Origin of the sequence: Streptomyces caeruleatus (assembly GCF_001514235.1) — a bacterium.
GTDB classification, from domain to species: Bacteria; Actinomycetota; Actinomycetes; order Streptomycetales; family Streptomycetaceae; genus Streptomyces; species Streptomyces caeruleatus.
In genome coordinates this window covers 1-56,335 of record NZ_KQ948939.1, presented here as the reverse complement: position 1 = coordinate 56,335, position 56,335 = coordinate 1, and the positions used below count along the sequence as shown (strand labels likewise).

Genomic DNA, 56,335 nt, shown 5'->3' with positions numbered 1-56,335 from the left:
ACCCCTTCTACGCCACGGTCCCGGTCGACCTGCGGACCCGTCGCAGCGCGCAGCAGCTCGGCAACGGCGTCACCGTGCTGCGGATGCCGCTGCCCGTCGATCTGGAGTCCCCCGTGGCGCGGCTCGCGGCCTGCCAGGACCAGGTCGGGGGGTTCGGCCGGCGCTGCGACGCCCACCGCGCGATCCTTCCCGCGCTGCAGGGTGCCGCGCGTGCCGTGCCGTGGCTGGCCGGGGTGATGGCCCGGCGACTGGCCCGGCCCGAACTCACCACCAGCCTGTGCACCGCCTTCAAGTGGCGGGACCACCCCAGTCGTCTGCACGGCCGCCCCCTGGCCCGGGTCGTCCCCCTGCCGCAGCTGTCCCCTCCCGGCACGGCGAACCTCTGCCTCGTCCACACCGCCGACGCCTACACGCTCACGGTCGTCAGCCACGGGCGGGCCGGTGACGCCGAGCTGATCGGCGCGGCGGTCGTCCGGGAGCTCGAAGCGCTCGCGGCGTGCGACGGGCCGGCCGTGCGGGCCGGTCAGGGCTTGCGTACGTCGTGACTCAGGGTGCGGGCCGACTCCGGGCGGCACAGGACGTCCGTACTGTCGACGAACTGGTCCACCGCGCCGACGAGCGGCAGGTCCTTGAGGGCCGGGTCGGTGATGCGGGCGGTCAGGGCCGCGGCGAAGCGGTCGGCGCGCAGGACCTGGAAGGGTCTGGAGTGGTACGGGCGCGTGGCCGGGTCGACGCGGTCGGTCAGGCCGAGCTGGTTGTGCTGGTGCGCGACGATCTCGTACGCGTGGACGAGGTGACGTTCGCGGGTGTGCCAGTCCGTGGCGGCGAGCGCGGTCGTGAGCACGGGGGTGAGGCGGGGCCCGGCGGCCGTGCGGGCGAAGGCGGTGCCGAGCCATTTGCCGTACGGCGGGTAGCGGCGGTCCATCAGCAGGCACAGCCGCATCAGGTCGCGGGCCAGGCGGGCTGCGGTGACGGCCGAGCCCAGTTCGTCGCCGACCTCGCCGGCGCGGCCCACGAAGGCCTCCTCCTGCGCGACGCGCTGCCACTGGCAGGCCAGGACGTACAGCCAGACGTCGTGGGGGTACCAGCGCAGTGCCCGGCGTAACGGGGTCAGGGTGTGCAGACCGTCGTGGAACACGGCACCCGCGGTGACCTCGGCGAGCAGCTGACCGGGTACGGCCAGCCAGTCGGCCGGGGTGATGCCCTGCGCCGGGTCGAAGCCGAGGGTGTCGGTGAACCAGGTGGAGGTGCCGGTCACTTCGACGCGGTGGTGGACGGGGCCGTCGGTGAGCCGCATGACGCGGATGTCGCGGGACTCCCCGGTGGGCGCGAAGTTGGTCGGGTGGCCCAGGAACGTCTTCGGGAGGTGCTCGGCGAGCATGTGTGTGATCCGGGCCGCGTGCCGGGGCACGTCGTGGTGGTGCAGGAAGACCTGGAGCCGCGGGCCCCACTCGTGGTCGGCCGAGCGCGGGGTGTCGTAGCCGAGGACCTCGGATCCGCTGCCGATGCGGGCGGCGGAGTGGGGGACGCCCGGGGCGGCCTTCTCCAGCAGGGGGCGTACGGCGTCGGTGTAGAAGCGGCGGGAGAGTTCGAGGCCGGGGATGAAGTTCACGCTGTTGCCAGTTGGGGACAGTCACGCCTGCGGAAGGCCGCCGCCCAGCTGCGTCAGCGCCTCGTCCGTCAGGCGGTACACCGTCCACTCGTCCTGGGGGCGGGCGCCGAGTGCCTCGTAGAAGGCGATGGAGGGTGCGTTCCAGTTCAGGACGGACCACTCCAGGCGCTGGTAGCCGCGCTCGACGCACAGCCGGGCCAGTTCGGTGAGCAGGGCCTTGCCGTGGCCGGCGCCCCGGGCGGTGGGGCGGACGTAGAGGTCCTCCAGGTAGATGCCGTGGACGCCGCGCCAGGTGGAGAAGTTCAGGAACCAGATCGCACAGCCGACGGTCTCGCCGGTCGTGTCGTCGGCCGCGATGTGCGCGTAGGCGGCCGGGTGGTCGCCGAAGAGGGCCGTGTGGAGCTGCTCCTCGGTCGCCTTCGCCTCCTCCAGCGCCTTCTCGTACTCGGCGAGTTCTCGGACGAGGGTGTGGATGGCGGGGACGTCAGCGGGCGTGGCGGGTCGGATCATGGGCGCAGGCTAGCTTGCGCGGTCGCGAAGCCGCCTCGCGATTTCCAGTTGCTCCTCGTCCAGCGGGCGGCCGTCCTCGATGTCCCAGAGGCAGTTCTGGAGGAGTCGGCCGTAGGTCCAGGCGCGGGCGTGGGCTCGGTCCAGGGACAGTACGTCGGTCATGGCGTCGAAGCGCCAGAGGATGTCGGCGGGGTCGAAGCGGTTGGCGAGGGCGGGCCACAGTTCGAAGGCGGGGTCGCCGGTCAGGGGCTTGGGGTCGATGGCGAGCCAGGGGGCGCGTTCGGAGGCGAGGACGTTCTCGTCGTGGAGGTCCCAGTGCAGGAGGCGGTCGCCGGGGGTGTCGATGACCTCGCGGACCGCGGCGGCGCAGTCGGCGACGATACGGCGGGCCTCCGGGTCCGCGATGAGCTTCAGGGCGTCGGGGGTCTGCTCCAGCATCTCCCGCGCGATGTCGCCGAGGTGGCGCAGCCCGGCGGGGGCGGGGAAGGACGTGAGGTGGGCCAGCAGGTGGGCGATGACCAGGACGGACTCGTGGACGTCCGGGTGGTGGGCGAGCATGCGGGAGGAGTCGAGGCGTTCGAGGAGCATGGTGCCGGTGGCCTCGTCGTGGTCGAGGAGACGGACCGCCCCGTCGCCGTCCCAGGCGCGCAGGGCCACCGGCTCGCCCGCGGTCTCCTCGTCGAGGAGCTGCAGTTTCAGGACGGCGGGGGTGCCGTCGCGGCGGAGGACCGGGAGGACCAGGGCGCTGACCCCGTGCATCGGGCGGCCGTCGGCCTTCAGTTCCCAGCGGTCGAGGAAGGCGGCGGTCAGGGCGGGAAGTCCGGCGATGTACGCGCGGCCCGCTTCCCCGTTGTACTCCTGCTGTGATGCGGCGAGCTCCTGCGGAATGTCGATCACCTTTCGGACCCTACTGGGCTCCCGGAAACCGCTCATGCCAATTAACGTCCTCCCATGAGCAGCTCGGTCAGCGGTGCCGTGAACGGCGCCATCTCCTTCTGGTACGCGGACGACGGCCTCCCCGCGGTCCGCGAACCGCTCGCGGGGGACACCTCCGCGGACGTGGTGATCGTGGGCGGCGGTTACACGGGACTGTGGACCGCGTACTACCTGAAGAAGGCCGTCCCCTTCCTGCGGATCACCGTCCTGGAGCAGAAGTTCTGCGGCTACGGGGCCTCGGGACGCAACGGCGGCTGGCTGTACAACGGCATCGCGGGCCGCGGCCGGTACGCGAGACTGCACGGCCACGAGGCGGCCGTACGGCTCCAGCGGGCCATGAACGACACCGTCGACGAGGTCGTCCGGGTCGCCGGGGCGGAGGGCATCGACGCCGACGTCCACCAGGGCGGGGTGCTCGAAGTCGCCCGTACGCCCGCGCAGTTGGCGCGGCTCAAGGCCTTCCACGCGCACGAGCTGTCGTACGGCGAGAAGGACCGCGAGCTGTACGGGGCCCGGGAGACCGCCGAGCGGATCCGGGTGGCGGACGCGGTCGGCGCGAGCTGGACGCCGCACGGGGCGCGGCTGCACCCGGTGAAGCTGGTCAAGGGGCTCGCGGCGGCCGTCGAGGCGCTGGGCGTGACCATCCACGAGCTGACGCCGGTCACGGAGATCCGGCCCAAGCACGCGGTCACCCCGTACGGCACCGTCCGCGCGCCCTACGTCCTGCGCTGCACCGAGGGATTCACGGCGAGCCTCAAGGGACAGAAGCGGACCTGGCTGCCCATGAACTCCTCGATGATCGCCACCGAGCCGCTCACCGCGGAGCAGTGGGCGTCGGTCGGCTGGGACGGGCGCGAGACGCTGGGCGACATGGCGCACGCCTATATGTACGCGCAGCGCACGGCCGACGGGCGGATCGCGCTGGGCGGGCGCGGGGTGCCGTACCGGTTCGGGTCGAGGACGGACAACGACGGCCGGACCCAGCCGGCGACCGTCGAGGCGCTGCGGGAGATCCTCGTCGGGTTCTTCCCGGCGCTGGCCGGGGTGCGGGTCGAGCACGCCTGGTCGGGTGTGCTGGGCGTGCCGCGCGACTGGTGCGCGACCGTCACGCTGGACCGCTCGACGGGCCTCGGCTGGGCGGGCGGCTACGTCGGCTCGGGCGTGGCCACCGCCAACCTCGCCGCCCGTACGCTCCGGGACCTCGTCCAGCAGGACTCGGGACAGGGTGTGCGCACCGAACTCCTCGACCTGCCGTGGGTCGGGCACAAGGTGCGCAAGTGGGAGCCGGAGCCCTTGCGCTGGCTGGGCGTGCAGGGGCTGTACGCCACCTACCGGGCCGCCGACCGCAGGGAGCAGGGCAGCGGGGCGGCGCAGGCGTCGCGGCTGGCGCGGGTGGCGGACAAGGTGGCCGGGCGGGACTGAGCCGGCCGGCGCCCGGGATCTCGTGTGTGCGTTGTCGTACCCGTGTGCGACGATCCCCTCAACTACTCGTGATCCAGGGGGGATCCGTTGCCCGAGGACGCCTGTCCGTCCGCGAGACGGAGGCGGCCGGCGCTGCTGCCGACCGCCTTCGCCGCTGTTGTCTCACTCTTCGCCTCACTGGTGACCCTGACCGGGGCCGGCCCCGCCGCCGCCGTCGACCCGGAGTGCGCGCCGCTCACGCTCGCGTCCTTCGGCGACCCGGGGGACGCGGTCACCAAGGCCGCCGTCCCGGCCCAGAGCAGTGCCTGCTACACGCTGACGGCCGGGGCGGCCGGCCTGTATCTGGTGTCGCTGGACAACCTGTACACGCGGCTGACCGCCGAGGACGGCACCGAGGTCGACTGCTACGACGAGCAGATCTCCAAGGGCGGCCGCTGCCAGGTGCCCGCCGCCGGCACCTACAGGCTCGACGTCGTCAACGACGGCCTGGCGGCCGCCGAGGCCTCGTTCACCGTGGTCCCGCTCGGCGCCGACACCCCGGGCTGCTTCGAGTCCGTCGGCACCGGCTGGGACCTTCCGGCGGTGAGCCGGACCTCGGTGGGGAAGCTGGGGGTCGACTGCCAGGAGTTCGAGGGCACGGCCGGCGAACGCGTCCGGCTCACCTACGGCACGCGGTACTACGGCGAGAGCCTCGCCTGGATCACCGACTCGACCGGCGCCTGGATCTGCCCGCGCGTCACCGAGGACGACGAGGACACCCGCAGCTGCGTCCTGCCCGGTGACGGCCCCTACCGGGTGCTGTCCCAGGTGACGTACGCGGAGCGGGGATTCCCCGCCGAGTACGCGGTCAAGGTGCGGTCGCTGTCCGACCCGCGGGGCTGCCGTACCGCCTCGGTGCGCCCGTACGGGCCGCTGGAGGGGCTGGACTTCGCCGACAACCCCTGCTTCACCTTCACCGTCGACAAGGCGGGCCGGTACCTCGTGCACTCCGTGGACGACTACTCCGCGAGCGCGGTCCGGGTGTACGACACGGCCGGGAAGATCGCCTGCCGGGAGAGCGACCCGTGCCGGCTGCCGGCCGCGGGCACCTACACCGCGGTCCTCGACGGCGCGTACCCCTTCGCGTACGCGGAGTCCGACCCGGACGACCTGCTCCTGCTGGACCGGGCCTCCGACGCCGGGTGCGTGGCCACGAGCACCGGGGCGTACCAGGGCGAGCTGAGCACGGTCGGCCAGTACGACTGTCTGGCGCTGGACGTCCCGCAGGGCGCCCACCTCGCCGCGCTCACCCCGCTCGCCGCGTCCGGGGTGGACGCCGAGCTCGCGGTCTACGACCGGGACGGCGTCGCGCGGTGCGACGCGTGGCAGCTGGCCGACGCCGACTGCGAGCTGACCGGTGCGGCTCCCTACCGGGCGCTGGTGCACACCGACGGCGTCGGCGACGGCGCGACCGGTCCGTACGCCATCGCCTTCCACCGCACCGACGCCGCGAACGACTGCCCGGTCCTGCCTGCCGGCAGCTTCGCCGCCGACGGCGCGACGGCCACGCTCACCACCGGGGACGGCGTCTTCTCGCGGTGCCTGAGCATCCCGGCCGACGCGCACACGGACGCGGAGGTCCTCCAGCTGGTCAGCACCTCCGGGGGCGTACCGGCGAAGTTCGCCGTCGTGGACGCCGACGGCCGCAAGGTCTGCGAGCGCGCCGCCTCCCTCGACGGCTGGTCGGTGTGCGCGCTGACCCCGGGCAAGGCCCACACGGTGCTGGTCACCGGCCGGGACCTGCCCGCCACGTACACGCTGGCCCGGCGTGACATGACCGCGAGCGCCTCCTCGGCGGGCTGTGTGAAGTCCGCCGCGGTGCCGGTCGGCGGCCCGTCCGTGGCCGGCACCTACGGCGCCCCCGGCACCCTGAACTGCCACCAGCTCACCACCGACGCGGCCACCGACGTCCTGCACGTCGACGTACGGGACGCGCTCGGCACCGCCAACATCGCGGTGTTCGGCGGTGACGGCGGCGGCGAGTGCTCCTACCGCAACCGTTCCTGCGCGGTCACCGGGTCCACCACCCACCAGGTCCTGGTGCAGACCCCGGCCCAGCTCAAGGCCGCCCCCGAGTACCACCTGGACGCCCTGCGCGTCGCGACCGCCGACGGTCCGGCGCCGGAGTGCACCAGGGTGCCGTCGGTGTCGTACGGCTACGGGCCGGTCACCGGCACGCTCGACGAGCAGCACAGCGCGGTGTGCGCGGTGCTGCCGACGGCCGGGTACGACCGGTTCGGCGTCGAGATCACGGACACGGGCGGCGCGACCGCCACGGCGGTGCCCGCGCTGTACAACAAGGCCTGGAACAACGGCTGTACGGCGTCGACCTCCGGTTTCTCGTGCTCGGCGGGCGGTGCGACCACGGCGGCCGCGCCGAGCCTCTTCCTGCTCGGGCTGCCGGAGAAGGCGGCCGGCACCGCCTACCGGGCCACGCTGACCTGTGCGTCGGGGCTGTGCGGCACGGACAAGGTGAGCGTCACCTCGGTCAGCCCCGACACCGGGGTCGCCGGCGGCAAGGTCACGCTCACGGTGACCGGCACCGCGCTGCCCGCGAACGCGACGGTACGGCTGTCCCAGAGCGGCAGGACCCTGACCGCGACGACCCAGTCGGTCTCCGCGGACAACAGGACGCTGACGGCCACCCTCGACCTGACCGGCGTGGCCGCGGGCACCTGGAACGTCAGCGTGCTCACCAACTGCTGCGAGTACCCGCGCGGCAGCTTCACCGTCACCCAGCCCCAGCTGAGGAACACGGCCGTACCCAAGGTGACGGGCACGGCCAAGACGGGCGCCAAGGTGACGGTGGCGCCGGGGAGCTGGTCGGGGGCGCCGACCTCGTACACGTACCAGTGGAAGGCCGACGGCAAGGTGATCGCCGGGGCGACCTCGGCCTCGTACACCGTCGCCGCCTCGGTCGTCGGGAAGAAGCTCACCGCGACCGTCACGGCCGTCAGGTCGGGCTGGGTCAGCGGGTCGGCGACCTCGGCGGCGCTGGTCGTGGCCAAGGGGGACGCGCCGAAGGCGACCAGGCTGCCGGTGATCAGCGGGACGGTGAAGGTCGGCAGGACGCTGAAGACGTCGACGGGGACATGGAGTCCGGCGGCGACGTCGTACGCGTACCAGTGGTACGCGGGCGGCAAGGCGATCAGCGGGGCGACCAAGTCGTCGCTGGTGCTGAAGGCGGCGCAGAAGGGCAAGAAGATCACCGTGAAGGTGACCGCGCGCCGGACCGGGCACAAGGACGGGTCGGCGCTGAGCAAGGCGACGAAGGCGGTCGCCGGCTGAGCGCGTTGTTGTGAAGGGGTGGGGGAGGGGCTCCGCGGTCCGGTGGGGTCCCTCCCCCCGTCTGTGGGGCCCCTCTCAGGCCACCGACTCCGGGACCCGCGTGTCCTGCGGGGCGCCGTGTTCCGGGGGCCTCGCCGTGACCATCAGGGCGGCGACCAGGCCGGCCAGGAGCATGATGGCGGCGGCCCACCAGATGGCGACCGTGTAGCCGTGGACGACGCCCTCCTTGGTGACCAGGGCCCGCTGGGCCGGGTCGGTGAGATGGGCGGTGATGTAGGCGGCGCTGCTGGTGGTGGCGACGGTGTTCAGCAGGGCCGTACCGATCGAACCGCCCACCTGCTGCGAGGTGTTGATGGTCGCGGAGGTCACCCCGGAGTCCTGCGGGGCCACGCCCGCCGTCGCCGTGGCGAACACCGGCATGAAGATCAGGCCCATGCCGAGGCCCATGAGGATCAGGGCGGGCAGGATGTCGCTCGCGTAGGACGAGTGCACGGTCAGCCGGGTCAGGAGCACCATGCCGACCGTCGCCAGCAGGGCGCCCGGGGCCATGAGCAGGCGGGGCGCCACATGGTCCAGCAGCCGGGCGGCGATCTGGGTGGAGCCGATGATGATCGCGGCCGTCAGGGGCAGGAAGGCGAGGCCGGTCATCACCGGCGAGTAGTCGAGGATGACCTGGAGGTAGTAGGTCATGAACAGGAACAGCCCGAACATGCCGATCACGGCCAGCGCCATGGTCAGGAAGCAGCCGGCGCGGCTGCGGTCCTTGATGATGTGCAGCGGCAGCAGGGGCACGGGGGCCCGGGTCTGCCACCAGACGAAGGCCGCGAGGAGTACGACGCCGGCCGCGAAGAGGGTCAGGACCAGCGGGTCGGTCCAGCCGCGCGGCTGGGCCTCGGCGAACCCGTAGACGATCGCGACCAGGCCGCCGCAGCCGAGCAGGACGCCGGGGACGTCGAGGCGGGCGCCCGCGTGGCCGGGGCTGTCGTGGAGCAGGGTCAGGGCGCCGATCACCGCGACGACGGCTATGGGCACGTTGACGTACAGACACCAGCGCCAGTCCAGGTACTCGGTGAGCAGCCCGCCGACGATGAACCCGATCGCGCTGCCGCTGCCGGCCAGGGCGCCGTAGATGCCGAAGGCCTTGCCGCGCTCCTTGGGGTCGGTGAAGGTCGTCGTCAGCAAGGACAGGGCCGACGGGGCCAGTACGGCGGCGAAGACGCCCTGGAGGGCGCGGGCGCCGAAGAGCATGCCGGACGAGGTGGCCGCGCCGCCCAGCGCGGAGGCGGCGGCGAAGCCGACCAGGCCGATGACGAAGGTGCGTTTGCGGCCCACCAGGTCGGCTATGCGGCCGCCGAGCAGCAGCAGTCCGCCGAAGGCCAGCGTGTACGCGGTGATCACCCATTGCCGGTTGCCGTCGGTCATGCCCAGGTCTTCCTGGGCGGACGGGAGGGCGATGTTCACGATGGTCGCGTCGAGGACGACCATGAGCTGCGCGAGCGCGATGATCACCAGGCCCCACCAGCGGCGGGGGTCGGGGTCGGCGACTCGGGCGGGTTCACCCGTTCGGGTGACGCTCACCTGGTCAGAAGACCATGATTCGGGGCGTATCGCATCTGGGGAGGAGTGCTTGGAGTGCGCTCCCCCGTCGCGGGACTGCGGCGGTACGCGGTCCCGCGCGGGCTTGCGGTCGGTCATGGTTCCAATACCACCTTTCCGGTGGTTCCGCGCGTTTCGAGGGCGCGATGGGCGGCCGCCGCCTCGGCCAGCGGGAAGCGTTGCACGGCCGGGGTGAGGCGGCCCTCGGCGGCCTCGGCGAGAGCGCGCAGTTCGAGGGTCTGTACGGGGTTGGGGCCGCCGGCCCGCTGCATCATGGGCGGGCCGAGGACCTGCTGGGAGACGCCCTCGACGAAGTAGGGCGTCCCGTCGTGCAGGCCCGCGCCGGACCAGCCGAAGACCAGGTGTCGGCCGCCGGGGCCGAGCAGGGCGACCGCGTCGCGGGCCACGTCCCCGCCGACGCCGTCGAAGACGACGGTCGCGGGCCGCCCGCCGAGGAACGCGCGGACCTTCTCCGGCCACACGGGGTCCGTGTAGTCGACGGCCAGGTCGGCGCCGTTCTCCTGTACGCGCGCGACCTTCTGCGGGCCGCCCGCGAGGCCGATGACTACGGCGCCGGCGTTCTTGGCGTACTGCACGAGCAGCGTGCCGATGCCGCCCGCGGCCGCCGGGATCACGGCCACAGCGTCCGGGCCGAGCTCGGCGAACTGGAGGATCCCCATCGTCGTACGGCCCGTGCCGATCATGGCGACGGCCTCGGCCGGGTCGAGGTTGGCCGGGATCTCGTGGACGCGGTCGACATCGGCGACGGCGAGTTCGGCGTAGCCGCCCGGGGCGAACCCGAGGTGGGCGACGACGCGCTTGCCGAGCCAGAGCTCCGCGACGCCCTCGCCGAGGGACTCGACGACGCCGGCGACCTCGCGGCCGGGGATCGTGGGCAGGGTCGGCGGCTGCGGCGCCGGGCCCTGGACGCCCTCGCGCAGGGCCGTGTCGAGAAGGTGCACCCCGGCGGCCGCCACGGCGATACGGACCTGGCCGGGGCCGGGCGTGGGGTCGTCGGTCTCCTCGTAGGTGAGGTTCTCTGCCGGGCCGAAGGCGTGCAGGCGGATGGCGTGCATCGGGGTCCCCCATCGTCGTGAACTCGGTGTGTCAGGGCGCCCGCCCCGTCACGGGGCCGACTGATCGATGCTGCAACCTCAAGCTCCCTTGAGGTCAAGGGCGTGCCGCCCCAGAGCGAGGGACACGGCCGTGAGGGCGCTGTTGAAGGAGACCTCGGACAGGACGCCGGGGGCGGCGACCTGGTCGCCCGCCAGATAGACCCCGGCGCCGCGGTCGACGGCCGGGCGGTCCCGCCAGCTGGTGCCGGGCAGGTCGACGGCGCCGGTGCGGCCGTTCGCGGTGGACTCGCGCCGCCAGGTGACACGTTCGCGCCAGCCGGGGAAGCCGAGGTCGAGGAGCTGTTCGGCACGGGCGATGCCGTCGGCCCTGGTCTCGTGCGGGGCGATCGGGAGCTGGCCCTGGATCAGCTGTTCACCGGCCGGCGCGAGGGACCGGTCCTGTGCGGTGAACCGCTCCAGCCAGCCGGTCGCGTCGAGGTCGGAGACGACGAAGGCGTCCCCGTGCCGGGTCCGCACCGCGAGGTCGAGGAGTGCCGTACGGCCGCTCGTCCAGGTCAGCGAGTCGTCCCCCAGGAGACGGCGGGCCGCGTCGAGGGAGGTGGCGACGACGACGGGCCCGTCGGCCGCCCGGCGGTCGAGGTCGTCGAGGCTGTCGACGCGGGAGAGGGTCTCCATCCGGACCCCCAGGTTCCAGGCCCGCGCGGCCATCCGGTCGATCATGCTCGCCCAGCCGCCCCGCGGGTAGTGCGCCTCCGGCGGCAGCTTGGTCGCCCGGCGCAGCCGCTCCTGGACGAACGCGGCGGACAGGGCGCCGGGGTCGTGGTGGAACAGGGCGACGGCCGAGTAGTGCGCGGCGGCGCGGGCGCCCTCCTCGCCCGCGATGCCGGTGGCCCAGGTCAGGAAGTCGACGTCGACGGGCGCCTGCGGCAGGCCCCGCCGCAGCAGCTTGAGCAGGGCGAACGGCGGGGTGCGGCGCAGGACGCCCCGGTACCGCAGCCGCAGCCGGGCGGCCTCCAGGGGCGGGATCGGCGCGAGCGGCCCGATGAGGTCGCGCTGCCTGAGCCAGGCCCAGTGCGGGCCGCCGCTGTACAGGGCGTGCGGTCCGTCGTTCGTCCGGTACGGCCCCTCGGCGGTCCGCGCCCGCCCGCCGAGCGTGTGGTGAGCCTCGTACACGGTGACCTTGGCGCCCGCCTCGGCGGCGGTGATCGCGGCGGTGAGTCCGGCGAAGCCGCCGCCGATGACGGTGATGCGGTGCATGGCTGGGGGTCTCCCTCGTGCTCGGGGTCGCCTTGCTGGCCTTCTCTGTGACTACGACGGTGCGGGGCACCCGGAATGTGACATCGGGGCGGCGGCCGGGCGGGCGACCGGGGCGGGCCCTGGTGTCTCAGTGCCTGTCGGGGCCGTGTCGTCGCAGGTCAGGGGAATTGTCAGTGGCGGGGTGCAGCATGGGGGCATGGCGAGGAGAGCGACGGGTGCGGGCGGTCCGGGCAGGGGCGGCGTGAAGGGGGCGCGGCGGCCCGAGGTGCGGTTGCCGCCGTTGGAGCCGTTCCGGGACGGGGAGTTGGAGCCGGACGGGGACTACGACGGGCTGGAGTTCCGGGAGGAGGACCTCACCGGACAGGACGGGGCGGGCGCCCGCTTCATGGACTGCGCGCTGACGGGCTGCGCGCTGGACGAGACGAGACTTCACCACGCCCGGATCCTCGACTCGGTCCTCATGGGGCTACGGGGTGTCGGCACCGACCTCGCGGAGTCGACCCTGCGGGACGTGGAGGTGGTCGAGGCCCGGCTGGGCGGGGTGCAGCTGCACGGGGCCGTGCTGGAGCGGGTCGTGATCCGGGGCGGCAAGATCGACTACCTGAACCTGCGCAAGGCCAGGCTCAAGGACGTCGTCTTCGAGGGCTGCGTCCTGGTCGAGCCGGACTTCGGAGGCGCCCGGCTGGAGCGGGTGGAGTTCGTGGACTGCGCGCTGAAGGGGGTCGACCTCACCGGGGTGACGCTGGCCGAGGTGGACCTGCGCCAGGCGGCCGAGCTGGACATCGCGCGCGGGGTGGACCGGCTGTCGGGCGCGGTGATCAGCTCGGGCCAACTGCTGGATCTGGCGCCGGTGTTGGCGGCGCAGCTGGGGATCAGGGTGGAGGCCGGGGGCTAGGGCGTGTCGCGCGGATCACGTCGGCGTCGCGGGGGGGGCGAGGGAGGCGGTCCGGGGTGTGCGGGCACTGGCGTGGATCCGGTATGATTGATCTTGAGCTGCTCGCCGGAACTCCCGGTGATCGGTGCTGCGTTGGTGGTCCAAGGAAAGACGCCCCGCTTCCTGCGGGGAAATGCAGGTGCAAGGCCTGCCCGGCGCTCGGATCAGGAGCCCTGTCCCGCGGTTCGCGGGACAGGGCTCCTTCGCTTGCCGCCCCTGCCCACGACGTCCTACGACACCCGGGGGAAGCGGGCCTGGAGCGTCCAGATCGCCGGGTTCTCGCCCAGGTCCTCGTGCAGGTCGACCAGGTCGGCGAGCAGGTCGTGCAGGAAGTCGCGGGCCTCGCGGCGCAGTTCTCTGTGCGAGAAGGTCAGCGGGGCCTCCTCCGCCGACATCCAGTCCGCCTCGATGTCCACCCAGCCGAAACGGCGCTCGAAGAGCATGCGGTCCGTGGACTCGGTGAAGTCCAGCTCCGCGTGCTGGGGGCGGGAGGCGCGGGAGCCGGCCGGGTCCCGGTCGAGCCGCTCGGCGATGTCGCACAGGGCCCAGGCGAAGTCGAGCACCGGCACCCATCCCCAGGCTGTGGACAACTCCCGGTCCGCCTTGGTGTCGGCGAGGTAGACGTCGCCGCAGAACAGGTCGTGCCGCAGAGCGCGGACGTCCGCGCGGCGGTAGTCCGTCTGCGGGGGGTCCGGGAAGCGGTTGGAGAGGGCGTAGCCGATGTCGAGCACGGAGGTGATGGTGTCACGCCCGACCTCATAGGATCACTGGCGTGTCCCGTTTCGCGCCCGTTGCCCTGACTGTCACCTCCGCCCTCCTCGTCCTCACCGCGTGCGAAGGCGGCGTCCAGGGCACCCCCGGTGGTTCCGGCGTACGCGACCCGTACTTCCCCAAGGCCGGCAACGGCGGCTACGACGTGACCCACTACGCCCTCGACCTCGCCTACGACCCCGACGACCGCCGGCTCAGCGGCACCGCCGAGATCACCGCACGCGCCGACAAGGACCTCTCCGCCTTCGACCTCGATCTCAAGGGCATGGACGTCGAGCGGGTCACCGTCGAGGGCGAGCGGGCCCGTTGGAGCCGCAACGGCCAGGAACTCGTCGTCCGCCCGCACGACGACCTCGACCGGGGCGAGACCTTCCGCCTCACCGTCCGCTACTCCGGCACCCCGCAGACCGTCACCGACCCCGACGGCTCCGAGGAGGGCTGGCTGCCCACCGCCGACGGCGCGCTCGCCCTCGGGGAGCCGACCGGTTCCATGGCGTGGTTCCCCGGCAACCACCACCCGTCCGACAAGGCGTCGTACGACATCTCGGTCACCGTCCCGGACGGCCTCCAGGTCGTCTCCAACGGCGAGCTGGCCGACCGGACCGGCGACGGGGACCGTACGACGTTCCACTGGCGCACCGCCGAACCCATGGCGAGTCATGTCGCCGCCCTCGCCATCGGCGACTACGACATCCGCCGCTCCACCGTCACCGCCACCGGCGGCAACGCGCTGCCCGTCTACACCGCGGTGACCCCCGCGCAGGACGAGTCGAGCCGTGCCGTCCTCGGCCGCCTGCCCGAGGTCATCGAGTGGGCCGAGACCAACTTCGGCCCCTACCCCTTCGCCTCCACCGGCGCGATCGTCGCCGACGAGGGCGACGCCGATTACGCCCTGGAGACCCAGAACAGGCCCGTCTTCCCCGGCGCCCCCGGAACCGAACTGCTCGTCCACGAGCTCGCCCACCAGTGGTTCGGCAACTCGGTCACGCCGAAGAGCTGGCGGGACATGTGGCTGAACGAGGGCTTCGCGACGTACGCGGAGTGGCTGTGGGAGGAGGACGACGGCGGCGACAGCGCGCAGGAGACCTTCGACGCGCTGTACGACCACGGCGAGGACGAGTACGAGAACCTCTGGGCCTTCCCGCCCGCCAAGCCCACGAGCGCCGCGCACATCTCCGACGACCCCGTGTACCAGCGCGGCGCGATGGTCATCCACAAGATCCGCCAGACCGTCGGCGACGACACCTTCTACGACATCGTCCAGGGCTGGACGGCCGACCACCGGCACGGCAACGCGGACACCGACGACTTCACCGCGTACGTGGAGGAGAAGGCCCCGGACGAGGACTTCAGCTCCGTCTGGGAGGACTGGCTGTACGGGGACGGCAGACCCGAGCACCCGTGAGGGCGGGGCGGTTCGTCGTTCAGGCCGACCGGTCGAGATCCCGTCGCATCGCCGCGCGCGCGGCCCATATCGCCTCCGCGTGCTTGAGCCGCCTCTCCTGCAACTCGGGTGAGTCCAGCGGGGGATCACCGGCGGCGAACACCTCCTGGAGGTCGCGCAGCGTGGCGTAGACATCCTCCAGCAGGTCGGACATCTCCTGCGGGGCGCAGATCAGCGCGGTCTCCCGCGCCTCGTCACAGCCCGACGCCCGGAACGCCTCCCGCACGGCCGCATCCCGCACCCCGTCGGGCTGGTCGCGGCCGGTGACGGCGGCCGCGTGCATGGCCTCGTAGGCCAGCCGGTACTTCGTCACGACCGTCACATAGATGTCCCGGCGCTCCTGCCGGGTCCGGTCGGCCAGGTCGCGGCGCCAGCGGGCCCGGTCGGCGAGCAGGGTCGAGCCGACACCGACGAGCGCGCCGAGGGCGGTGCCGGCCAGGGGCGTCCAGTCCATGCCGGTTCAGGCCCGGCCGGCGTCGGGGGCGGGGGTGAGCTCTTTGCGCAGGAGCGTGCAGGGGCGGTCGAGTTGGCGGTCGCGTCCGTAGGCGATGGTCTCGTAGCCGAGCACCGTCCAGAAGGCGAGGGCCGCGGGGTTGTTGTCGAGGACGGCCAGGCGGACGGCCGTGCGGTCGGCGGTGCGGAAGCGGTCCTCGACGAGGGCGACCAACCGGCGTCCGTGTCCCTGGCGTTGCGCGTCCGCGTCCACCATCAGCAGGCCGATCCAGGGGTCCGGGTCGGACGGGTCCGGGTGCCGGGTCAGCGTGATCACGACCCCGACCAGCCGTCCGGCGCTGCGCGCGAGCAGCACCTCCGCCCCGGGCACCCGCAACTCCTCGGCCAGCGCGGCCGCCACCTGCTCCGGCCGGATGTCGGCCGGGTCCGGGAAGTCGCCGCTGAGCGCGTGGAACTCGCGGTTGGAGGCGTAGAGGGCGGTGAGTTCGGTCAGGAGAGGGGCCGGGATGTCGTGGTCGGGGGTGCGGGGCAGGGGGTCGAGGATCATGTGGGGCAACCTAATCGAAGCCCTTGGGCGATGGCTCGGGGGCCCCGGAACGCCGGGAGCCCCCGCCACGGCGTACCGCGGCTGGGGGCTCCGGCTCAGGTCGGCGTCCGTCAGACGTTCACGCCGAAGTCCTGCGCGATGCCCACGAGGCCCGAGGCGTAGCCCTGGCCGACGGCGCGGAACTTCCACTCGGCGCCGTTGCGGTAGAGCTCGCCGAAGACCATGGCGGTCTCGGTGGCCGCGTCCTCGGAGAGGTCGTAGCGGGCGATCTCGGCGCCGCCGGCCTGGTTGATGATGCGGATGTAGGCGTTGCGCACCTGGCCGAAGTTCTGCGAGCGGTTCTCCGCGTCGTAGATCGAGACCGGGAAGACGATCTTGTCGACGTCGGCCGGGAGGCCGGCCAGGTTGACGTTGATCGCCTCGTCGTCGCCGGCGCCCTCGCCGGTGCGGTTGTCACCGGTGTGGACGATGGTGCTGTCCGGGGTCTGCTTGTTGTTGAAGAAGACGAAGTGACCGTCCGAGTAGACCTTGCCCGTGGGGTTGACCGCGATCGCCGAGGCGTCGAGGTCGAAGTCCGTGCCGGTGGTGGTGCGGACGTCCCAGCCGAGGCCCACGGTGACGGCGGTCAGGCCCGGAGCCTCCTTGGTGAGCGAGACGTTGCCACCCTTGGACAGGCTTACAGCCATTGTTGGGAGTCCCTTCCCTCGTTGCGGTACGGCTAGAAGCTACAGCTACCCCTATGAACGCGGAGAGGGGTACCCCGAGTTCCATGTGTCTTTACTTTCTTTGCCAAAGAGCACTCTCAGGGGGCTCCGGGGGGATATTCGCGTGACGTGGACCGGACAGAAGGGGGAACATGTACGGCATGTCTGGTCCCTACGTCATCCGCGGCTCCGTCTCCCTCCCGGAGGCCGAGCTCATGTGGCGTTTCTCGCGGTCGAGCGGCCCGGGCGGCCAGCACGTCAACACCAGTGACTCCCAGGTCGAGCTGCGTTTCGACCTCGCGGGCACGGAGGCCCTGCCCGAGGTGTGGAAGCAGCGGGCGCTCCAGCGGCTGGCGTCCCGCCTGGTCGACGGCGTCGTCTCCGTCCGCGCCTCCGAGCACCGCTCCCAGTGGCGCAACCGCGAGACCGCCGCCGTGCGCCTCGCGGCGCTCCTCGCCGAGGCGACGGCCCCGCCGCCGAAGCCGCGCAAGCCGACCCGTATCCCCCGTGGGATCAACGAGCGCCGCCTGAGGGAGAAGAAGCAGCGCTCGGACACCAAGCGGGGGCGCTCCGGCCAGGGCTGGACGTAGGCCGCCGCTGTCCGCGTCCTGCTGTCACATCTTCGTCGGCTCATCCGTCAAGCCACTGACGACGGATCGCGGAGCGCGACGAGAGGGTGGGACAGATGACTGCCGACGACAGTGGCTTCAGGGACGCGGAGGCGGATTTCCTCGCCCAGCGGTTCGAGGAGCACCGGGCTCGTCTGCGTGCCGTGGCCCATCGCATGCTCGGGTCGGGCGGTGAGGCGGAGGACGCGGTGCAGGAGGCCTGGTTCCGGGTGAGCCGGGCCGACACCACCCGGGTCGACAATCTCGGCGGCTGGCTGACGACCGTGGTGGGGCGGGTCTGCCTGGACATGCTCCGCTCGCGCAAGTCCCGCGCGGAGCACCCCCTGGACACCACAGCCACAGCCACAGCCACAACCAGAGCCACGGCCATCGCCGCCACCACTCTCACCCACGCCCCCGCGAACTCCGCCCCCTCCGACCCCGAGCAGGACGCCCTCCTCGCCGACTCCGTGGGCATCGCCCTGCTCGTCGTACTGGACACCCTGACCCCCGCCGAGCGGCTGGCCTTCGTGCTGCACGATCTGTTCGGGGTGCCGTACGAGGAGGTCGGCGCCGTCGTGGACCGCACCCCGGCCGCCGCACGGCAGCTCGCCAGCCGTGCCCGGCGCCGCGTGCGGGGCGCCGACGCGCCGGAGAGCGGCCCGGCGAGGCAGCGCAGGCAGCGGCTGGTCGTCGACGCGTTCCTCGCCGCCGCCCGGGACGGCGACTTCGACGGGCTCCTCGACGTCCTGGACCCGGACGTCATCGCCCGCAGCGAGGCCGGGGTGGCCACGGGCGCGGCGGCGGTGGCCCGGGGCGCGGCGTCCTTCGGACCGCTCGCCGGAGTCGCCCGCCCCGCACTCGTCGACGGGGCCACGGGGGTCCTGGTGCTGGTCGACGGACGGCCGGAACGGGCCCTGAAGTTTGCGTTCGTACGGGATCGGATCACCGTGATCGACATCGTCACGGACCCCGTACGACTGTCCCGGCTCGACGTCAGGCCGGTGTAGGACCGGCCAGTTCCAGCACCCCCACCGTCTCGCCCTCGCTCGTCTCCCCGTCGGGGCGGAAGCCGAGACGGTGGTAGAAGGCCTCGGGGCCGTTCGGGCCGGGGTGCCAGGTGACGTGGAGTTCGTGGCCGCCGCGGCGGCGGATCTCTGTGGCCACGGACTCGACCGCGAAACGGCCGTAGCCACGGCCCTGTTCCCCGGCGGCGATGTTCAGTCGCCACAGCCCCGAGCGGAACAGGGTGCCGTCGCCGTGCCAGTCGATGTCGAAGAAGGCCATCAGGAACCCGACCGGGCGGTCGCCGTCGACGATCAGACGGGGCCAGGCGACGCCGTCGGGATGGACGTATGCCTCGGCGAGGGACTGCATCACGGGGGAGACCGCGAATTCCTGCTCGGGGTGGACGCGTATGCCGGTTGCCGCTTCGAAGTTTCCAGGTGTGATCTTTTCGAGGCGCGGACCGGGAGGCGTGTGAGGCGTCGGATTGGATGTCATCCGGGGAACCTATGACGGGTGATCATCGGCGGCCACGGATTTTCGTCCCCGCGTAACGCCGCGCCCGATCCGTGATCTTCAGCCCAACTGCCGGTACCGTCCCCGGAAATACGTCAACGGCCCCCCGTCCGAGCTCGGGAGTGAGGCCGACAGGACGCGGCCGATCACCAGGGTGTGGTCGCCGGCGGTGACGCGTTGTTCGGTGCGGCACTCCAGGGTGGCCAGGGCGCCGCCGACCAGCGGGGCGCCGGTCTCCAGGCCGCGGACGTAGGGGATGTCGGCGAACAGCAGGCGGTCGCTGACGCGGCCCTTCATGGCGAAGCGGCCCGCGATATGGCGCTGGCTCTCGGTGAGGACCGACACCGCCCACAGCGGCTGCTCGGCGAGCAGGTCGTCCATCCGGGACCCCTCACGCAGGCTGACCAGCACCAATGGCGGGTCCAGGGACACCGACATGAACGCGGTGGCGGTCATGCCGACGTCCTCGCCGGCCGGCGCGTGCGGGTCGTCCGGGTCCAGCGGTGGCTCCAGCGCGGTCACCAGGACCACACCAGCGGCCAACCGCGACATGGCGGCACGGAACTCGTCGTTGCTCACTCCCTCAGCATGCCCAAAGGCACCGCGGGCGGCGGGGAGGACGGTGTTCACGGGCGGCGTGGGCGACGGAAGCGGGGAAGTGTTCGGCACGCCGAAAACGCTAATGTCGGTCCCCTGCACCCGACATCGGGCCTTCGCCCGAGAAGGGTCCTAGGACTACCGACGGACAGCGGCCGAGCACCGTTCAGAACCGTTTCGTGGCATCTCCACACGCACACAGAGTTTGCGTTCAGTAAACGCACAGGAAAAACGCAGAAACACCGCTCAATTGTTCACGTTTACCTGTGACTTGAGTCACAAGGGCCATTAATTGTTGACCCTGTGTACCGAGTGAGCAGCGCGCTGTGATTCAGTGGCGGTGAACCGAGCAAGGAAGATACGCCGAAGAGCACCCTTGATTCGCTGCGAGGTCTCGGGGGGAGGGCGAGCATGGAGACCGAGTCGGAGCCGTATGTCCGCCTTGCGACCCTGCGGCAACTGCACCAGGTCATGGCTGACATGAACACGGCCCGCAGCCTGGCGGACACGCTGCAGACGGTCGCCGACGGCGTCGTCACCGGCCTCGGCTATGAGCTCGCCTGCGTCAACCTCGTACGCCCCGACGGCGATCTCGTCGTCGCCGCCTTCGCCGGCAATCCCGCCGCCGAGGCCCTCATCACCGGCCGCGTCGGCTCGCGCGACTCCTGGGATCGCCGGCTGAGCATGGGCCGGCACTGGGGCGACCTGGTCTTCATCCCGCACACCGAGGGCTGGGTCCTCGACGACGACGACGTCCCGCAGTGGTACACCGACGGCCCCGCCCCCCGCTTCGAGGACGAGTGGCACCCGAGCGACCGGCTCTTCGCGCCGATGTACACGCCCGGCGTGCAGGGCGGCGCGTGCGGCGAGCTGATCGGGGTCCTCTCCGTGGACCGGCCGCGCAACGGCCGGCTGCCGGGCGCCTGGGGGCGCGAGGCGCTCCAGATGTACGCGTTCCAGGCGGCCATCGCGATCAGCAACGCACGTCTACGCGCGAATATGCAGCGGGCACTGGTCCGGCTCGAACGCGAGCAGCAGGCCCTGCGCGCCAGTGAGGAAAGCTTCAGGCAGGCCTTCGAGTACGCCCCGTCCGGCATGGCCATCGCCGAGATGGGCGGCGACCAGCACGGCCGGATCCTGCGCACCAACGACGCCCTCTGTCGCCTCCTCGGCCGCCCCGCCTCCGCCATGCGCCGCTACGCCTTCTCCGACCTCGTCCACCCCGAGGACATCGGCACCCTGCTGCGCACGTCCGCCGAGGGCGGCCGCGCGGAGCTCCGGCTCGGCCGCCGGGACGGTACGTACGTCTGGGTCAGCCTGCGCAACAGCGTGGTCGCCGACGCGGCCGACGGCCCCCGCTTCCTGCTCACCCACGTCGAGGACATCGAGGAGCGCAAGCGCCGCGAGCTCCAGCTCGCCCACCGCGCCTCCCACGACTCGCTCACCGGCCTGCCGAACTCCGCCGAGCTGCGCGCCCGCCTCTCCTCCCGGCTCTGCCAGCGCTCCACCATCCCTCAGGCACTCGACTCCGCCCGCGGCGCAACGCAGCTCGGCGCCCTGGAGCCGGTCGACGCCGCCTACGGCCACCCCGCCTACGACGCCAACGGCCACGGCTTCGACTTCCGGCCCGGCGCGGCGGCGTTCGACGCCTTCGACCACCACGTCCACACCGTGGCCCCGGTCGAGGGCCAGCGGGACGACGGCGCCAAGGGGCTCGCGGTGCTCTTCTGCGACCTCGACGGCTTCAAGTCGATCAACGACCGGTTCGGGCACAACGCGGGTGACGCGGTGCTCATCGAGGTCGCCCGCCGTCTCTCCCGGGGCGTCCGCGACGGCGACACCGTCGCCCGGCTCGGCGGCGACGAGTTCGTGATCCTCGCCGACGGGCTCGGCCGCGCCGACGCCCAGGACCTCGCCGTACGTCTGCGCAACGAGATCATCCAGCCGATCCGCGCCGAAGGACGGGCCGTCCGGGTCGGCGCCAGCTTCGGCATCGGGTGGGCACACTGCGGGATGACAGCGGACGAAGTGTTGAAGTCCGCTGACGAGCGGATGTACGTAGAGAAACGATCTCGTCCCAAACAGCATCGGCGTGTGAGCTAACTCCCAGGCCAAGGTGTCCCTGGACTCAGAACCCGCCTTGGCTATCACTCCCGGCAGGTACGCTCATCCACGTTGAGGAGTACCCAAGGGGTCACTCGCTCCACAGCCGGACGGCTGAAACCCGTCGCACATTGGTGCGGCGGGTTCTGAGTGACCAGCCCGAGCCATCGCCGACGAGGGGGTGACCTTGATGGCTACGTTCCGTGCAGGTGTGCCGACCCACCAGTCCGTGCTTCCTCAGCGGGCTGCTCTGGAACCTATACCTGCAGACACCTCCGGGAGCAGAGACGAAACGGGGTACGGGGCCCTGCTTGTGTAAGGCAGGGGAACCGGTACGGGACATGGGCGAGGGGATACCCGCATGCGATCACCTTTGCTAGCGGGAGTCACAGCGCACTCACTTCGTTGGGTGCGAGAGCACACGCTGTCGGTGACGACAGCATCACCAGCAAGGACCACCTGATGCACGATGACGAGGCACTGGATATACCAGGGCTGCGTGAGCGGCCACCGAAACCTGGCCCAGGCGCCCCCAGGGTGCTGGTTCTTGACCGCAAGGGGCGTCCCTTGATGCCCTGCCATCCAGCCCGTGCCCGTGAACTGTTCAGGAAGGGCCGCGCTGTGGTCGCTCGGCACACGCCCTTCACGATCCGCATCAAGGACCGCGTACTCGAAGACTCGGAAGTGGGCGGCGTTGCCGTTCGGATCGATCCCGGGTCGAAGGTAACGGGCATCGCGGTGACGGACGACATAGCTCGGACGTCCGCCAACGGTGAGGCCGCCGTTCTTCGGCGAGGTTTGTACGCAGTGGAACTAGTGCACCGGGGCGCTGCCATCAAGGCGGGCATGGAGCAGCGCGCTAGCCACCGAAGGCGACGTCGAGTAGCCAACACGCGCTACCGCGCCCCTCGCTTCGACAATCGGCGCCGTCGCCGCGGTTGGCTGCCTCCTTCGCTTCAACACCGGGTCGACACGACTTGGGCGCAGGTCGAACGCCTGTCACGCCTGGCCCCGCTGACCACGGTCCACATCGAGAGGGTCGCATTTGACACTCACGTGATGTCTGCTGGACGAGAGCTGACAGGGGTCGAGTACCAGCAAGGCGCCCTTGCCACGTACGAACTCCGCAACTACCTACTCGAGAAGTGGGGACGGCGTTGTGCTTACTGCGGCAAGAGCGGTGTGCCCTTGCAGGTTGAGCACATTCAGCCCAAGTCCAGCGGCGGCACGAGCCGGATCTCGAACCTCACGCTGTCCTGTGCACCCTGTAACCAGGCCAAGGCATCCCGACCGGTGGAAGACTTCCTGAAGGGGAGGCCTCAGCTTGTCGCGCAGCTCAAGAAGCTTGCCCAAGCTCCCCTGCGGGACGCCGCCGTGATGAATGCCACACGCTGGCAGCTCGCTGAGCGGCTTGAGGATCTTGGCCACCCGGTCTCTTGCTGGTCCGGGGGGAGGACGAAGTACAACCGAGCCCTGTTCGGACTGGTCAAGTCGCACACGCTTGATGCTCTGGCGGTCGGTGAGATCGGACCCGGTTGCCGTATTGTGCGCTATCCGTCGCATGTGCTGGTCGCCGCCGCTACCGGACGTGGCGGTTACGCACGTACCCGAACAGACAGGTACGGCTTCCCACGGCTCGCACTGCCGCGAACCAAGAACCACCACGGGTTTCAAACAGGTGATCTGGTGCGTGCTGTCGTGCCGAACGGTAAGAAGACCGGTGTCCATCAGGGCAGAGTCGCCGTCCGAGCATCGGGACGTTTCAACATCCGTACTCGGCGAGGCCTCGTGCAGGGTATTGGCCATCAGCGCGTGAGACTGCTCCAGCGCGCTGACGGCTACGGCTATTCCGTCCGCATCGAGGAGCAGAGCAGGCAGTCCCCGGCTGGAGCCGCCGGAGTTCACACAGGAGGAGTTCGATGACGTCCGGCAACAACGGCGCGACTACGCCCGAGGACGACGACCCGTTCGGCTACCTCTACGCCGACGGGCAGGCCAACGGCGCCCAGCCGCCGTCCGGTGGCGGTGGCTACGGCTACCCCGGCTCGGTCAACCGGGTGCGCGCGGTCGGCCAGCGTCAGTACGGCCAGCAGCAGCCGACGGCGGCCTACGGCCAGATACCGCAACAGCAGGGCGCCTACAGCCAGCCGAACGCGCACTACGCGGCGCCGGAGACGCATCCCGGCGGGGCGCAGACGGTCCAGCAGCAGCCGGCGTACAGCGGCGGCAGCGGATCCGGCGGCCGGGGCGGGGGTCCCAACACCAAGGGGCTGCTGATCGGCGCGGTCGCCGTGGTCGCGGCGGTCGTGATCGGGATCAGCGTGGCGATGCTGGGCGGCGACGAGGACACCGGCGACAAGGGCAACGCGGCCGACTCGACCCCGACGCAGTCGCAGGAGAGCACCGCGCCCAGCCCGTCGAACAGCAACAGCCAGGCGGCCGAGGACGACCTCCCGACGATCGACGCCAAGGCCCTCGCCCTCGCCGGCGGTGCCACCACCGCCTCCGACGTCAAGGGCGCCCAGGCGGACGGCGGCGTCTATGTCACCGGCTTCAACCAGGTCGGCTCGTCGGTCACCTGGTCCGTGAACGGGATCCCGAAGAGCGGCAAGTACACGGTCTTCGTCGGCTACAGCGTCCCCGGCAAGGATCAGAACGCCACCCTCACGATCAACGGCACGGCCTCCGACTCCCCGGTCGGCCTGAAGAACTGGGCGAATGCCGCCGAGGGCGACTACGAGAAGGGCTGGACGAAGACCTACAACTGGATCCAGCTCAACAAGGGCACCAACACGATCAAGGTGTCCTGCGAACAGGGCAACCAGTGCGACGCGCTCATCGACCAGATGTGGCTGGTCAAGGGCTGGGTCAAGTCGTAGGCGTCACGCGGCGGTGACCTCCCCGGTCACCGCCACCCGCCCCAGCAGCTCCTCGTACGCCCCCCGGTCGACCTCGCCCGCCACCGGTGCCAGCACGCTCGCCGCGCTGAGTGCCGCCGCGCGGGTCAGCCGGTCGGGCCATGGCAGCCGTTCCACCAAGCCCGACAGCAGGCCCGCGACCGCCGCGTCGCCGGCGCCGGTCGGGTTGCCGTGGAGGCGGGCCGGCGGGGTGGCGCGCCAGCGGCCCTCGGGGGTCGCGGCGAGGAGGCCCTCCGTGCCGAGGGAGGCGACCACCGCCAGTGCCCCGCGTCGACGGGCGTCCTGCGTCGCGCGCAACGGCTCGTGGGAGCCGGTGAGTTCGGCGAGTTCGTCGGCGTTCGGCTTGATGACGTCCGGGCGGGCGGCGACGCCCCGGCGCAGCGCCTCGCCGCTGGTGTCCAGCAGGACCGGCACCCCGGCGGCCTTCGCGGCCCGCACCAGACCGGCGTACGCCCCCACCGGCACCCCCGGCGGCAGACTGCCGCACAGGGCCACCGCCGAGGCCGACGCGAGCAGGTCCGCGTAGGCCTCCTGGAAGGCGGACCACTCGGCGGGGGTGACCGTCGGGCCGGGCTCGTTGAGCTGGGTCGTGTCGCCGGAGCGTTCGTCGACCACGGCGATCGTGCGGCGGGTCGCGCCCGCCACCGGGACCAGCGCGTCCACCACACCGGGCGTCGCGGTGAGCCGTTCCTGTACGACACGGCCCGTCGCGCCGCCCGCGAAGCCGGTGGCCGTCACCTCGTGTCCGAGGACCGCCAGCACCCGGGCCACGTTCAGCCCCTTGCCGCCGGGGCGTTCCGTCACGTCGGAGACCCGGTGGGAGGCGTGGGGCCGCAGTGACCGTACGCGGTAGGTGATGTCGAGAGCGGTGTTCAGCGTGACCGTGAGGATCACCTGGGCCGACCTCCCCCGAAGAAGTTCAGAACGCGAGCAGTTCAGACAGCGTTTGCCGGCTGTCCGCCGGACGCTCCGCCTGGAGGCATTGATCATGCCAAAAGGACGGCGGCCGTCCCAGTCTCGCAGGACAACCGCCGCCCTCAACAGCAGGACAGATCACCCCAGTTGCGGATCGACCACCCATTCGCCGCGGCGCATCACGCCCTTGAGGTCGAAGTCGGCGTCCAGCACCAGCAGGTCGGCGTCCTTGCCGGGTTCCAGGGAGCCGATGCGGTCGTAGCGGCCGAGCAGCTTGGCCGGGTTGACGGACAGGGCCGCCACCGCGTCCTCGACGGGCAGCCGGTCGATCGTCACGGCCCGCTTGAAGGCGCGGTCGAGGGTGAGGGTGGAGCCGGCGATCGAGCCGCCCTCGACGAGGCGGGCCACGCCGTCGGCGACCTCCACCTCCAGCGGGCCGAGCATGTAGCGGCCGTCGCCGAAGCCGGCCGCGTCCATGGCGTCCGTGATGAACGCGACCCGGTCCGCCCCGGCGTGACGGAACGCCAGCTCCAGCGCCGCCGGGTGCAGATGCGTGCCGTCGTTGATCAGCTCGACGGTCACCCGCTCGTCCTCCAGCAGCGCCGCGATCGGGCCGGGCTCGCGGTGGCCCAGCGGCGGCATCGCGTTGAACAGATGCGTGGCGACCGTGGCGCCCGCCTCGATCGCCTCCACCGTCTGCTCGTACGTCGCGTCCGTGTGCCCGATCGCGGCGATGACGCCGTGTTCGGCGAGGAGGCGTACGGAGTCGAGGCCGCCCGGCAGCTCGGTGGCGAGGGTGACCATCGTGGCGTGCCCGCGCGCCGCGTCGATCAGCTTGCGGACCTCCGCGGGGTCGGGGTCGCGCAGGAGCGCCTCGGAGTGGGCGCCCTTGCGGCAGGGGGAGATGAAGGGGCCCTCGAAGTGGATGCCGGCGACGTCGCCCTGCTCGGCGAGTTCGCTGAGCAGGCCCGCGCGGCGGGTGAGGAAGTCCATGTCGCCGGTGACGGTGGAGGCGACGAGGGTGGTGGTGCCGTGCAGGCGGTGGGTGTGGATGCCTTTGAGTACGTCGTCGGGGGTGCCCGAGGTGAAGGAGGCTCCGCCTCCGCCGTGGTTGTGGAGGTCGACGAATCCTGGCAGGAGCCAGTGGCCGTCGAGGGCGATGCGGTGGGCGTTTTCCGGGGCTGTGGCGGCGATGCGGGTGCCGTCGACGATGACCTGGGCGTCCTTGAGGGTTCCCGTCGGCATGACCACGTTGGCGCCGGACAGGATGAGGGGCCCGTTGTTGGTTGCGGGGTGCGGGTGGTGGGGGGCTGGTCGCGCCCACGCGGCGGTAGCCGCAGATTCAGCGCTGTCCCGCGCCCCTGGGTGGGCTGCCATCAGGGCGTTACCTCCGTGCGGTCGGTGTGGTGGACGAGATCCCAGGCCAGGAGGCCGGCACCCAGGCATCCGGCGGTGTCCCCCAGGGCCGCGGGGACGATGGACGGCAGCTTCTGGAAAGTGACCCTCTGCCGGATTGCCGCCCGCAGGGGTGTGAACAAGGTTTCCCCCGCCTCGGCCAGGCCGCCACCGATGATCAGGGTGCGGGGGTCCAGCAGGGTGAGGGCGGTGACCAGGCCGTCGGCGAGGGCGTCGACGGCCTGTTGCCAGACTCGTACGGCGTTCGGGTCGCCGGACGTGACGGCCTTCGCGCAGTCGGCGGCGTCCGCTTCCGGGTCCCCGCAGGCGGCGGCCCATGCCTCGCTGACCGCCGCCGCGGACGCGAACCGTTCCAGGCAGCCGCGCTGCCCGCACGGACAGGGGGTGCCGCCGGGGCGTACGACGATGTGGCCGATCTCGCCCGCGAAGCCGTGCGCGCCCGACTCCACCCGGCCGTCGATGCCGATGGCGCCGGCGATCCCGGTGCCGAGCGCCACGAACAGGAAGCGGTCGGCGCCCTTGCCCGCGCCGATCCGGCCCTCCGCGAGACCGCCGGTGCGCACGTCGTGGCCGAGGGCGACGGGGACACCGCCGAGCCGGTCCGCCAGCAGCCGGCGCAGGGGTACGTCCCGCCAGCCGAGGTTGGCCGCGTAGGCGGCGATGCCCTCGGCCTCGTCGACGATGCCGGGGACGGCGACGCCGACGGCGGCCGCGGGCTCGCCGAAGTGCTGTTCGCCGTACGCGCGCAGCTCGGCGGCGAAGTCGAGGATGCCCTCGACGACCGCGTCCGGCCCGCGCTCGCGACCGGTCGGGCGGCGGACCTGATGGAGGAGTTCGCCGCTCGCCCTTGCCAGGGCGGCCTTCATCCCGGTGCCGCCCACATCGAGGGCGATGACATGTCTCACGGGGGACAGTGTGGCTTGCGTACCCGCGAGAGGTCTAGTCCACTTACGTGGTGTAGACCTTATGGGGGCAATATGTATGACGTTTCGAAAGTTTCGAATTGATGGGTGTGGGGCGGTTCTGCGTGCAGCGGCGTAGGCGTACGGGGACGATCACGATCGCGGCGGCGTCCGTGCTGGGGCTGGTGGCGACACTCGGCGGCTGTGGGCTGACCGGTGGTTCGGGCGAGGTGACGCTGAAGCTGGTCGCCGCCGACTACGGCGACAGCGCGGCGAACAGTTCCCAGAAGTACTGGGACAAGCTCGTCGAGGCGTACGAGGAGGAACACGCGGGCGTGCACGTCGACGTCACCGTGTACTCCTGGAACGACGTGGACGCCAAGGTCAAGGAGATGGTCGACGCCGGGAACCCGCCGGACATGGCGCAGATCGGCGCGTACGCCGACTACGCCGCCAAGGACCTCCTCTACGAGGCCGACGACCTCCTCTCCATCCCCGTCCAGGCCGACCTCGTCGCGCAGCTCGCGGACGCGGGGCAGGTGAACGGGGTGCAGTACGGCATTCCGTTCGCCTCCTCCACACGACTGCTCTTCTACAACAAGACCCTCTTCCAGAAGGCCGGCCTCAACGCGCCGACCACCTGGCAGGAGCTGGCCGCCGACGCCGAGGCGCTCAAGGCGGACGGGGTGAAGTACCCGTACGCGCTGCCGCTGGGGGCCGAGGAGGCGCAGGCCGAGACCATGCAGTGGCTGCTCAGCGGTGGGGGCGGGTACACCGACGCGGAGCTCGGCACGTACAGCATCGACTCCACGGAGAACGTCGCCACCTTCAACTGGCTGAAGAACAACCTCGTCGGCAAGGGCCTCACCGGGCCGGTCACGCCCGGTCGGCTCAACCGGGCCGAGGCGTTCTCCGCCTTCGCGGCGGGCGATGTCGGCATGCTCAACGGTCACCCTTCGCTGATGCAGATGGCCGCGAAGAAGGGTGTGAAGTTCGGCATGGTGCCGATGCCCGGGCGGGAGGGGCCGACCAAGGTCTCCATGGGTGTGGCCGACTGGATGACGGCCTTCAAGCAGAACGGCCATGCCGAGCAGGTGGGCGACTTCCTCGACTTCGTCTACGACAAGGAGAACGTCCTCGACTTCTCCCGGGAGTACGACCTGCTGCCCGTGACGAACTCCGCGTCCACCGTGATGAGCGGGGCGCCGCAGGACGCCGATCTCAAGCCGTTCCTGGAGCAGCTGGCGTTGTCCGAGCTGTATCCGGTGGGGCGGACTTCGTGGGCCGCGGTCAGTGCGGGGGTCAAGAAGCGGATCGGTGGGGCGGTTGCCTCCGGGGGGAGTCCGTCGGCGATTCTGGGGCAGCTTCAGGCGACTGCGTCGCGGGCGGAGAGCGCGGAGTAGGTGTCGGTGGTGGGGGCTAGGGTGCGGGGCATGAGTGAGGATCCGCGTGAGCCCGACGTCGGCCTTGCCGAGCGTGAGCGGGCCGTTCTCGCGCTGGAGCGTCGGGGGTTCTCGGGGCCCGGGGTGAAGGAGCGGGTGATTCGTGAGGAGCTGGGGTTGGCGCCGGTGCGCTACTACCAGTTGCTGAACGCTCTGCTGGACGATCCGCGGGCGTTGGCCCACGACCCGGTGACGGTGAATCGCCTGCGGAGACTGAGGGAAAAGCACCGCGGCGAACGCTGACCCGTCCCGTCCCTGGGGGCTGCGCCCCCAGACCCCCGCTGTCGGCCCTTCGGGCCTCGTCCTCAAACGCCGGACGGGCTGAAAGATCCAGCCCCTCCGGCGTTTGAGGAGCGGGGTCTGGGGCGGAGCCCCAGAAGGATGGGACGGGTAGGGGCGGCGGGGGCGGATATGGTCTGGGCATGGGCAGTCATACGGAAGCTCTCCCGACCCCCACCACCCAGCCCGGCCGCGCCGGCCTCGCCGCGATCCTCAGGGACCCCACCCGCGCACTGATCGCACTCGACTTCGACGGCACCCTCGCCCCGATCGTCCCCGACCCCGAGAAGGCAAGACCCCACCCCGAGGCGATCCCCGCCCTCGCCGCCCTCGCCCCCAAAGTCGCGGCCGTGGCAGTGATCACCGGCCGCCCGGCCGAAATCGCGGTGCGCTACGGCGGCTTCGCCGACGTCCCCGGCCTGGAGCGCCTGGTCGTACTCGGCCACTACGGCGCCGAACGCTGGGACGCCGCCACCGGCAAGCTCACCGCTCCCGACCCCCACCCCGGCATCGCGGCCGTCCGCGCCGAACTGCCGGGCCTCCTCGACGGCATCGGCGCCACCGGCACCTGGACCGAGGACAAGGGACACGCCCTCGCCGTACACACCCGCCGCGCACCCGACCCCCAGGACACCTTCGACACCCTCCGCGCCCCCCTGACCGACCTCGCCACCCGCAACGGCCTCATCGTCGAACCGGGACGCATGGTCCTCGAACTCCGCCCACCCGGCATGGACAAGGGTGTGGCGCTTCGGGACTACGCCCGCGACCTCGGCGCCGAGTCCGTCCTCTACGCCGGCGACGACCTCGGCGACCTCCCGGCCTACGCCGCCGCCGAGGAACTCCGCTCCGACGGCATCCCCGGCCTGCTCGTCTGCAGCGGCAGCGACGAGGTCACCGAGCTGTCGGAGAAGGCGGACGTGGTCGTCGACGGCCCTGCGGGGGTCGTACGGCTGTTGCGGACGATCGCGCGTCACACGGGCTGACCAGGTCCCCGGTGACGAAGAACCCCAGGTCAGGTGACCTGGGGTTCTTGTTGTGCGGTAGCTCTTACGCGTTGCGCAGTTCGATCACGCTGATGTCCGGTGGTGCCCCCACGCGGACGGGCGGACCGAAGAACCCGGTTCCGCGGGTGACGTAGAGCTGGGTGTCGCCCACTGTGCCCAGGCCCGCCAGGACCGGGTTGGACAGGGCCGCCACGGCGGTGAGGGGGGCCATCTGGCCGCCGTGGGTGTGACCCGACAGCTGGAGGTCGACGCCGTGGCGGGACGCCTCCTCCGCCTGGACCGGCTGGTGGGCCAGCAGGACCACGGGGCGGGTGGCGTCCCGGCCCGCGAGGGTGCGGGCGAAGTCCGGGCCACGGTCGTACTCCTCGCCGGAGACGTCCTCGACGCCGGCCAGGTCGATGGTCGCGCCGTTGTGGGTGATCTCCACCCGTTCGTTGAGCAGCGGGCGCACGCCCAGGTCGCGGAGTTCCTCGACCCATCCCTGGACGTCGTCGTAGAAGTACTCGTGGTTGCCCGTGACGAAGAAGTTCCCGTAGCGGGACTCCAGCGAGCGGAACGGCGCGATGGCGCCGCCGAGCTGGGCGCTGGTGCCGTCGGCCAGGTCGCCGACGATCGCCACCACGTCGGGTTCGAGGCCGTTGATCATGCGCACCACGCGGTCCGTGTGGGAGCGGCCGAGCATCGCGCCCAGATGCAGGTCACTGACCACCGCGATCCGCAGGCCCGCGGCGCGCGGATCCAGCTTCGACAACCGTACCGGCACCCTCTTGACCAGGGGGTCGCCGAGGGCTGTCGAGACACCGTAGCCGACCGTTCCGAGGGCTCCGGCGCCGACGATCGCGCCGACCGACCGGCCCAGGAAGAGCCGGCGGTCCACCAGGCGTTCCCCGGCGGGCGGTGCCGGGGCGGGGGCGAGGACCTGCGTCGCCGTCGCCGTGGACGACGGCTCCGTCCCGGACTCCGCGGCGACCGGCTCGGCGGTGGCCGCCGGTGCTGGTGCTGGTGCCGGTGCCGCCCGCTCGGCCCGGCGGATCCTCAGTGCCGCGTAGGCGCGGGGGAGTTCCGCCAGGGCCAGCCCGGTGAGCAGGTACAGCAGCACGGCGATCAGCAGATAGCCCGGCCAGGCCAGCCACTTCCCGTTCTGCGGGCCTAGGAAGGGCAGCAGAATGCGGGTGGCGGGAGCAAGGACGCCGGAGAAGACCACCGCGCCGGTGGCCCACCTGCGGGTGCGGGTTCCGGGGCGTGTGGTGTCGCGGACCAGCCGCACCCAGAGGTAGTAGTGCAGTAGCGCGGAGGCCGCCACCATGGCCGCGTAGAGGCCGAATCCCAGCATGGGTGTATGTCCTCGTTCCGTTCTAGTCCGCGATGCCGAAGCGGTCGTGCAGGCGGCGCAGCGGGGCGGGGGCCCACCAGTTGGCCCGGCCGGCCAGGCGCATCAGGACGGGGACCAGGACGGCGCGGATGAGCGTGGCGTCGACGAGGATGACCACCACCATGCCCAGGCCGAGCATCTTGAGGTAGACGATGCCGGAGGAGGCGTACGTCGCGAAGGACGCGGCAAGGATGACGGCCGCGGCCGTGATCAGCGGACCGCTGCGCTCAAGGCCCGCGGCGACGGAGGCGGCGTTGTCGCCGGTGCGGTCGTACTCCTCCTTGATCCGGGACAGCATGAACACCTCGTAGTCCATGGAGAGCCCGAAGGCGGTGCAGAACATCAGGATGGGGATGCTCGGCTCCAGGCTGCCGGTGGCGGTGAAGCCGAGCAGACCGGAGAGGTGGCCGTCCTGGAAGACCCACACCAGGGCCCCGAACATCACGGCCATGCTGAGGGCGTTGAGGATCATCGCCTTCGCGGGCAGCAGCACACTGCCGGTCATCAGGAAGAGGATGACGAACGTGACGATCAGGATCAGGCCGAAGACCAACGGCAGACGGTCCACCAGTACCGTGCGGAAGTCACCGAGTTCGGCCGGGTAGCCGCCGATCCTGACCTCGGTGTCGCCGAACGCGGCCCGTACGTCGGCGAGAACGGCGTCGGGGTCGGCGCCGAGCGCGTCCTGGGTGGCGATCACCGAGAACCAGGTGTTCTCGTCGGAGGCGAAGCGCCGCGCGGAGTCGTTCGGCTCCAGGACGCGGCGGCCGTCGGTGTAGGAACCGGTGAGCGCGTCGACCTGCTGGATGCCGTCCAGGCGGGAGAGCCGTGCGGCCGTGGCGTCGATGCTGTCGCGGTTCGCGTCGTCGCCGGCCAGGCCGGGGCGCAGGACCTGGATGGCGTCCATCTCCTCGGCCGCGAAGTTCGCCCGGATGTCGTTCTGGACCACGCGACTGGACACCTGCTCGGGCAGGACCCGGTCGTCCGGGGTGCCGAAGGCGATACCCAGGGTCGGGGCGGCCAGGGCGAGGAGCACGGCCAGGGCGGGGATGCCGTAGATCAGCGGTCGGCGCATCATGCGCAGCGCGGTGGTGTGCCACCAGCCCGTCGGCGCACCGGACGCGGCATCCTGTGCGTCGCCCTTGCGTCGCCGCTCGACGCGGTGGCCGAGCCGGGTCAGGGCGGCGGGCAGGATCACCAGGGCGGCGAAGACCGAGGTGAGGACGACCGCGATCCCGGAGTAGGCGAAGGACCGCAGGAAGGGGAACGGGAAGAGCATCAGGCAGGAGAGCGAGACGATCACGGTGAGCCCGCTGAAGGCCACCGTGCGGCCGGCCCGGCCGACCGCCCGCCGGGTCGCCTCGGCCACCTCGTGACCCGCCGCCAGTTCCTCGCGGAAGCGGCTGATGACGAACAGGCTGTAGTCGACGCCGAGTCCGATGCCCATGACGAGGGTGAGGTTGGCGGCGAAGGTGGAGACGTCGGTGAACGACGTCAGCAGCCGCATCAGCGCCAGCGTCGTGATCACCGAGAACAGGCCCATGCCGAGCGTGAGCAGGGCGGCGTTGAAGCGCCGGTAGATGACCGCGAGCAGCAGCAGGACCAGCGGGAAGACGATCAGCTCGGCGCGCAGGAAGTCGGTCCGGGCCTGCTGTGCGGCCTGCCGGAAGACCTCGTCGCCGCCGCCCACCTGAACCTTCACCGTGGCGTTGTCACGGGCGAAGTCGGGGGCGAACTCGGCGAGCCGGGTGCGTGCCTCGGTGACCGTGCCGGACATGCGGGCGACGACCAGGGCCTGGCGGCCGTCCTCGGCGCGCATCACAGGCGACTTGCCGCGCGACCAGTACGAGGCGGTCTCGGCCACTCCGTCCTGCTCGGCCAGCTCCCGCTCAAGGCCGCGGCCCGCCGCCGCGACGGCCGTGTCGTCCACGGTGCCGTTCTTGGCGGTGACCAGAAGCAGCACGCTCGGGGTGCCGGTGCCGAACTCCTTCGCCAGCGCGGCCCGGGTGTTCACCGACTCGGAGCCGGGACTTTCGAACCGGCTGAGGACCAGGCGGTCCATGGCGCCCGCGGCGAGGGCCAGTCCGATCACCGTGAGCAGCACGCTCAGCCAGATCACCAGGCGGGGACGGCGGGCGACGCGGCTCCCGAGCCGGTGCAGCGCCGTGTTCTGGTCGTCAGGTGTGCCGAAGGGTGTTGCCGGCCCCCGTGCCGTTGTCGGTGTGGTGGGGGTGGTTGCCACTGTGTGCCGCCTTCTCTCTCGGGTGAGAACTTGGGGGGGAACCCCGATGGGTACGGGGTCGTAGGTGGAGAACGGGTGGGGAGCCGGTCACTCCCGGGCGTCGAGCCAGCGGTCGACGTCGTCGTAGAGCCGCGGAGCGTCCTTGTCGACGGTCACGAAGTGCCCGGAATCCGGGAGCGTGACGGCTTGTACGTCGCTGCTCGCGGTGAACAGGGACGGGTAGCGTTCGACTCCCTGGCGAAGGACGTCCTTCGCGCCGAAGGCCAGGAAGACCGGGGCCTTGATACGGCCGATCAGCTGCAGGTCGGTGAGGATGCCGGCCGGCTCCGAGGCCATCACCCCGCAGGGGTTGCGCGGCCACAGCGGAGTGACGGCCCGGGTCACCTCCGGGGCGGCGTCCGGGCCGAGACCGCCCGCCAGGAAGTCCTCACGGACCGGGTCGAAGTGCACATAGCCCTTCGGGTCGCCGGACTTCTCCTTGGGCTCGCCGCCCTCCTGGCAGACCGAATAGGCGGCGAGGAAGCGGCGGTTGGTCTCGCCGGTGACGCCCACCGCGGCCCATCCCGTGAGGATGAGGCCGTCGACGCCCCCGAAGGAGGCCGCCACGGTCTCGGCGACCAGGGCGCCACTGGAGTGGCCGCCGAGGAAGACCTTGCCGAAGCGGACCGGCGCCGTGCGCGTGCGGCCCTCGCCGTGGGTGTCGTACGTGCCCTTCCTCAGCTGTCCGACGATCTGGTGGGCGATGTCGGCGTGCGCGCCGCTGCAGGAGGCGAATCCGTCGGGGATGTCGCTGGAGCCGTAGCCGAGGCGGTCGATCGTGAGCGAGGCGTGACCGCGGCGCGCCATCTCCTGGGTGAAGTCGCGGCCGGGCACGTTCAGACGCCAGATCCACTCGCCGGTGTTGGTGCCGTGCACATAGAGCGTGACCGGCGGCTTCCTCCCCGCCCCGGACGGTTCCAGGACGGTCCGGGGCGCCGTCAGATGGCCTCGGACCGTGTACGTCCTGCCGTCGCTGGTGCACTGGCTCGCGGTCCGGTTGCGGTTCTCCACCCTGAACGACACGGGGATGTCCGCGACGTCCGCAGCGGTGGTCGGCGACGCGACCGCGGCGGCGGGGGGTTCCGCGGGTGCGGGCCCGGATGCCGCCACCACGCTCACGAACTCGCAGGCGAGCATGGCCGCCGCGGCCGTCACCACACCGGCCCTCAGCAGTATCGACTTCAAGCTCACCGGTCGAATCCCTTCTCGTCCAGCCAGGAGGCGAGGAAGTCCTGCACCTGCCGGGCGCCGCGCTCGACGCCGAGGAAGTGGCCCGCGTCCGCCACGGTGAGCAGCTCCGTGTCGTCGGTGCCGGTGAACCGGGCGCGGTGTTCACGGCCGCCTTGGACACGGCGGTCCTGCGCGCCGTAGACGAGGGCGACGGGTACGTCGATCTCCCCCAGGCGCCGCGTGTCCACGAGGACGCCCTCCAGCTGGGAGACCTGGACCCCGCAGGGGTGGCGGTTCTGCAGCCGGGTCGCGAGAGCGAGGGCCCGTGGGTCGGCGTCGTGGATGTTGCCCCGTACGAAGTCCCGGGTGCCGACATCGAAATGGACGTATCCGGCGGCTCCCCGGTCCGGCCGGGAGGGCAGCCCGCCCTGCATGCAGGAGCCGAGCGCGGCGAAGAAGCGCGCGTCGTCCTCGTCGGTCAGGCCGCTGTCGCTGAAGCCGGTGAGGGCCAGGCCGTCCACGTCGGAGAAGGAGTACGCCGCGATCTCGGCGATCTGGGCGCCGCGGTCGTGGCCGGCGAGCACGACCTGCCCGAAGGCGCGCGGGCGGTTGCCCTCGGTCCGGTACGACCCCTTCTTGAGCTGCTGGACGATCTGGTGGGTCATGTCGGCGTCGCCGCCGAGGCACAGCAGGCGCCCGTCGGGGTGGTCGCTGCGGCCGTAGCCGAGGCGGTCGATGGTGAGCGAGGCGTGACCGCGGCGCGCCATCTCCTCGGCGTGGTGGTAACCGGGCACGTCGAGGCGCCAGTACCACTCGCCGGCCGCCAGACCGTGCTGGTAGAAGGTGATCGCCGGGGCCTGCTCGCCGGACAACAGGGCGGCGGGGGCGGTGAGATGGCCCCTGACGGTGTACGTCCCGCCGTCCGTGTTGCAGGCGAGTCCGGAACGGTTGCGGTTGACGACCTCGAACTCCACCGGGATGTCGGTGATGTGCTCGGCGGCCATTCGCTCGGCGGTGCGCCGTTGGGCCGCGGCGGCGTCGTAGTGGCCCGTCGCGGTGGCGGCCGAGGCGGTGTTGGCGCCGTCGGAGCCGAACGAGCCCAGGACGGGCAGGGCGGCCAGGGCGAGCAGCGTGGCCGCGAGACCCGCGTAGCCACGTCCCGTCCGGGGGAACAGACCGGCGTCGCGGGCCTGATCCGCCGGCCGGCCACTAGCGCGTCGGCGCATGGCGCACCTCCTCTGTCTGCCGCGGGGCCGCGGATGGGTCTTCCGAGTCCTGCGCCGGATGCGGTGCGGCGCTCTCGCGGACGCCGAACCGCTGCTGGAAACGGCGCAGCGGGGCCGGTGCCCACCAGGTGGCCCGCCCGGTGAGGACCATCACCGAGGGGACGAGCAGACAGCGCACGACCGTCGCGTCCACCAGGACGGCCAGGGCCACCCCCAGGCCGAGCACCATCGTGTTGGTGATCCGCGAGTTGCCGATGGAGACGAGGACGACCGAGAGGATCAGCGCGGCGGCGGTGACGATGCCTCCGGTGCGCCGTACGCCGAGTTCCACCGCCGCCCGGTGGTCGCCGCAGCGGTCGTACTCCTCCTTCACACGGGCGAGCAGGAACACCCCGTAGTCCATGGAGAGTCCGAAGGCGAGGCAGAACATCAGGACCGGCAGGGCGGTGTCCACGAAGCCCGTCGGGGTGAAGCCGAGCAGGCCGGACAGATGACCGTCCTGGAAGACCCAGACCACCGCGCCGAACATCGCCGTGAGGCTGAGCGCGTTGAGCAGGACGGCCTGGACCGGGACGAGGACGCTGCCGACGAGCAGGAAGACCAGCAGCAGGGTGGTCACGACGATCAGGGCGAGGGCCGGGGCGAGGCGGTCGGTGATGGCCTCCTGGGTGTCGACCAGTTCGGCGGCCTGCCCGGCCGGCTCGGCGTCGAGCGTGTCGGGGACCGCCCGGATCGCGCGGACGAGCTGCTGGCTGCGGGGGGAGACCGTCTCCACCCCGTGCACCGGCACCACCTGCAGCCAGGCGCGGTCGTCCGACTCGCGCAGGGCGTCCACCGGGGTGCGCGGCTCGGTCCGACGGCCCTCGGTGAACACGCCTGCCGGGGTGCGGACTTCGGCCACGTCGGGCAGGGCGGAGACCTTCTCGGCGTAGCCCGCGATGCGCTCACGGCCCGCCGCACCGGCGGCGCGGCTCACGAGGATGTCGATCGCCGCGGTCTCGCTGCCGTCGAAACGGTCACGGATGGTCTGCTGCACCACGCGGGGTTCGGCCGCCGCCGGCAGCTGGCGGTCGTCGGCCATGCCGAACTCGGCGCGCAGGAACGGCAGTCCGAGCGCGACGAGCAGGGCGAGGGAGCCGAGGGCGAACAGCGGGGCGCGCCGCCCGGTGACCGCGGTGGTCAGACGCCGCCAGAAGGCCGCGTTCGAACCGGCTGGGAAGAGCCTGTGCAGCGGGCGGGTCACATCGAGCGCGTCGACGCGCGGGCCGAGCAGCACCAGCAGCGCGGGCAGGACGACAAGGGCGGCGGCGGCCGCGAGCAGGACCACCGAGACGCCCGCGTACGCGAAGGAGCGCAGGAAGAACAGCGGGAACAGCAGCAGCGCGGCGAGCGCCACGGAGATGGTCAGCGCGGAGAAGGCCACGGTACGGCCCGCGGTGCTCAGCATGACGGTGACCGCCTCGGTGACCGTCGCGCCGTCGGACCTCTCGTCGCGGAACCGGCGCAGCATCAGCAGTGCGTAGTCGATGGCGAGCCCGAGACCGAGAGCCGTGGTCAGGCTCTGCGCGAAGACGGAGACGTCGGTGTAGCCGGCGATCACCCACAGCACCAGGTTGGTGCCGGTGATGGCCACCGCGCCCACGGCCAGCGGCAGCAGCGCGGAGACGGCGCTGCGGAAGACCAGGAGCAGGATGGCCAGGGTGAGCGGCAGCGCGACCAGCTCGGAGGAGACCAGGTCCTCGGCGATGGTCCGTTCGACCGTGTTGAGCACCTCGCCGGTGCCGCCCGCCCGTACGGTGAGGCCGCTGTGCTCGCCGCGGTACTCCGCGGCGAGCCGTTGGCTGGCCTTGCCGACCGCCGCCTCGTCTCCGTCGATGTGGGCGATGATCAGCGCGTCCTTGCCGTCCTTCGACTTCAGGGCGTCCAGGCCGGTCTGCCAGTACGAGACCACTCCGCTGACCGAGGGCTCGTAGGCGAGCCGGTCGGCCAGGAGCAGCCCCTGGCGGGCGGCGCCGCGGTCGTTGACGCCGCGGTCGTGGTGCGCGAGCAGGACGAAGTTGGGGCGGCTGGAGGGGAAGTGCTCCTCCAGGACGTCGGCGGCCAGCGCCGAGGGGGCGCTGGGGTTCTCGGTGCCCTGACCGGCGCGCAGCCGGTCCGGGGCACCGCCGCCGAACACGACGGAGAGCACGACGAAGGCCAGCGCGGCGAGCAGCACCAGACGGGGGCGCCGGACGGCGGCCGAAGCGAACGAGCGCAGCACGGGTTCAGCGCCTCCCCGCCGAGACCCGGGCCGGGGGCAGCTGCCCCCGGGAGCGGTGCCATGCGGCCTGGTCCGCGAGGGTCTGCTCCAACGGCCTGAAGGTGGCACCCAGTTCGCGGGCGGCGCGCAAGGAGGAGAACCGCGCGTGATGGCCTTCCCGCAGGGTGCGGACACCGGTGCGGGTGGCGACCGGCGCCCGGCCCGTGAGCCTGGCCCGCGCCTCCATCACGGTCGCGGCCACCATCGCGGCGGCGGGTGGTACCGCCCTGGGCACGGTTCCGGTGCCGGTGCTGCGCACGATGCCGGTGCACACCTCCTCAAGGGTGTGCCAGCCGCCCGCCGCGATGTAGCGCCGGCCGGGGCGTCCGCGCAGCGCGGCGCGGAGCATGACCTGGGCCACGTCGCGGGCGTCCACGACGTGGTTCCCGACGCGCGGCAGCGCCCGGACCTGTCCCGTGGCCACCGCGAGGAACAGCCGCCCCGCCGAGGTGGGGCCCTGGTCCCCGGGGCCCCACATCCAGCCGGGCAGGACCATCGGGACGCGCACACCGTGCGTGACGAAGCGCTCGGTGAACTCGGCGACGACCTGCTCGGCGCGGACCTTGCTGGCCCGGTAGGCGTGGCGCTGGTCGGGCGAGCCGTTTGCGGTGTCCTCGTCGGCCGGCCCGCGCTCGGGATCCGGCGCCAGAGCGCCGGTGGAGCTGGTGTGGACGACGGTCGGCACGCCGCATTCGGCGGCGGCGTACAGCAGGTCGCGCACGGCGGTGACGTTGGTGCGCATCAGCAGCCCGGTGTCGGCGTCCGGTTGGTAGTACTCGCGGAAATACGCCGCCAGGTGGAAGACGGCGTCGGCGCCGCGCAGGTGGGGGCCGAAGCCGGACACGTCCGTGACGTCGCCGGCGATGAGCCGCAGGGCCGGGTGGTCGGGCAGGAGCGTGCGGGCGCGCTGTTCGTCGCGCACGATCGCGCGGACCTCCGTGCCGCGCTCCAGGAGGGCGGTGACCAGGGCGTTGCCCAGCAGGCCGGTGGCGCCGGTCACGACGGCGGTGCCGAGAGGCGCGTCCTGTGCTGTGGGCTCTGGCGCGCTCATGTGAGAGGGCTTCCTTCCCGGGAGTCGGGTATGGCTTGCGCACGGCTGCCGAGCACCTTCTCGACCAGTGCCGGGAGGCCGGAGCCGTCCGACCAGGCGGCGGTGACGCCGTCCGGACGGACGTAGACCACCCGTGGGCCGTCGCTCGCCCAGCGGGTGAGCTTCTGGTCCACGTCGATGGCGACCGCGTACGGCCGCTCGCCGCCGGGCAGGGCGTCGGCGCGGCGCTTCTCCACGAGCAGCACGACGTCGGTTTCTCCGCGCTGCGGGGTGTGTTCCACCAACTCGCGTGCCTGGGCCGCGAGTTCGGTGTCCGTGCTGCCCGGGCCGGTGCCGCCGAGCACCAGGAGGGTGTGCCGTCCTGAGGCGAGGAAGTCGTGGGCCGAGCGGCTGTGGGTGCCGCTGACGGGCAGCCAGGCGGCGTCGGGCAGCCGCCGGCCGGCCTGCGGACCGCCCGCGCCGGACGGTGCGCCGGCCGCTGCCCCGAGCGCGCCGGGGACGGCCGGGCTCGCCTCCAGGTGGGGATCGATCTGGGCGAGTTCGGGAACCAGCCGCCGGTCCAGCGCGCCGCTGCGGGTGGCCGCCGACAGCACGAGGTCGCGCAGCACGCGGCGGGGGCCGCCGCGCAGCATCCACATCTGGGTCTGCCGGTCGGAGTTGCGCATCGCGCGAAGGGCCGCGGGGCGGCGTTCGGCCTCGTAGCTGTCGAGGAGCCGCGGGTCGGCGCCGTGCGTCACCGCGGCCAGCTTCCAGGCGAGGTCGTAGCCGTCCTGCACACCGGTGTTCAGGCCCTGCCCGCCGGCCGGGCTGTGGCAGTGCGCGGCGTCGCCGGCGACGAAGACGCTGCCGTGGCGGAAGGTCCTCGCGACCTTGGTGTGCACCCGGAAGGTGCTGCGCCACCAGGTGCGCCGCAGCTGCCAGCCGGCTGGCCCGCGCTGGTCGATGAGGCGCTGGAGGTCCTGTTCCGACGGCGGTTCGGTGCTCGGGCCGGGGGCGCGGTCGAAGAAGATGCGGTGTCCGCCCCCGGGCAGCGGTACGACCACGAGGACGCCGTGCGGGGTGAGGTGGTACTGGACCTCGCCCTGGGGCAGTTCGCCGTCGTACTCGCCGTCTCCGAGCAGGAAGTCCCGGGCGTAGCTCGTGCCTTCGAAGGCGATGCCGGCGGCCTCGCGGACCCGGCTGTGCACGCCGTCGGCGCCGATGAGCCAGCGCGGAGTGGCGTCCTGCGGTGCGTACGCGCGCTGCGAGCCGAGGGTGACCTCCGCCGCCGTGCTGCCGGCGGCCGTGACCACTCTGACGTCGACGGCCTCGGTGTTCCACTCGACCTGCCCGCCGAGCTGCAGCAGCCGCTCGTACAGGACGGACTCGGTGACCGACTGAGGCACGCACACCGGCTGCGGGAACGCGGTGCCGGCCAGCGCGCCGAAGCGGACCCCGCCGACCGGTCGCCCGCGCGACCAGTACGTCGCCCCGGACATGGGCAGTCCGCGGTCCAGCAGGGCCCCGTCCACGCCGATGCGGCGCAGGATCTCCAGGGCTCCGCTCCACAGGATCAGGGCCTTCGGTTCGGAGGCCGGACCGCGGCGCCGGTCCACGACGCGGCACGCCACGCCGTGCTGGAGGAGGGTGCAGGCGGTGACGAGGCCCGTCGGGCCCGCGCCCACGACGAGTATGGAGTCAGGGTCGTTCGTCGCGCTCAACGGTGCGTGCTCCTTGTCGGGACCGGGAAGGTGGGGAGGACGGGGAACGACGGGAGGGCGGTCAGCTCGTCCCGCAGAGCGTCCAGGCGCGCCACGGTGTCCTCGGTGGTGGTGAACAGGAGGGTGGTCATGCCCTGGGCCTCGGCAGCGGCGCAGTTCTCGTCGAGGTCGTCGATGAAGAGGCATTCCTCGGGGCGGTGCGGCAGCCGGTCGAGCAGACGGCGGTAGATCTCCGGATCGGGCTTGCGCACCCCCTCGACGGAGGAGTCGACGACCGTGTGGAAGAGCTCGTCCACGGGCAGTCCGGCCCGCCAACGAGGCCGCCATTCCTCGACGTTGTTGGTGAGCAGGGCCAGGGTGTAGCCGTCGGCGCGCAGGACGCGCAGCTGGTCGACCAGGGCCTGGTTGACGTGGCGGGCCTGGAACCACAGCTCGCCGAAGGGCCGTCCGCCGAGCAGTTCGAGGCCGGGCGATCCGGGCAGCCGGGTGAGGACCCGCAGGACCATCTCCTGCTCGGTGCAGGCGCCGGTCTCCAGATCGGCCATGGGCGAGCGCCCGTCGGCGGCGGTGGCCGCGGCGAACGCCTCCTGAAGCTCTCGCAAGGGAACGCCCACCGTGCGGGCGAAGGCCGCGAAGGTCTCCTGAAGCGGGTTGGTGAGCACGCCTCCGTAGTCGCAGACGACGGCCTTGATACGTGCCTGCCCCGAGCCTTCCCGGCTCACTGGGCCACCTCCAGGCGGAAGGAGGCCACCGTGCGCTCGGCTTGCGTGACCTCCACGACTACGGGCACCACAAGCGTGCCCAGTGCCTCGTCCTGCCGGAACTGCTCCACGGTGGCCACCGCGCGGGTCGGCAGGTCGAGCTCGGCGAACTCCCTGAAGTCCGTGTCGAGGGAGATGACTTGGAGGCCGTCGGCAGCGATGCTGTGCAGCGTGGCGACGGAGGCGGTGGCGAGCTGGCGGGCGCCTTCGAGGAGCAGATTGCCCGGGATGTGGTCGAGCCGGTGGTCGAACAGGTGCGGATGGGACTCATCGGCGATGACGGTCGCTGACAGCGCGCTGCCCCCCGCGAGCAGCGGCTTGGTGATCACGACGTTCATCGGGTTGCGGCGCCCGACCGTCTGCGGGTCGGCCCGCAGATGGCTGGGCAGCGTGCCCGTCTGTCCTTCGAGCTTGGCCCGTTGCCGGCTGCGCATGGCCTGGTACACGGACTTCGAGAAGAACGCGAGACCGCCTTCGATCTGTAGCGCGATCCGGCCGTTCACCGCGGCGGTGCCGTGGAAGTCGAGAGCCTGTACCCGGCCGTTGCGCTTGCGCTGCGGCACACAGGTCAGGGTGACCACCGCCTCGGCGGGCCGGTCCCCGGTGCGTATCGCGGACAGGTCGCTGAGCCAGGTCCGCAGTCCGCGGAAGATGAACGACGTGTCCAGCGGCACGTCTTCGTACTTGTGGGCGATGTACACGCCGGACTGTCTGATGACCTCGACGAGCAGGAGGAAGTCGTGGGCGGTCGCGCTCTCGCCCATGATGTGGGCGCGCGGCAGCTGGGCGGCGATCTCGAAGGTGTCGGGGAGCGTGGGGCTGGGCCGGGAATCGGTGAGAAAGACCTCGGCGACGGCGGCCCGGTGCACCAGGGCGCGCGGGACGGTGGCCTCGTATCTCAGCGGCTGGTGTGCGGGGGAGGGGACGTTGGCCGAAGCGGCGGCGTCGGCCTCACGCTGTGAAGCGCTGATGGTCATGGTGCCTTCCAGCTCGGGTGGTTGACGTGCACACACCCTGCACACAGGCGCTGGAACAGCCTGATGAACGTTCTCTGGAACGAGTCTGTAAGGATCGCTGAAGGGCCGAACGGCCTGCGTTTTTCTCGTCGACCGGCGTCACGGAGCGGAAATTTCGCTCTGAACCAGATGACGGCCGAAAGTACTGTCTGTTGCGTGCATATTACAGAGAGATACTGGCGCGTAGCGTCTATTCTCGGCCGTTGGAGCACGTGTTCGGCGAGGCTCGCCGGCCGGGCTCAGCGACAGCTCAATGGGGGAGAGATATGTCCAGTGTTCTCTTAAGGCATTCCGGAAAACGGCATCCGCGCCGCGGCGGTCTGCGTTTCCACCTCTTCGGACCGCTCCAGGCCCTGGTTGACGACGAGCCGTTACCTCTGGGGCCGCCGAAACAGCAGGCGCTGCTGGCCACGCTCCTGCTGCGCCTGGGTATGTCGACCGGCTCGGAGCAGCTGATCCACGCCCTGTGGGGGACGGAGCCGCCTGCCTACGCGAAGAACCTCGTCCAGAAGTACGTCTCCGGCCTGCGCAGCGCCTTCGCGGCCGTCGAGACGCCGGGCCGTGTTCCCGAACTCCTGTGGTCGGCGGGCGGCTACCGGCTGGAGACCGGGGACGCCTGGGTCGACCTTCACGAGTACGAGTTCCTGGCCTCGGCGGGCACGACGCTGGCCCTCACCGGCAGCCTCCACCAGTCCGCGCAGCACCTGGACGAGGCCCGGGTCCTTGTCACCGGCCCGCTCGCCGAAGGCCTGGACGCGCCGATCCTGGAACGGGAGCGGGTGTACCGGGACGAGCGCTTCCTGGCCGACATGGAGCTGCGTGCCGAGGTGGAACTCGACCTGGGCCGCCACCGCAACGCCATCCCCTACCTCTATTTCGTCCTGCACAAGCATCCGCTCCAAGAGCGCTTCATCTGGCTCCTCATGCTGGCTCTGTTCCGCTCGAACCGGGGAGCGGAGGCGCTGACCGTGTACAACGACTACCGGCAGCGCCTGGTGACCGAACTGGGCACGGACCCCGGCCAGGCGCTTCAGGAACTGCACCGCGCGGTCCTCGGCCAGGATCCGGAGCTGATGATCATCCGCACACTGCCCGTGCCGGGCACATCGGAACCGCGGCGACCGCAGGACCCCGAACCTCCGATGCTTCCAGGTGACATGAGCACGGTGACCGCGTAACAGGTCAGGGGCCGCCCGCGGTCAGACACCCCGGCCCGCCGTCCCCGCCCCGAGCGCGTCCAACTGGTCCAGGAACCACTGAGCCGGCGGCAGCGCCGTCGCAGCCGCAGCCAGCCGCTTCGACCGCTCCGCCCGCTCCGCCGGCCCCATGGACAACGCCTCGTGCAGCGCCCGAGCGGTGTCGATCACGTCGTACGGGTTCACGGTGAGGGCGTCGTCGCGCAGCTCCTCGTAGGCGCCGGCCTCCCGTGAGAGCACCAGCGCGCAGCCCTCGTCGGAGACGACGGGTACTTCCTTGGCGACGAGGTTCATGCCGTCCCGGACGGGGTTGACGAGGGCGACGTCGGCCAGCCGGTACGCGGCGAGGGAGCGGGCGAAGTCGTCCTTGACGTGGAGGACGACCGGGGTCCAAGTCGGCGTCCCGTAGTGGGAGTTGATCTCGTCCGCCAGGCGCTGGACCTCCGCCGTGTAGTCGCGGTACACCGCCAGGTCCTGTCGCGAGGGGTACGCGAAGGCCACGTGCACCACCCGCTCCCGCCACTCGGGGTGGTCGTCGAGCAGCTGCCGGTAGGACAGCAGGCCGCGCACGATGTTCTTGGACAGCTCGGTGCGGTCGACCCGGACGATCGTCCGGCGGGCGGAGCCGTCCGGTGCCGTGCCGATCTCGCGCCGCAGTGCCGTCATCCGCTCCTCGACGTCCGGCCGGTGAGAGCGCTCGCGCAGGAACTCGGCGTCGGCGCCCAGGCCGTGTACGCCGATCCACGTGGTACGCAGCGGGGGGCGACCCGTGGTGGTGTGCTCGATCGACTTCGGTGCGCCGCTCGGCCACGACGGGGTGATCCGCTGGGGGTCCGTGGCCCCGGCGCAGCCCATGAACGCCTGCGCCCAGCGCCAGGTGAGGAACCCGAGCCGGTCGGCGCCGAGCATGCCCCACACCAGCTGCGAACGGATGTCGTCCGGCAGCATCGCGAAGTACTCCGCCGGCGCCCACGGCGTGTGCGAGAAGTGGCCGATCCGGACGTCCGGGCGCAGCTCGCGCAGCATCCCCGGCACCAGGCACAGGTGGTAGTCCTGCACCAGCACCGCCGCCCCCGGCGCCGCCTGCCGCGCCAGTTCCTCCGCGAAGGCCCGGTTGTACGTCTCGTACGCCGCCCACTGGCGCCGGAACTCCGCGTCGAAGACCGGCTCCAGCGGCGTCTGGTAGAGCATGTGGTGGACGAACCAGAGGACCGAGTTCGCGATGCCGTTGTACGCGTCGGCGTGCACGTCGGCCGGGATGGGCAGCATGCGCACGCCCTCCTCGCCGACCCCGCGCCGTACCGCCTCCCGGTCGCCGTCGGACAGCGCCGAGCACACCCACAGGGCGCCCGCGTCCGGCCCGATCGCCGACAGCCCGGAGACGACTCCGCCGCCGCCCCGCTTGGAGTGCAGCGATCCGTCATCGCGCACCTCGTACGACACCGGGCCGCGGTTCGACGCGACCAGCACCTTGGCAGCACCCTGCTCGGCAGCACCCTGCGTGGAAGCCATACGCGTCAACCTAGCCCGGCTCGGAAACGCTCAAACGTGCGGTTCAGCTCAGTGGCGCATCATCGTCGGGCCCGTATACGGCAGGTGTCCGTCGTTCACGCGACCTTCCGCGTCGCGTACTCCGCGATCTCCACCATCGGCGGCCGCTCCTCCGTGTCCACGGAGTACGTACGCGGCTCGAAACCGTCCTCGCCCCGCTCGAACTGGGTGAGGGAAGGGCGGACCAGATGGCCGCGGGCCAGCCTCAGCTGGGCCGTGCGGTAGATCGCGGCGGACATCCGGCCGAGGGCCTGTCCGTCCTGGTGGCGGTGCTTGCGGACGCCCACGTCCACCTGGGCCAGCGCGTCGAGGCCCACCAGGTGCAGGGCGTCGACCAGCATGCCCAGCTCCACGCCGTACCCGACCGGGAACGGCAGCTGCTCCAGCAGCGACCTGCGGGCCGCGTACTCGCCGCCGAGCGGCTGCACGAAGCCGGCCAGCTGCGGCCAGTGCATGTTCAGCAGCGGGCGGGCCATCAGTTCGGTGACCCGGCCGCCCTGTCCGGCGGCACCGCCCAGGGGACGGTCGTACATGCCCTTGACCAGGTCGATCTCGGGGTCGGTGAGCAGCGGGCCGACGATGCCGGAGACGAAGTCGGAGGAGAAGTCCTTCAGGTCGGCGTCGATGAAACAGACGATGTCCCCGCTCGTGACGAGCAGGGAGCGCCACAGGACCTCGCCCTTGCCGGGCACGGCCGGGATGCGCGGGAGGATCGCGTCCCGGTGCACCACCCTCGCGCCCGCCGCCGCGGCCACCTCGGAGGTGAGGTCGGTGGAGCCCGAGTCGACGACGACGAGCTCGTCGACCAGTGGCACCTGCCGCATGAGGTCGTGACGGATGACCGCGACGATGTCGCCGACCGTCTCCTCCTCGTCGAGCGCGGGCAGGACGACGGAGACCGACCGGCCCGTACGCTGTTTGGCGGCCAGAATCTGGTGGAGCGGACGATCGCTCGCGGACCAGGAGCGGGTGCTCAGCCAGCGCTCGACTTCTTCCAGCACGTAAGCGGCTCCTTCGCGTGCCCGCCGCGGCAGCGGCTGATGGATACAGTCATCTCGCGGTTCGGACGACTATCTCAACTGTCCCGGTTGTCGGTTACAGTCTTGAACAACGCGGGTGACCATCGCATGTCCTGCTTGGCCCGCCGACCACAACTTCATACCGCTCATCCAGAGGGGCAGAGGGATACGGCCCGATGAAGCCCCGGCAACCCTCCAGCCGGTCTCGTTCACGCGAGGCTCCCGGCTAGGGAAGGTGCCAAATCCGTCTCACGGCGAGATGCGTCGTGAGGAAGATGAGGAGAAAGGGCCTCGCCTCACATGGCTGCGCAGACTGTTGCAAGCACCACCGAATCCACCGTAGACCTCGGCCCCGCCGCGGCGCTCTCCTGTCGCGAGTGCGGCCACCGGGTCCCCCTCGGTCCGGTCTTCGCGTGCGAGGAGTGTTTCGGCCCGCTGGAGATCGCGTACGACTTCTCGGCCTACGACACCGAGGAGCTCCGCAAGCGGATCGAAGCGGGCCCCGCGAACATCTGGCGCTACGCGCCCCTCCTTCCCGTCCCGGCCGACGTGGCCACCAAGCCGAACATCAACCCCGGCTGGACCCAGCTCGTCAAGGCCGACAACCTCGCCCGTGAGCTGGGTGTCGACGCCGGCAAGCTGTTCATCAAGGACGACTCCGGCAACCCGACGCACTCCTTCAAGGACCGCGTCGTCGCCCAGGCTCTGGAAGCCGCCCGCGCCTTCGGCTTCACCACCCTCTCCTGCTCCTCCACCGGCAACCTGGCCGGCGCCGTGGGTGCCGCGGCCGCCCGCGCCGGCTTCCGCTCCTGCGTGTTCATCCCGCACGACCTGGAGCAGGGCAAGGTCGTCATGGCCGCGATCTACGGCGGCGAGCTCGTCGGCATCGAGGGCAACTACGACGACGTGAACCGCTTCTGCTCCGAGCTGATCGGCGACCCGGCCGGCGAGGGCTGGGGCTTCGTCAACGTCAACCTGCGGCCCTACTACGCCGAGGGCTCCAAGACCCTGGCGTACGAGATCTGCGAGCAGCTCGGCTGGCAGCTGCCGGACCAGCTGGTCGTCCCGATCGCCTCCGGCTCGCAGCTCACGAAGATCGACAAGGGGCTCCAGGAGCTGATCAAGCTCGGGCTCGTCGAGGACAAGCCGTACAAGATCTTCGGTGCGCAGGCCGAAGGGTGCTCGCCGGTGTCGGTGGCCTTCAAGGCGGGGCACGACGTCGTACGGCCGCAGAAGCCGAACACCATCGCCAAGTCGCTGGCGATCGGCAACCCGGCGGACGGGCCGTACGTGCTGGACATCGCCCGTCGTACCGGCGGTGCGGTGGAGGACGTGACCGATGAGCAGGTCGTCGACGCGATCAAGGTCCTTGCGCGGACCGAGGGCATCTTCGCGGAGACGGCCGGTGGGGTGACCGTTGGTGTGACGCGGAAGCTGATCGAGAACGGCGTCCTCGACCCCACGAAGACGACGGTCGTCCTCAACACCGGCGACGGGCTCAAGACGCTGGACGCGGTGGCCGGTACGGGGCTTACTGCGACCATTCGTCCCAACCTTGATTCGTTCCGCGAGGCTGGTCTCGCGTAGTCGTTCGTCTGCGGGCCAGTGGGGGCTGGTCGCGCCCACACGGCGGTAGCCGCAAATCCAACACAGCCCCGCGCCCCTAGGCCCGTTTACCTGACCGGAGGTCACAACGTGAGCGTCACCGTCCGCATCCCCACCATCCTGCGTACCTACACCGGCGGGCAGGCCGAAGTCGCCGCCGAAGGTGCGAACCTCGGCGAGGTCATCGCCGATCTGGAGAAGAACCACACCGGGATCGCCGCCCGGGTGCTGGACGACCAGGGCAAGCTGCGTCGGTTCGTGAATGTCTACGTCAATGACGACGACGTGCGTTTCGAGCAGGGGCTGGAGACGGCCACCCCCGACGGTGCCGGTGTCTCCATCATTCCGGCCGTCGCCGGCGGCTGACCGAATGACCGATCATTACCATCGGTAACCCCGGTCACCGAGAGTTCATCGAATTGCCCCCTCCGTGAGAGAAGCGGAGGGGGCAATTCTGTGTGGTTGAGCGAGGTACAGTTGGGGAACGCGTCGCTGATCCAAGGGTCGGCACCCCTTTATTTCCATCGCGAGCCCGACAAGAAGTAGCCAAAGTGTGCGGGTTTTTTGCGGCTTTTATTCCGTATGCCGGGTCCGACTTGACCTGAAGTCAGCGGAATTGTCCCCACATTCCCGACCGGTCGTGCCCGGATTTCTCGTCCGATTGACCTGTTGCAGACGGCAGTTGGGCAGATACATTCAGCCGCGGTCGACGCGTTCCGGCGCACGCCCCCGACCGATGGGGGGTGAGGTCTGACCCGGATCCGCGAAGTGTGGATCTGTGCAAGGGCCAGTAATAGGGGAGTTAGGCATGGCTCAGGGCACCGTCAAGTGGTTCAACGCGGAGAAGGGGTACGGCTTCATCGCGGTCGACGGTGGTGCGGATGTTTTCGTCCACTACAGCGCGATCCAGATGGACGGGTACCGCACCCTGGAAGAGGGCCAGCGAGTCGATTTCGAGATCTCGCAGGGTCAGAAGGGGCCGCAGGCGGACATGGTCCGTCTGGCGACCGGCTGAAGCACGCGTCGACTTAACAGCAGCGACGTTCTTCTTCGAAGGGCCCGCACCTCCCGGGGTGCGGGCCCTTCGCCGTGCCCAAACCCGTGATCGGGCCCTGTTCGCCCACCGCCGACGCAAGGGTTCGATCCCCGAGAGCCGCTTGCACCCGCCCGTCGCCCGACCACCACCCCTCATCGAGCCCTCGCTTCGCGAGGGCGCCTTGCACTCTATGGGGCCGAGTGCTAATCATTGCGTTAGCACTCTGAAGGTGAGAGTGACAAAGAAGGACCGGGTCGGTGAGGCCCGCAGGCCGGGTGGGGCAAGGAACCACGAGGCAGGCGAGCCGTCCGTCGCGGGCGCGGGCGCGGTCCGAAGGAATCACCCCCAGTCCTGGAGGGACCACTTCACATGGCCAAGATCATCGCGTTCGACGAGGAGGCGCGGCGCGGCCTCGAGCGCGGCATGAACCAGCTCGCGGACGCCGTCAAGGTGACGCTCGGCCCCAAGGGCCGCAACGTCGTCCTCGAGAAGAAGTGGGGCGCCCCCACGATCACCAACGATGGTGTGTCCATCGCCAAGGAGATCGAGCTCGAGGACCCGTACGAGAAGATCGGCGCCGAGCTGGTCAAGGAAGTCGCCAAGAAGACGGACGACGTCGCCGGTGACGGTACGACCACCGCGACCGTTCTCGCCCAGGCCCTGGTCAAGGAGGGTCTGCGCAACGTAGCCGCCGGCGCCAACCCGATGGCCCTCAAGCGCGGTATCGAGCGCGCCGTCGAGGCCGTCTCCGCCGCCCTGCTGGAGCAGGCGAAGGACGTCGAGACCAAGGAGCAGATCGCCTCCACGGCCTCCATCTCCGCCGCCGACACCCAGATCGGCGAGCTCATCGCCGAGGCGATGGACAAGGTCGGCAAGGAAGGCGTCATCACCGTCGAGGAGTCCCAGACCTTCGGTCTGGAGCTGGAGCTCACCGAGGGTATGCGCTTCGACAAGGGCTACATCTCGGCGTACTTCGCCACCGACATGGAGCGTATGGAGGCCGTCCTCGACGACCCGTACATCCTGATCGCCAACTCCAAGATCTCCTCGGTCAAGGACCTGCTCCCGCTGCTGGAGAAGGTCATGCAGTCGGGCAAGCCGCTGCTGATCATCGCCGAGGACGTCGAGGGCGAGGCCCTGTCGACCCTGGTCGTCAACAAGATCCGCGGCACCTTCAAGTCCGTCGCGGTCAAGGCCCCGGGCTTCGGCGACCGCCGCAAGGCGATGCTGAACGACATCGCCATCCTCACCGGTGGCGAGGTCATCTCCGAGGAGGTCGGTCTCAAGCTCGAGAACACCTCCCTGGACCTCCTGGGCAAGGCCCGCAAGGTCGTCATCACCAAGGACGAGACCACCATCGTCGACGGCTCCGGTTCCTCGGACCAGGTCGCGGGTCGCGTGAACCAGATCCGTGCCGAGATCGAGAACAGCGACTCGGACTACGACCGCGAGAAGCTCCAGGAGCGCCTGGCCAAGCTCGCCGGTGGCGTCGCCGTCATCAAGGCCGGTGCCGCGACCGAGGTCGAGCTCAAGGAGCGCAAGCACCGCATCGAGGACGCCGTGCGCAACGCCAAGGCGGCCGTCGAGGAGGGCATCGTCGCCGGTGGTGGCGTGGCTCTGCTGCAGGCTTCCGGTGTCTTCGAGAAGCTGGAGCTCGAGGGTGACGAGGCGACGGGCGCCGCTGCGGTCAAGCTCGCGCTTGAGGCTCCGCTGAAGCAGATCGCCGTGAACGCCGGCCTTGAGGGTGGCGTCGTGGTGGAGAAGGTCCGCAACCTCACCCCGGGTCACGGCCTCAACGCCGCGACCGGTGAGTACGTCGACCTGGTCGCCGAGGGCATCATCGACCCGGCGAAGGTGACGCGGTCCGCGCTGCAGAACGCCGCGTCGATCGCTGCGCTGTTCCTCACCACCGAGGCTGTCATCGCCGACAAGCCGGAGAAGGCCGCTGCGCCTGCCGGTGGCGGTATGCCGGGCGGTGACATGGACTTCTGATCGGCCTCGGGGGCTTTGACCTCCGGTTGATCAACGTCCTTGCCGAGGGCGGCACCTCCTGTTGCTGTTGCGACAGGGGGTGCCGCCCTCGGTTCTTTTGCGTCTGCGGGCCGGTGGGGGCTGATCGCGCAGTTCCCCGCGCCCCTAAAAGACTTCGGCTGCGGGCCGGTGGGGGTTGGTCGCGCCCACGCGGCGGAGCCGCAAATCGATACAGCCCCGCGCCCCTAAAGGGGCGCGGCTGCAGCGCCCTGCTTTTAAGGGGCGCGGGGAACTGCGCGACCAGCCCCCACCTGGCCGCAGTCGCCCGCGAAACCTCACGTCCCCCTCGGGAATGCGCGGCCCACACCCCATGTTGCTTAATGTGGTGCAACAATGTGTGTGCACATACTGACCGGTATAGCCGTCCCCGCTTCCAAGGAGCCCTCCACGTGACCGTCACCCAGCCCGCTGCCTCCCGGGCGGCTCAGATCCTTTCCCGGCCGACCGTGATCAACGGCCTGACCGTGCCGAACCGCATCGTGATGGCGCCGATGACGCGGATGTTCTCGCCGGGCGGCGTCCCCGGTGAGGACGTGCTGTCGTACTACGCGCGCCGCGCCGCGGCCGGCGTGGGCCTGATCGTCACCGAGGGGACGTACGTCGGACACGACTCGGCCGGGCAGAGCGACCGGATCCCGCGGTTCCACGGGGAGGAGCAGCTGGCAGGGTGGGCCAAGGTCGCCGACGCGGTGCACGCGGCCGGCGGCACGATCGTGCCGCAGCTGTGGCACATCGGCATGGTGCGCGAGCAGGGCCAGCCGCCGTTCGCCGAGGCCCCCGCCGTCGGCCCCTCCGGCCTGCGGATCGGCGCCGACGAGGCCACCGGCAAGGCGATGACCCAGAGCGACCTCGACGACGTCATCGGCGCCTTCGCGCAGGCCGCCGCCGACGCGGAGCGCATCGGCTTCGACGGCGTGGAGATCCACGGCGCCCACGGCTACCTCGTCGACCAGTTCCTGTGGGAGGGCACGAACCGCCGCACGGACGCGTACGGCGGCGACCTCGTCGCCCGTACGAAGTTCGCGGCGGAGATCGTGGCCGCCGTACGGGAGCGGGTCTCCGCTGACTTCCCCGTCATCTTCCGCTACTCGCAGTGGAAGCAGGAGGCCTACCAGGCCCGCCTCGCCGAGACCCCCGAGGAGCTGGAGGCCATCCTCGCCCCGCTCGCCGCGGCCGGCGTCGACGCCTTCCACGCCTCCACGCGCCGCTACTGGCTCCCGGAGTTCGACGGCTCCGACCTCAACCTGGCCGGCTGGACGAAGAAGCTCACCGGCAAGCCCACCATCACCGTCGGCTCGGTCGGCCTCGACGGCGAGTTCCTGGGCGCGTTCGCCGGCAAGGGCTCCGAGGTCAAGGGCATCGACGACCTGCTGGACCGGCTGGAGGCCGAGGAGTTCGACTTCGTCGCCGTCGGCCGCGCGCTGCTCCAGGACCCGGAGTGGGCGGCGAAGGTGCTTCAGGGCCGCTTCGGCGAGCTGGCGGCGTACGACGCGGCCTCGCTGAACACCCTGAGCTGACGCAGGTCCGGTCACCCCTCCCCGCGAGGGGTGACCCGTCTCGCTTGAGTAAGTCAATCAACTGACTTAAGGTTGCCTCGGTCAATCACGCACGTGCCGACGGAGGCCCGAAATGTCCCACCCCCCATCGCCGAGAACGAATGCCGTGGTGGCGGTGCTGGCCTTCGCCGGGATCGTCGTGTCGCTGATGCAGACCCTGGTCATTCCGATCGTCCCCGAGCTGCCGCGACTGCTGGACGCGCCCGCGTCGGACACGGCCTGGGCGGTCACGGCGACGCTGCTCGCGGCCGCCGTCGCCACGCCCGTGATGGGGCGGCTCGGCGACATGTACGGCAAGCGGCGGATGCTGCTGGTCAGCATCGTGCTGCTGGCGGCGGGCTCGGTGGTCTGCGCGCTGAGCGACTCGCTGGTCCCGATGATCGTCGGGCGGGTGCTCCAGGGGCTGGCCTCCGGAGTGATCCCGCTCGGCATCAGCATCATGCGTGACGAACTCCCCGCCGAACGCCTCGGCTCCGCCACCGCCCTGATGAGCGCCTCGCTCGGTATCGGCGGTGCGCTCGGGCTGCCCGCCGCCGCGCTGATCGCGGACTACTTCAACTGGCACGTGCTGTTCTGGACGTCGGCCGGCATGGGTGTCGCCGCGCTGGTGTGCGTGCTGCTGTTCGTACCCGAGTCGAAGGTGCGCACCGGCGGTCGCTTCGACCTGGTCGGCGGCGTGGGCCTCGCGGTCGGGCTGGTGTGTCTGCTGCTGGCCATCTCCAAGGGTGCCGACTGGGGCTGGGGCAGCGGCACGACGCTGGGGCTGTTCGCCGCGGCCGTGGTCGTCCTGCTGGCGTGGGGCTGGTGGGAGCTGCGCAGCGAGCAGCCGCTGGTCGACCTGCGGACCACCGCCCGCCGGCAGGTCCTCGTCACCAACCTGGCCTCGATCGCCGTCGGCTTCGCGATGTTCGCGATGAGCCTGGTCATCCCGCAGATCCTCCAGCTCCCCGCGCAGACCGGCTACGGCCTCGGCAAGTCGATGCTGGTCGCGGGCCTGTGCATGGCGCCGTCGGGGCTCGTGATGATGGCGACGGCACCGGTGTCGGCCGCGATCTCCCGGGCCAAGGGGCCGAAGGTCACGCTGATGGCGGGCGTGCTGATCGTCGCCGTCGGATACGGCCTCAACATCGTCCTGATGTCCGAGGTCTGGCACTTCGTCCTGGTGGCCTGTGTGATCGGCGCCGGTGTCGGCTTCGGCTACGGCTCGATGCCCGCCCTCATCATGAGCGCCGTACCGGCGTCGGAGACGGCCGCCGCGAACAGCCTCAACACGCTGATGCGCTCGCTCGGGACGTCCAGTGCGAGTGCGGTCGCCGGTGTGATCCTCGCCCAGATGACGACGAACCTCGGCGGCTACGCGCTTCCGTCCGAGAACGGCTTCAAGGTGGTCCTCGCGGTGGGTGCGGGAGCGGCGCTGCTGGCGTTCGTGGTGGCGTCGTTCATCCCCCGGCAGGGGGACGCCACGGCCGACGCGGGGTCGGTGGCGGCCGGTGCGGCCCAGCCCGCGGGGGCCGCGAAGCGTTAGCTACAGGTTGCCGAGCGGCTCGATGTCGACCTTCACCGGGGTGCCCCAGACCCGCAGGACCTCGTAGTCGGTGAACTCGTGCACCAGCCGGTACGCCATCGCGGGGCGCGGGCCGCGGCGTGCGGCGGCGAGATAGAGCTCGGCCTCGCGGCGGTCGCGGCGCGGGGTGCCGCACAGCTGCCACTCCTGCCCGTTCCACAGCTCCGGCAGCCAGCGCTGCTGGGGCTGCGGGCGGTCGCCCCGGACGCCGTAGCGGGAGGGAGCGGTCTCGGTGGTGGGCGGGGGGACGGGACCGCCGTTGTACTCGGCTCGGCGGGCGGCCCGGCGGCGGGTTTCGCAGAGCAGGCACAGGTCGTGGGCGTTCTCGTCCACCGGGCCGTTCGGGTGCTCCGGGCAGCGGGTGGTGGGGGCTGCGCCGGTGACGCTCTCGTCGAGGAGGTCGAGGGCGCGACGGAGGTCGGCCTTGACCTCGTGGAGCTTGGCGTCCGGAGTGTCGGGGGTGAGGGACTCGCCGTGTTCGCCTACGAGGCGGAGGGCTCGCCCCAGGGCGGTCAGTTGGGCGTGGTTCATCGGGTGGCTCCGGGGAGGGGGCGTTCGGGGGCCTGGTCAGGTGCTGCGGCCGACCTTCAGGACATGGACAGTCACCAGCTCCCCGTCCCTGCGATACAGAACGCGCCAACTTCCCACGCGCAAGCGGTAGTAGCCGGAGGCACCCAGAGGGTGGGTCGCCTCCGGAGTGGGGTCGTCGGCGAGTGCACGTACTGCTGCGGCGGCCGCCTTGGCGCCGATGGGGTCGATGGCGCGTAGTCGCCGGAATTCGTTCATGGCCTGGTGTTCCCACACCACCGTGTAGCTCACGAAGCGGCCTCTCGGCGGTCCTCTTCGTCCAGCTGTGCCATGAATTCGTCGTGGGTCATCGGCGGGCCGGAGGGAGCCGCCTGGCGGGCGCGTGCCTCAGTGAGGTCGGCCTCGTCACGCAGGCGCTGCAGTTCTTCCAGCTCGCTTATCGGGATGAGGGCTGCGGCGGGTTTGCCGTACTCGGTGATCAGGATGTGTTCCTGGCCGTGCCGCACCCGACCGACCAGTTGGCCGAGCTGGTTGCGGGCTTCCACGAGCGGGTACGTGTCCATGGGCAAACTGTACACATCTGCGGGTGTGCGCAGTGGCCGGATGTCAGTGGGCATAGTCCTTCAGCTTCTCGGTACTCAGAGTGACGTCAACGGGGAACGGCAGCACGACGGTCGCACCCCAGGGGTGCGAGACCGCCTGTCGGTAACGACCGCTCCCCGGCTTGCTGTAGACGGTGGTCGTCTTGTCGTCGCGGTCGATGAGGAGGTACACGGGGATGTTGGCTTCCGCATAGCCGATGGGTTTGTCAACGCGCCTTCGGCGGTTGGTGTCGGGGTGGCGGGCGGTGATCTCGACGGCCATGAGGATGCCGTCGGGGTCGGACCACTCGCCGTGGCCCTTGAAGTGGCCCCGGGGCGCGAGAACCCCGTCCACACGGGCGCGGCCCCTGCGGTCTACCTCGCTCTTGACGCCTGCTCCCGGATAGAGGCTGAGACCGGGACGCTGTTCCATGCACTGACGCAGCAGCCACATGAAGATGCAGCCGTGGGTGCCGTCCGACCAGGCCTTGAGCT

50 protein-coding genes and 1 riboswitch (1 of these 51 cut by a window edge) are annotated in these 56,335 nt (G+C 71.2%); of the genes, 20 read left to right on the top strand and 30 right to left on the bottom strand.

Annotated elements, in window-relative coordinates; translation table 11 throughout:
* Positions 1–545, top strand: partial view of a wax ester/triacylglycerol synthase domain-containing protein gene (locus AQJ67_RS36310; RefSeq protein ID WP_062723750.1) — the end only. The gene continues 736 nt to the left of window position 1, outside the view; the window shows 545 of its 1,281 coding nt (coding positions 737–1,281); its start codon lies off the left edge, out of view; its stop codon occupies positions 543–545.
* On the opposite strand, the gene AQJ67_RS36305 is transcribed toward AQJ67_RS36310, so the two are convergent.
* The 3 genes from AQJ67_RS36305 to AQJ67_RS36295 are packed head-to-tail and all read right to left on the bottom strand — an operon-like array spanning position 524 to position 3,055.
* Positions 524–1,612 carry a DUF4037 domain-containing protein gene (locus AQJ67_RS36305; protein ID WP_244190707.1) on the bottom strand — a complete coding sequence of 363 codons (1,089 nt, stop codon included), beginning with the start codon at positions 1,610–1,612 and terminating at the stop codon, positions 524–526. The genes AQJ67_RS36310 and AQJ67_RS36305 overlap by 22 nt on opposite strands.
* Positions 1,613–1,633: 21 nt before the next feature.
* On the bottom strand, positions 1,634–2,122 hold the full coding sequence (locus tag AQJ67_RS36300; RefSeq protein WP_062723748.1) for a GNAT family N-acetyltransferase: 489 nt from the start codon (positions 2,120–2,122) through the stop codon (positions 1,634–1,636).
* A gap of 9 nt (positions 2,123–2,131) precedes the next feature.
* Positions 2,132–3,055 (bottom strand): aminoglycoside phosphotransferase family protein, encoded by a 924-nt coding sequence (locus AQJ67_RS36295; protein WP_063807403.1) that lies wholly within the window; start codon positions 3,053–3,055, stop codon positions 2,132–2,134.
* Positions 3,056–3,073: 18 nt separating this feature from the next.
* Here AQJ67_RS36295 and AQJ67_RS36290 point away from each other — a divergent pair, with 18 nt between their 5' ends.
* Both AQJ67_RS36290 and AQJ67_RS36285 read left to right on the top strand, forming a co-directional pair.
* On the top strand, positions 3,074–4,480 hold the full coding sequence (locus AQJ67_RS36290) for an NAD(P)/FAD-dependent oxidoreductase (protein ID WP_208615102.1): 1,407 nt from the start codon (positions 3,074–3,076) through the stop codon (positions 4,478–4,480).
* Between the two features lie 180 nt (positions 4,481–4,660).
* A complete protein-coding gene (locus AQJ67_RS36285; protein ID WP_244190706.1) occupies positions 4,661–7,807 on the top strand; it encodes a Tat pathway signal protein in 3,147 nt (1,048 codons plus the stop codon).
* 75 nt (positions 7,808–7,882) lie between these two features.
* On the opposite strand, the gene AQJ67_RS36280 is transcribed toward AQJ67_RS36285, so the two are convergent.
* The 3 genes from AQJ67_RS36280 to AQJ67_RS36270 form a co-directional block, all read right to left on the bottom strand.
* The gene (locus AQJ67_RS36280; protein WP_062723745.1) at positions 7,883–9,385 is read right to left on the bottom strand and encodes an MFS transporter; all 1,503 of its coding nucleotides are present in this window, start codon (positions 9,383–9,385) and stop codon (positions 7,883–7,885) included.
* Between the two features lie 113 nt (positions 9,386–9,498).
* Positions 9,499–10,479 (bottom strand): zinc-binding dehydrogenase, encoded by a 981-nt coding sequence (locus AQJ67_RS36275; RefSeq protein ID WP_062723744.1) that lies wholly within the window; start codon positions 10,477–10,479, stop codon positions 9,499–9,501.
* A 78-nt stretch (positions 10,480–10,557) separates the two neighbouring features.
* On the bottom strand, positions 10,558–11,736 hold the full coding sequence (locus tag AQJ67_RS36270) for an FAD-dependent oxidoreductase (protein WP_062723743.1): 1,179 nt from the start codon (positions 11,734–11,736) through the stop codon (positions 10,558–10,560).
* Positions 11,737–11,932: 196 nt separating this feature from the next.
* On the opposite strand from AQJ67_RS36270, the gene AQJ67_RS36265 reads away from it, so the two are divergent.
* Positions 11,933–12,631 (top strand): pentapeptide repeat-containing protein, encoded by a 699-nt coding sequence (locus AQJ67_RS36265; RefSeq protein ID WP_107123077.1) that lies wholly within the window; start codon positions 11,933–11,935, stop codon positions 12,629–12,631.
* 269 nt (positions 12,632–12,900) lie between these two features.
* Here AQJ67_RS36265 and AQJ67_RS36260 read toward each other — a convergent pair whose 3' ends face one another.
* Positions 12,901–13,401, bottom strand: a complete 501-nt coding sequence (locus tag AQJ67_RS36260; protein WP_062723741.1) for a hypothetical protein — start codon at positions 13,399–13,401, stop codon at positions 12,901–12,903.
* 41 nt (positions 13,402–13,442) lie between these two features.
* On the opposite strand from AQJ67_RS36260, the gene AQJ67_RS36255 reads away from it, so the two are divergent.
* Positions 13,443–14,846 (top strand): M1 family metallopeptidase, encoded by a 1,404-nt coding sequence (locus AQJ67_RS36255; RefSeq protein WP_062723740.1) that lies wholly within the window; start codon positions 13,443–13,445, stop codon positions 14,844–14,846.
* Between the two features lie 19 nt (positions 14,847–14,865).
* On the opposite strand, the gene AQJ67_RS36250 is transcribed toward AQJ67_RS36255, so the two are convergent.
* From AQJ67_RS36250 to AQJ67_RS36240, 3 genes are all read right to left on the bottom strand, one after another.
* Positions 14,866–15,339 (bottom strand): hypothetical protein, encoded by a 474-nt coding sequence (locus tag AQJ67_RS36250; RefSeq protein WP_062723739.1) that lies wholly within the window; start codon positions 15,337–15,339, stop codon positions 14,866–14,868.
* Between the two features lie 6 nt (positions 15,340–15,345).
* Positions 15,346–15,885: a GNAT family N-acetyltransferase gene (locus AQJ67_RS36245; protein WP_062723738.1), complete on the bottom strand. Its 540-nt coding sequence runs from the start codon at positions 15,883–15,885 to the stop codon at positions 15,346–15,348.
* A gap of 110 nt (positions 15,886–15,995) precedes the next feature.
* Complete coding sequence (locus tag AQJ67_RS36240) at positions 15,996–16,571, bottom strand: TerD family protein (protein WP_062723737.1); 576 nt, start codon at positions 16,569–16,571, stop codon at positions 15,996–15,998.
* A 170-nt stretch (positions 16,572–16,741) separates the two neighbouring features.
* Between AQJ67_RS36240 and arfB the strand changes: the two genes are divergently transcribed.
* The gene (arfB, locus tag AQJ67_RS36235) at positions 16,742–17,179 is read left to right on the top strand and encodes an alternative ribosome rescue aminoacyl-tRNA hydrolase ArfB (RefSeq protein WP_062723736.1); all 438 of its coding nucleotides are present in this window, start codon (positions 16,742–16,744) and stop codon (positions 17,177–17,179) included.
* A 95-nt stretch (positions 17,180–17,274) separates the two neighbouring features.
* Positions 17,275–18,207, top strand: coding sequence for a sigma-70 family RNA polymerase sigma factor (locus AQJ67_RS36230; RefSeq protein WP_062723735.1), 933 nt, complete (start codon positions 17,275–17,277; stop codon positions 18,205–18,207).
* On the opposite strand, the gene AQJ67_RS36225 is transcribed toward AQJ67_RS36230, so the two are convergent.
* On the bottom strand, positions 18,194–18,700 hold the full coding sequence (locus tag AQJ67_RS36225; RefSeq protein WP_062723734.1) for a GNAT family N-acetyltransferase: 507 nt from the start codon (positions 18,698–18,700) through the stop codon (positions 18,194–18,196). The genes AQJ67_RS36230 and AQJ67_RS36225 overlap by 14 nt on opposite strands.
* 78 nt (positions 18,701–18,778) lie before the next feature.
* Entirely contained in the window at positions 18,779–19,387 is a 609-nt protein-coding gene (locus tag AQJ67_RS36220; protein ID WP_079056396.1) for a flavin reductase family protein, read from the bottom strand.
* A 339-nt stretch (positions 19,388–19,726) separates the two neighbouring features.
* On the opposite strand from AQJ67_RS36220, the gene cdgB reads away from it, so the two are divergent.
* The 3 genes from cdgB (at position 19,727) to AQJ67_RS36210 (ending at position 24,297) form a co-directional block, all read left to right on the top strand.
* Positions 19,727–21,418, top strand: a complete 1,692-nt coding sequence (cdgB, locus tag AQJ67_RS36215) for a diguanylate cyclase CdgB (RefSeq protein ID WP_062723732.1) — start codon at positions 19,727–19,729, stop codon at positions 21,416–21,418.
* Positions 21,419–21,880: 462 nt separating this feature from the next.
* Positions 21,881–23,341 (top strand): RNA-guided endonuclease IscB, encoded by a 1,461-nt coding sequence (gene iscB / locus AQJ67_RS46080; protein ID WP_244190705.1) that lies wholly within the window; start codon positions 21,881–21,883, stop codon positions 23,339–23,341.
* Entirely contained in the window at positions 23,338–24,297 is a 960-nt protein-coding gene (locus tag AQJ67_RS36210; protein ID WP_062723731.1) for a CBM35 domain-containing protein, read from the top strand. Before iscB ends, AQJ67_RS36210 begins: the two co-directional genes overlap by 4 nt.
* A gap of 3 nt (positions 24,298–24,300) precedes the next feature.
* Here the strand turns inward: AQJ67_RS36210 and AQJ67_RS36205 are convergent, their stop codons facing one another.
* The 3 genes from AQJ67_RS36205 to AQJ67_RS36195 form a co-directional block, all read right to left on the bottom strand.
* On the bottom strand, positions 24,301–25,230 hold the full coding sequence (locus tag AQJ67_RS36205; RefSeq protein WP_062723730.1) for a 1-phosphofructokinase family hexose kinase: 930 nt from the start codon (positions 25,228–25,230) through the stop codon (positions 24,301–24,303).
* A gap of 159 nt (positions 25,231–25,389) precedes the next feature.
* Positions 25,390–26,628: an N-acetylglucosamine-6-phosphate deacetylase gene (gene nagA / locus AQJ67_RS36200; protein ID WP_208615101.1), complete on the bottom strand. Its 1,239-nt coding sequence runs from the start codon at positions 26,626–26,628 to the stop codon at positions 25,390–25,392.
* Positions 26,628–27,572 carry an ROK family protein gene (locus tag AQJ67_RS36195; RefSeq protein WP_062723728.1) on the bottom strand — a complete coding sequence of 315 codons (945 nt, stop codon included), beginning with the start codon at positions 27,570–27,572 and terminating at the stop codon, positions 26,628–26,630. Before AQJ67_RS36195 ends, nagA begins: the two co-directional genes overlap by 1 nt.
* Before the next feature lie 101 nt (positions 27,573–27,673).
* On the opposite strand from AQJ67_RS36195, the gene AQJ67_RS36190 reads away from it, so the two are divergent.
* The 3 genes from AQJ67_RS36190 to otsB all read left to right on the top strand — a co-directional run bounded on the left by AQJ67_RS36190 (position 27,674) and on the right by otsB (position 30,276).
* Complete coding sequence (locus AQJ67_RS36190; RefSeq protein WP_062723727.1) at positions 27,674–28,972, top strand: ABC transporter substrate-binding protein; 1,299 nt, start codon at positions 27,674–27,676, stop codon at positions 28,970–28,972.
* 30 nt (positions 28,973–29,002) lie between these two features.
* The gene (locus AQJ67_RS36185) at positions 29,003–29,254 is read left to right on the top strand and encodes a DUF3263 domain-containing protein (protein ID WP_062723875.1); all 252 of its coding nucleotides are present in this window, start codon (positions 29,003–29,005) and stop codon (positions 29,252–29,254) included.
* Between the two features lie 179 nt (positions 29,255–29,433).
* Positions 29,434–30,276: a trehalose-phosphatase gene (otsB, locus tag AQJ67_RS36180; RefSeq protein WP_062723726.1), complete on the top strand. Its 843-nt coding sequence runs from the start codon at positions 29,434–29,436 to the stop codon at positions 30,274–30,276.
* A 64-nt stretch (positions 30,277–30,340) separates the two neighbouring features.
* Here the strand turns inward: otsB and AQJ67_RS36175 are convergent, their stop codons facing one another.
* The 9 genes from AQJ67_RS36175 to AQJ67_RS36135 form a co-directional block, all read right to left on the bottom strand.
* Complete coding sequence (locus AQJ67_RS36175) at positions 30,341–31,630, bottom strand: metallophosphoesterase (protein ID WP_062723725.1); 1,290 nt, start codon at positions 31,628–31,630, stop codon at positions 30,341–30,343.
* Between the two features lie 22 nt (positions 31,631–31,652).
* Complete coding sequence (locus tag AQJ67_RS50280) at positions 31,653–33,911, bottom strand: MMPL family transporter (RefSeq protein ID WP_079056394.1); 2,259 nt, start codon at positions 33,909–33,911, stop codon at positions 31,653–31,655.
* Positions 33,912–33,998: 87 nt separating this feature from the next.
* Entirely contained in the window at positions 33,999–35,141 is a 1,143-nt protein-coding gene (locus AQJ67_RS36165) for an alpha/beta hydrolase (protein ID WP_159058899.1), read from the bottom strand.
* Entirely contained in the window at positions 35,138–36,346 is a 1,209-nt protein-coding gene (locus AQJ67_RS36160) for an alpha/beta hydrolase (RefSeq protein ID WP_062723723.1), read from the bottom strand. Before AQJ67_RS36160 ends, AQJ67_RS36165 begins: the two co-directional genes overlap by 4 nt.
* Positions 36,330–38,606, bottom strand: coding sequence for an MMPL family transporter (locus AQJ67_RS36155; RefSeq protein WP_062723722.1), 2,277 nt, complete (start codon positions 38,604–38,606; stop codon positions 36,330–36,332). Before AQJ67_RS36155 ends, AQJ67_RS36160 begins: the two co-directional genes overlap by 17 nt.
* Positions 38,607–38,610: 4 nt before the next feature.
* Entirely contained in the window at positions 38,611–39,696 is a 1,086-nt protein-coding gene (locus tag AQJ67_RS36150; RefSeq protein WP_062723721.1) for an NAD-dependent epimerase/dehydratase family protein, read from the bottom strand.
* Positions 39,693–41,396 carry an FAD-dependent oxidoreductase gene (locus tag AQJ67_RS36145; protein ID WP_167366246.1) on the bottom strand — a complete coding sequence of 568 codons (1,704 nt, stop codon included), beginning with the start codon at positions 41,394–41,396 and terminating at the stop codon, positions 39,693–39,695. Before AQJ67_RS36145 ends, AQJ67_RS36150 begins: the two co-directional genes overlap by 4 nt.
* Positions 41,393–42,118, bottom strand: coding sequence for an HAD family hydrolase (locus AQJ67_RS36140; RefSeq protein WP_063807402.1), 726 nt, complete (start codon positions 42,116–42,118; stop codon positions 41,393–41,395). Before AQJ67_RS36140 ends, AQJ67_RS36145 begins: the two co-directional genes overlap by 4 nt.
* Positions 42,115–43,134 carry a ScbA/BarX family gamma-butyrolactone biosynthesis protein gene (locus tag AQJ67_RS36135; protein ID WP_062723720.1) on the bottom strand — a complete coding sequence of 340 codons (1,020 nt, stop codon included), beginning with the start codon at positions 43,132–43,134 and terminating at the stop codon, positions 42,115–42,117. Before AQJ67_RS36135 ends, AQJ67_RS36140 begins: the two co-directional genes overlap by 4 nt.
* A gap of 305 nt (positions 43,135–43,439) precedes the next feature.
* Between AQJ67_RS36135 and AQJ67_RS36130 the strand changes: the two genes are divergently transcribed.
* The gene (locus AQJ67_RS36130) at positions 43,440–44,351 is read left to right on the top strand and encodes an AfsR/SARP family transcriptional regulator (protein ID WP_062723719.1); all 912 of its coding nucleotides are present in this window, start codon (positions 43,440–43,442) and stop codon (positions 44,349–44,351) included.
* A 21-nt stretch (positions 44,352–44,372) separates the two neighbouring features.
* On the opposite strand, the gene AQJ67_RS36125 is transcribed toward AQJ67_RS36130, so the two are convergent.
* Together AQJ67_RS36125 and AQJ67_RS36120 are read right to left on the bottom strand one after the other, a co-directional pair.
* Positions 44,373–45,881 (bottom strand): alpha,alpha-trehalose-phosphate synthase (UDP-forming), encoded by a 1,509-nt coding sequence (locus tag AQJ67_RS36125; protein ID WP_062723718.1) that lies wholly within the window; start codon positions 45,879–45,881, stop codon positions 44,373–44,375.
* Between the two features lie 95 nt (positions 45,882–45,976).
* Positions 45,977–46,921, bottom strand: coding sequence for a glucosyl-3-phosphoglycerate synthase (locus AQJ67_RS36120; protein WP_062723717.1), 945 nt, complete (start codon positions 46,919–46,921; stop codon positions 45,977–45,979).
* Between the two features lie 161 nt (positions 46,922–47,082).
* A riboswitch (SAM riboswitch) is annotated at positions 47,083–47,221 on the top strand.
* Positions 47,222–47,239: 18 nt separating this feature from the next.
* Between AQJ67_RS36120 and thrC the strand changes: the two genes are divergently transcribed.
* The 6 genes from thrC (at position 47,240) to AQJ67_RS36090 (ending at position 54,692) form a co-directional block, all read left to right on the top strand.
* Entirely contained in the window at positions 47,240–48,526 is a 1,287-nt protein-coding gene (gene thrC, locus AQJ67_RS36115; RefSeq protein ID WP_062723716.1) for a threonine synthase, read from the top strand.
* Positions 48,527–48,634: 108 nt separating this feature from the next.
* Positions 48,635–48,910: a MoaD/ThiS family protein gene (locus AQJ67_RS36110; RefSeq protein WP_003991133.1), complete on the top strand. Its 276-nt coding sequence runs from the start codon at positions 48,635–48,637 to the stop codon at positions 48,908–48,910.
* A gap of 442 nt (positions 48,911–49,352) precedes the next feature.
* The gene (locus AQJ67_RS36105; protein WP_007493268.1) at positions 49,353–49,559 is read left to right on the top strand and encodes a cold-shock protein; all 207 of its coding nucleotides are present in this window, start codon (positions 49,353–49,355) and stop codon (positions 49,557–49,559) included.
* 390 nt (positions 49,560–49,949) lie between these two features.
* Entirely contained in the window at positions 49,950–51,572 is a 1,623-nt protein-coding gene (groL, locus tag AQJ67_RS36100; protein WP_062723715.1) for a chaperonin GroEL, read from the top strand.
* 428 nt (positions 51,573–52,000) lie between these two features.
* Positions 52,001–53,128, top strand: coding sequence for an NADH:flavin oxidoreductase (locus AQJ67_RS36095; RefSeq protein ID WP_062723714.1), 1,128 nt, complete (start codon positions 52,001–52,003; stop codon positions 53,126–53,128).
* A gap of 112 nt (positions 53,129–53,240) precedes the next feature.
* Entirely contained in the window at positions 53,241–54,692 is a 1,452-nt protein-coding gene (locus AQJ67_RS36090; RefSeq protein WP_062723713.1) for an MFS transporter, read from the top strand.
* Here the strand turns inward: AQJ67_RS36090 and AQJ67_RS36085 are convergent, their stop codons facing one another.
* The 4 genes from AQJ67_RS36085 to AQJ67_RS36070 all read right to left on the bottom strand — a co-directional run.
* Complete coding sequence (locus AQJ67_RS36085) at positions 54,693–55,262, bottom strand: hypothetical protein (RefSeq protein ID WP_062723712.1); 570 nt, start codon at positions 55,260–55,262, stop codon at positions 54,693–54,695. It lies immediately after the preceding gene.
* A gap of 36 nt (positions 55,263–55,298) precedes the next feature.
* Positions 55,299–55,550, bottom strand: a complete 252-nt coding sequence (locus AQJ67_RS36080; RefSeq protein ID WP_062723711.1) for a type II toxin-antitoxin system RelE family toxin — start codon at positions 55,548–55,550, stop codon at positions 55,299–55,301.
* Complete coding sequence (locus tag AQJ67_RS36075; protein ID WP_062723710.1) at positions 55,547–55,822, bottom strand: type II toxin-antitoxin system Phd/YefM family antitoxin; 276 nt, start codon at positions 55,820–55,822, stop codon at positions 55,547–55,549. Before AQJ67_RS36075 ends, AQJ67_RS36080 begins: the two co-directional genes overlap by 4 nt.
* A 43-nt stretch (positions 55,823–55,865) precedes the next feature.
* Positions 55,866–56,335: Uma2 family endonuclease (locus AQJ67_RS36070; protein WP_062723709.1), on the bottom strand; the 470-nt coding region annotated here is incomplete at its 5' end.

Excerpts from the sequence above, each read along its gene's own strand:
- AQJ67_RS36245 (WP_062723738.1), bottom strand. The coding sequence starts at position 15,885 with ATGATCCTCGACCCCCTGCCCCGCACCCCCGACCACGACATCCCGGCC.
- AQJ67_RS36085 (WP_062723712.1), bottom strand. The coding sequence starts at position 55,262 with ATGAACCACGCCCAACTGACCGCCCTGGGGCGAGCCCTCCGCCTCGTA.
- arfB (WP_062723736.1), top strand. The coding sequence starts at position 16,742 with ATGTACGGCATGTCTGGTCCCTACGTCATCCGCGGCTCCGTCTCCCTC.
- thrC (WP_062723716.1), top strand. The coding sequence starts at position 47,240 with ATGGCTGCGCAGACTGTTGCAAGCACCACCGAATCCACCGTAGACCTC.
- AQJ67_RS36265 (WP_107123077.1), top strand. The coding sequence starts at position 11,933 with ATGGCGAGGAGAGCGACGGGTGCGGGCGGTCCGGGCAGGGGCGGCGTG.
- AQJ67_RS36300 (WP_062723748.1), bottom strand. The coding sequence starts at position 2,122 with ATGATCCGACCCGCCACGCCCGCTGACGTCCCCGCCATCCACACCCTC.
- otsB (WP_062723726.1), top strand. The coding sequence starts at position 29,434 with ATGGGCAGTCATACGGAAGCTCTCCCGACCCCCACCACCCAGCCCGGC.
- AQJ67_RS36150 (WP_062723721.1), bottom strand. The coding sequence starts at position 39,696 with ATGAGCGCGCCAGAGCCCACAGCACAGGACGCGCCTCTCGGCACCGCC.
- AQJ67_RS36160 (WP_062723723.1), bottom strand. The coding sequence starts at position 36,346 with ATGCGCCGACGCGCTAGTGGCCGGCCGGCGGATCAGGCCCGCGACGCC.
- AQJ67_RS36240 (WP_062723737.1), bottom strand. The coding sequence starts at position 16,571 with ATGGCTGTAAGCCTGTCCAAGGGTGGCAACGTCTCGCTCACCAAGGAG.
- iscB (WP_244190705.1), top strand. The coding sequence starts at position 21,881 with ATGCACGATGACGAGGCACTGGATATACCAGGGCTGCGTGAGCGGCCA.
- AQJ67_RS36270 (WP_062723743.1), bottom strand. The coding sequence starts at position 11,736 with ATGCACCGCATCACCGTCATCGGCGGCGGCTTCGCCGGACTCACCGCC.
- AQJ67_RS36105 (WP_007493268.1), top strand. The coding sequence starts at position 49,353 with ATGGCTCAGGGCACCGTCAAGTGGTTCAACGCGGAGAAGGGGTACGGC.
- AQJ67_RS36130 (WP_062723719.1), top strand. The coding sequence starts at position 43,440 with ATGTCCAGTGTTCTCTTAAGGCATTCCGGAAAACGGCATCCGCGCCGC.
- AQJ67_RS36275 (WP_062723744.1), bottom strand. The coding sequence starts at position 10,479 with ATGCACGCCATCCGCCTGCACGCCTTCGGCCCGGCAGAGAACCTCACC.
- AQJ67_RS36135 (WP_062723720.1), bottom strand. The coding sequence starts at position 43,134 with ATGACCATCAGCGCTTCACAGCGTGAGGCCGACGCCGCCGCTTCGGCC.
- AQJ67_RS36295 (WP_063807403.1), bottom strand. The coding sequence starts at position 3,055 with ATGAGCGGTTTCCGGGAGCCCAGTAGGGTCCGAAAGGTGATCGACATT.
- AQJ67_RS36250 (WP_062723739.1), bottom strand. The coding sequence starts at position 15,339 with ATGGACTGGACGCCCCTGGCCGGCACCGCCCTCGGCGCGCTCGTCGGT.
- AQJ67_RS36075 (WP_062723710.1), bottom strand. The coding sequence starts at position 55,822 with ATGGACACGTACCCGCTCGTGGAAGCCCGCAACCAGCTCGGCCAACTG.
- nagA (WP_208615101.1), bottom strand. The coding sequence starts at position 26,628 with ATGGCAGCCCACCCAGGGGCGCGGGACAGCGCTGAATCTGCGGCTACC.
- AQJ67_RS36230 (WP_062723735.1), top strand. The coding sequence starts at position 17,275 with ATGACTGCCGACGACAGTGGCTTCAGGGACGCGGAGGCGGATTTCCTC.
- AQJ67_RS36125 (WP_062723718.1), bottom strand. The coding sequence starts at position 45,881 with ATGGCTTCCACGCAGGGTGCTGCCGAGCAGGGTGCTGCCAAGGTGCTG.
- AQJ67_RS36175 (WP_062723725.1), bottom strand. The coding sequence starts at position 31,630 with ATGCTGGGATTCGGCCTCTACGCGGCCATGGTGGCGGCCTCCGCGCTA.
- groL (WP_062723715.1), top strand. The coding sequence starts at position 49,950 with ATGGCCAAGATCATCGCGTTCGACGAGGAGGCGCGGCGCGGCCTCGAG.
- cdgB (WP_062723732.1), top strand. The coding sequence starts at position 19,727 with ATGGAGACCGAGTCGGAGCCGTATGTCCGCCTTGCGACCCTGCGGCAA.
- AQJ67_RS36185 (WP_062723875.1), top strand. The coding sequence starts at position 29,003 with ATGAGTGAGGATCCGCGTGAGCCCGACGTCGGCCTTGCCGAGCGTGAG.
- AQJ67_RS36210 (WP_062723731.1), top strand. The coding sequence starts at position 23,338 with ATGACGTCCGGCAACAACGGCGCGACTACGCCCGAGGACGACGACCCG.
- AQJ67_RS36290 (WP_208615102.1), top strand. The coding sequence starts at position 3,074 with ATGAGCAGCTCGGTCAGCGGTGCCGTGAACGGCGCCATCTCCTTCTGG.
- AQJ67_RS36090 (WP_062723713.1), top strand. The coding sequence starts at position 53,241 with ATGTCCCACCCCCCATCGCCGAGAACGAATGCCGTGGTGGCGGTGCTG.
- AQJ67_RS36190 (WP_062723727.1), top strand. The coding sequence starts at position 27,674 with ATGGGTGTGGGGCGGTTCTGCGTGCAGCGGCGTAGGCGTACGGGGACG.
- AQJ67_RS36225 (WP_062723734.1), bottom strand. The coding sequence starts at position 18,700 with ATGACATCCAATCCGACGCCTCACACGCCTCCCGGTCCGCGCCTCGAA.